General features: G+C 43.2%; 41 protein-coding genes, 4 tRNA genes and 2 pseudogenes. 28 read left to right on the top strand and 19 right to left on the bottom strand.

Features of this window, described 5'->3' with window-relative positions; all coding sequences use genetic code 11:
- Positions 1–33 precede the first annotated feature (33 nt).
- The 6 genes and pseudogenes from B0182_RS12170 to thrS all read right to left on the bottom strand — a co-directional run bounded on the left by B0182_RS12170 (position 34) and on the right by thrS (position 5174).
- Positions 34–806: pseudogene (locus tag B0182_RS12170) on the bottom strand (IS5 family transposase).
- A 200-nt stretch (positions 807–1006) separates the two neighbouring features.
- Positions 1007–1276, bottom strand: coding sequence for an SH3 domain-containing protein (locus tag B0182_RS12165; RefSeq protein ID WP_078275179.1), 270 nt, complete (start codon positions 1274–1276; stop codon positions 1007–1009).
- Between the two features lie 12 nt (positions 1277–1288).
- The gene (locus tag B0182_RS12160) at positions 1289–1642 is read right to left on the bottom strand and encodes a hypothetical protein (RefSeq protein ID WP_078275178.1); all 354 of its coding nucleotides are present in this window, start codon (positions 1640–1642) and stop codon (positions 1289–1291) included.
- Positions 1643–1713: 71 nt separating this feature from the next.
- A complete protein-coding gene (locus tag B0182_RS12155) occupies positions 1714–2103 on the bottom strand; it encodes a hypothetical protein (protein WP_078275177.1) in 390 nt (129 codons plus the stop codon).
- 191 nt (positions 2104–2294) lie between these two features.
- Positions 2295–3173: a hypothetical protein gene (locus tag B0182_RS12150; RefSeq protein WP_078275176.1), complete on the bottom strand. Its 879-nt coding sequence runs from the start codon at positions 3171–3173 to the stop codon at positions 2295–2297.
- Positions 3174–3245: 72 nt separating this feature from the next.
- Positions 3246–5174, bottom strand: a complete 1929-nt coding sequence (thrS, locus tag B0182_RS12145; RefSeq protein ID WP_078275175.1) for a threonine--tRNA ligase — start codon at positions 5172–5174, stop codon at positions 3246–3248.
- Between the two features lie 261 nt (positions 5175–5435).
- Between thrS and B0182_RS12140 the strand changes: the two genes are divergently transcribed.
- From B0182_RS12140 to B0182_RS12130, 3 genes are all read left to right on the top strand, one after another.
- Positions 5436–5684 (top strand): hypothetical protein, encoded by a 249-nt coding sequence (locus tag B0182_RS12140; RefSeq protein ID WP_078275174.1) that lies wholly within the window; start codon positions 5436–5438, stop codon positions 5682–5684.
- Between the two features lie 70 nt (positions 5685–5754).
- Complete coding sequence (locus B0182_RS12135; RefSeq protein ID WP_342351455.1) at positions 5755–6327, top strand: DUF1152 domain-containing protein; 573 nt, start codon at positions 5755–5757, stop codon at positions 6325–6327.
- A gap of 21 nt (positions 6328–6348) precedes the next feature.
- On the top strand, positions 6349–6828 hold the full coding sequence (locus B0182_RS12130; RefSeq protein WP_078275172.1) for a putative molybdenum carrier protein: 480 nt from the start codon (positions 6349–6351) through the stop codon (positions 6826–6828).
- A gap of 51 nt (positions 6829–6879) precedes the next feature.
- Here the strand turns inward: B0182_RS12130 and B0182_RS12125 are convergent, their stop codons facing one another.
- Both B0182_RS12125 and cysM read right to left on the bottom strand, forming a co-directional pair.
- On the bottom strand, positions 6880–7650 hold the full coding sequence (locus B0182_RS12125; RefSeq protein ID WP_078275171.1) for a 3'-5' exonuclease: 771 nt from the start codon (positions 7648–7650) through the stop codon (positions 6880–6882).
- A gap of 32 nt (positions 7651–7682) precedes the next feature.
- On the bottom strand, positions 7683–8600 hold the full coding sequence (cysM, locus tag B0182_RS12120; RefSeq protein ID WP_078275170.1) for a cysteine synthase CysM: 918 nt from the start codon (positions 8598–8600) through the stop codon (positions 7683–7685).
- Between the two features lie 176 nt (positions 8601–8776).
- Between cysM and B0182_RS12115 the strand changes: the two genes are divergently transcribed.
- The 3 genes from B0182_RS12115 to B0182_RS14060 are packed head-to-tail and all read left to right on the top strand — an operon-like array spanning position 8777 to position 12851.
- Positions 8777–11854, top strand: a complete 3078-nt coding sequence (locus B0182_RS12115; RefSeq protein WP_078275169.1) for an ATP-binding protein — start codon at positions 8777–8779, stop codon at positions 11852–11854.
- Between the two features lie 20 nt (positions 11855–11874).
- Positions 11875–12657 (top strand): crotonase/enoyl-CoA hydratase family protein, encoded by a 783-nt coding sequence (locus tag B0182_RS12110; RefSeq protein WP_078275168.1) that lies wholly within the window; start codon positions 11875–11877, stop codon positions 12655–12657.
- The gene (locus tag B0182_RS14060) at positions 12648–12851 is read left to right on the top strand and encodes a hypothetical protein (RefSeq protein ID WP_143821742.1); all 204 of its coding nucleotides are present in this window, start codon (positions 12648–12650) and stop codon (positions 12849–12851) included. The genes B0182_RS12110 and B0182_RS14060 overlap by 10 nt, the downstream gene beginning before the upstream one ends.
- Positions 12852–13030: 179 nt before the next feature.
- Here the strand turns inward: B0182_RS14060 and B0182_RS12105 are convergent, their stop codons facing one another.
- The 5 genes and pseudogenes from B0182_RS12105 to B0182_RS12085 form a co-directional block, all read right to left on the bottom strand.
- Entirely contained in the window at positions 13031–13918 is an 888-nt protein-coding gene (locus B0182_RS12105; RefSeq protein ID WP_078275167.1) for a LysR family transcriptional regulator, read from the bottom strand.
- A 2-nt stretch (positions 13919–13920) separates the two neighbouring features.
- Positions 13921–17023: pseudogene (locus tag B0182_RS12100) on the bottom strand (type I restriction endonuclease subunit R).
- Positions 17024–17054: 31 nt separating this feature from the next.
- Complete coding sequence (locus tag B0182_RS12095) at positions 17055–18116, bottom strand: Fic family protein (RefSeq protein ID WP_078275166.1); 1062 nt, start codon at positions 18114–18116, stop codon at positions 17055–17057.
- A 148-nt stretch (positions 18117–18264) separates the two neighbouring features.
- On the bottom strand, positions 18265–19464 hold the full coding sequence (locus tag B0182_RS12090) for a restriction endonuclease subunit S (protein WP_078275165.1): 1200 nt from the start codon (positions 19462–19464) through the stop codon (positions 18265–18267).
- The gene (locus tag B0182_RS12085; RefSeq protein ID WP_078275164.1) at positions 19461–21005 is read right to left on the bottom strand and encodes a type I restriction-modification system subunit M; all 1545 of its coding nucleotides are present in this window, start codon (positions 21003–21005) and stop codon (positions 19461–19463) included. The genes B0182_RS12090 and B0182_RS12085 overlap by 4 nt, the downstream gene beginning before the upstream one ends.
- Positions 21006–21159: 154 nt before the next feature.
- Here B0182_RS12085 and B0182_RS15255 point away from each other — a divergent pair, with 154 nt between their 5' ends.
- The 13 genes from B0182_RS15255 (at position 21160) to B0182_RS14645 (ending at position 30725) form a co-directional block, all read left to right on the top strand.
- The gene (locus B0182_RS15255) at positions 21160–21597 is read left to right on the top strand and encodes an oxidoreductase (RefSeq protein ID WP_342351454.1); all 438 of its coding nucleotides are present in this window, start codon (positions 21160–21162) and stop codon (positions 21595–21597) included.
- Positions 21494–22228, top strand: a complete 735-nt coding sequence (locus B0182_RS12080) for an oxidoreductase (protein WP_264676595.1) — start codon at positions 21494–21496, stop codon at positions 22226–22228. Before B0182_RS15255 ends, B0182_RS12080 begins: the two co-directional genes overlap by 104 nt.
- 243 nt (positions 22229–22471) lie before the next feature.
- Entirely contained in the window at positions 22472–23566 is a 1095-nt protein-coding gene (locus B0182_RS12070; protein ID WP_078275162.1) for a hypothetical protein, read from the top strand.
- Between the two features lie 194 nt (positions 23567–23760).
- Positions 23761–24420 (top strand): NAD(P)H-dependent oxidoreductase, encoded by a 660-nt coding sequence (locus tag B0182_RS12065; protein WP_078275161.1) that lies wholly within the window; start codon positions 23761–23763, stop codon positions 24418–24420.
- Between the two features lie 437 nt (positions 24421–24857).
- Entirely contained in the window at positions 24858–26444 is a 1587-nt protein-coding gene (locus B0182_RS12060) for a peptide chain release factor 3 (protein ID WP_078275160.1), read from the top strand.
- 23 nt (positions 26445–26467) lie between these two features.
- The gene (locus tag B0182_RS12055) at positions 26468–26917 is read left to right on the top strand and encodes a putative toxin-antitoxin system toxin component, PIN family (RefSeq protein ID WP_078275159.1); all 450 of its coding nucleotides are present in this window, start codon (positions 26468–26470) and stop codon (positions 26915–26917) included.
- Positions 26886–27092 carry a hypothetical protein gene (locus tag B0182_RS12050; protein ID WP_078275158.1) on the top strand — a complete coding sequence of 69 codons (207 nt, stop codon included), beginning with the start codon at positions 26886–26888 and terminating at the stop codon, positions 27090–27092. Before B0182_RS12055 ends, B0182_RS12050 begins: the two co-directional genes overlap by 32 nt.
- Positions 27093–27200: 108 nt before the next feature.
- The gene (locus B0182_RS12045; protein WP_078275157.1) at positions 27201–27707 is read left to right on the top strand and encodes a hypothetical protein; all 507 of its coding nucleotides are present in this window, start codon (positions 27201–27203) and stop codon (positions 27705–27707) included.
- Positions 27704–28252, top strand: coding sequence for a hypothetical protein (locus B0182_RS12040; RefSeq protein WP_078275156.1), 549 nt, complete (start codon positions 27704–27706; stop codon positions 28250–28252). Before B0182_RS12045 ends, B0182_RS12040 begins: the two co-directional genes overlap by 4 nt.
- A gap of 32 nt (positions 28253–28284) precedes the next feature.
- A complete protein-coding gene (locus B0182_RS12035; protein WP_078275155.1) occupies positions 28285–29097 on the top strand; it encodes a putative RNA methyltransferase in 813 nt (270 codons plus the stop codon).
- Positions 29098–29182: 85 nt separating this feature from the next.
- Complete coding sequence (locus B0182_RS14655) at positions 29183–29566, top strand: hypothetical protein (RefSeq protein WP_208624066.1); 384 nt, start codon at positions 29183–29185, stop codon at positions 29564–29566.
- Between the two features lie 49 nt (positions 29567–29615).
- Positions 29616–29864 carry a hypothetical protein gene (locus B0182_RS14650; RefSeq protein ID WP_208624067.1) on the top strand — a complete coding sequence of 83 codons (249 nt, stop codon included), beginning with the start codon at positions 29616–29618 and terminating at the stop codon, positions 29862–29864.
- Positions 29865–29879: 15 nt separating this feature from the next.
- Complete coding sequence (locus tag B0182_RS14645; RefSeq protein WP_208624068.1) at positions 29880–30725, top strand: subtype B tannase; 846 nt, start codon at positions 29880–29882, stop codon at positions 30723–30725.
- A gap of 59 nt (positions 30726–30784) precedes the next feature.
- On the opposite strand, the gene B0182_RS12025 is transcribed toward B0182_RS14645, so the two are convergent.
- The 3 genes from B0182_RS12025 to B0182_RS15245 form a co-directional block, all read right to left on the bottom strand.
- A complete protein-coding gene (locus B0182_RS12025; protein WP_078275154.1) occupies positions 30785–31906 on the bottom strand; it encodes an aminotransferase class V-fold PLP-dependent enzyme in 1122 nt (373 codons plus the stop codon).
- Positions 31907–31980: 74 nt separating this feature from the next.
- Entirely contained in the window at positions 31981–32205 is a 225-nt protein-coding gene (locus B0182_RS15250; RefSeq protein ID WP_245952236.1) for a DUF4126 domain-containing protein, read from the bottom strand.
- On the bottom strand, positions 32201–32563 hold the full coding sequence (locus B0182_RS15245) for a DUF4126 domain-containing protein (protein ID WP_245952190.1): 363 nt from the start codon (positions 32561–32563) through the stop codon (positions 32201–32203). Before B0182_RS15245 ends, B0182_RS15250 begins: the two co-directional genes overlap by 5 nt.
- A gap of 217 nt (positions 32564–32780) precedes the next feature.
- Between B0182_RS15245 and B0182_RS12015 the strand changes: the two genes are divergently transcribed.
- From B0182_RS12015 to B0182_RS11985, 7 genes are all read left to right on the top strand, one after another.
- A tRNA-Thr gene (locus tag B0182_RS12015) sits at positions 32781–32856 on the top strand.
- Positions 32857–32938: 82 nt separating this feature from the next.
- A tRNA-Tyr gene (locus B0182_RS12010) sits at positions 32939–33022 on the top strand.
- Positions 33023–33045: 23 nt separating this feature from the next.
- Positions 33046–33119, top strand: a tRNA-Gly gene (locus tag B0182_RS12005).
- Between the two features lie 19 nt (positions 33120–33138).
- Positions 33139–33213, top strand: a tRNA-Thr gene (locus tag B0182_RS12000).
- A gap of 1041 nt (positions 33214–34254) precedes the next feature.
- Positions 34255–34872: a hypothetical protein gene (locus B0182_RS11995; RefSeq protein ID WP_078275153.1), complete on the top strand. Its 618-nt coding sequence runs from the start codon at positions 34255–34257 to the stop codon at positions 34870–34872.
- Positions 34764–35198, top strand: coding sequence for an OmpA family protein (locus B0182_RS11990; RefSeq protein WP_078275152.1), 435 nt, complete (start codon positions 34764–34766; stop codon positions 35196–35198). The genes B0182_RS11995 and B0182_RS11990 overlap by 109 nt, the downstream gene beginning before the upstream one ends.
- Before the next feature lie 33 nt (positions 35199–35231).
- Entirely contained in the window at positions 35232–41363 is a 6132-nt protein-coding gene (locus B0182_RS11985) for an Ig-like domain-containing protein (protein ID WP_078275151.1), read from the top strand.
- Between the two features lie 236 nt (positions 41364–41599).
- On the opposite strand, the gene B0182_RS11980 is transcribed toward B0182_RS11985, so the two are convergent.
- Entirely contained in the window at positions 41600–42238 is a 639-nt protein-coding gene (locus B0182_RS11980; protein WP_078275150.1) for a lysophospholipid acyltransferase family protein, read from the bottom strand.
- 376 nt (positions 42239–42614) lie between these two features.
- Complete coding sequence (gene plsB / locus B0182_RS11975; protein WP_078275149.1) at positions 42615–45245, bottom strand: glycerol-3-phosphate 1-O-acyltransferase PlsB; 2631 nt, start codon at positions 45243–45245, stop codon at positions 42615–42617.
- A gap of 168 nt (positions 45246–45413) precedes the next feature.
- On the opposite strand from plsB, the gene B0182_RS11970 reads away from it, so the two are divergent.
- Both B0182_RS11970 and B0182_RS11965 read left to right on the top strand, forming a co-directional pair.
- On the top strand, positions 45414–46349 hold the full coding sequence (locus B0182_RS11970) for an acyl-CoA thioesterase (RefSeq protein WP_078275148.1): 936 nt from the start codon (positions 45414–45416) through the stop codon (positions 46347–46349).
- Between the two features lie 103 nt (positions 46350–46452).
- Positions 46453–47619 (top strand): DUF1615 family protein, encoded by a 1167-nt coding sequence (locus tag B0182_RS11965; RefSeq protein WP_078275180.1) that lies wholly within the window; start codon positions 46453–46455, stop codon positions 47617–47619.
- Positions 47620–47765: 146 nt separating this feature from the next.
- On the opposite strand, the gene B0182_RS11960 is transcribed toward B0182_RS11965, so the two are convergent.
- A complete protein-coding gene (locus B0182_RS11960; RefSeq protein WP_244893695.1) occupies positions 47766–48017 on the bottom strand; it encodes a DUF1289 domain-containing protein in 252 nt (83 codons plus the stop codon).
- Positions 48018–48159: the final 142 nt, after the last annotated feature.

The following is a 48159-nucleotide window of genomic DNA, read 5'->3' as shown; positions in this document are numbered from 1 at the left end:
AATCCTTGAATTTGTGTATACCATGTCGAACATTCACAACAATCTCACCCACTGACAAACAAAAGCCAAAGCCACTGTACCTTGATAACACACCAGTAGCTTATCATACCTTGTAGCAACTGCTCTAAATCTTTTGCATGTTTCAAAGGCATTTTCCACTAGGTGTCTTAGTTTATACAAGTAGTCATCTATTGGGTTTCGGTTTTTACTTTTGCTATTACTGCGTTTTGATATGTTGGGTGTTGTATTGGTTTGTTTAATTTACCCCCTTAGCTCATCACAGTCGTAGCCAATATCCGCACTTAATGCTTCTGTATGCTTTGATAAAACTTGTTTGTTTTGCTCTATAAGCTGTGGAGCAACCTTAACATCATGAACTTGTCCACCTGTGATGAGAAAATCAATAGGGTTACCGCAAGCATCTACCACAAGATGAATCTTTGTGGTGTTACCACCCACACTTTTACCAATGCCTTGTTCTGTCTTGTTAGCAACATTACAAGCATGTTGATATGGGCTTTGATGTAACTACCATCTATAAACACCTACTCAGTATCAGCTTCTTTGGATAGGCATTGAAACAATTTCATGAGCTTACCCAGCTTATACCAACGCACAAAGGTTTTGTAAATGGTGTTGTGGCAACTAAAACATTTGGGTGGGTCTCTCCAAGGTATGCCTGTACGAATGCGAAACAAAATGCCTTCTACGGTTAATCTAAGATTGTGCTTGTTGTAGATACCAAGTTGTAGTAGAATAATTTTTAACTTGTGCCATTGTTCATTTGTGAGTAAGGTGCGAGCCATGACGATTTTGGTGCTTTGTTTGGGTTAGAGCTTGCATTGTACCAAAATCGTTTTTTGTTTTGTTAATAAAGTTCAGCATGCTCTAGTAAAGTTCAACATGCTCTAGTTCTGATGGGTATTGTGCCAAATATGATTTACCTGTTATTTGGTAATACGGATTTAAAAAAATCCACTCAATTTCTTGAATGGATTTTTAAAAATCAATAACAACTGATAAATTCCCGGTATACCCATCCGATATATTTACTGGTTTTGGCGTTAAACACCATTATCCAAGGGCGACCTTTGTCGTCATAGGCATATTCACTAACATAAACGGTTGTATTATTTTTGATTTTACCAATAATTTTGCCGTTTGGTGTGGCTCGTACATTGAGCGGTGTGCCTGTTGGGTCGGTTACTTTGCAGGTTTGAGCGTGGGCAGATATGCTAGCAAAGCTTAATATTAGAGCAAATGCTAATTTTTTCATATAAACTGCTGGTTAATAAGCACAAAATTCAATATTTGCCCAACCTGCATCATTATAAGGGATAATCTTGATTTTATGCACGCCTTTGACTTTGGTGGTAAAATCAAGCTCCGCACCGTCTGCATAGGTAGTGCGACCTTTTGGGTCTATGATTTTAATATCCTCAACATCACGAGCGTTTTCTCTAATAGTAACATAAATGGTTTGGTTGGCTTTGGTATTTAAAGTAAAAGTTCGGTTTGTATAATCCCTCTCAAAGCTACCACAATGGCTACCTTTGGTAAAGGAGATGGGATTGTTCTTGGCAAAACTTTGCCCACTCACCACCATAAACGCACAGAAGGCTAAAACTTTAAATGTTTTCATAAAATATCCTTAGTATTAACATGGGTTGTAGAAATTATATCCTAAAAAACCAGAAAAACAATTTTTTAAAATCAATAAGCACAAAATTCAAGTTCGGCATAAGTATGGCTGTCGTGCGGTATGTCAAATCCAATCGTATATTTTCCCTTGCTTGCAATATGATATTTCCATTGCGATTGGTTGGTGTCGTATTTTTGACTATATACTTTGCTATAATCATATTCAACGCCACTACCTTTGCTGTTGGTAAGGTAGGGTTTTGCAATGCCTGCAATTAAATTAATGGTAAATTTTTGATTTTTGTTTAAATAAATATGCAGGTCGCTACGAGTATCAATTTGATAGATGGCACAATAATCGCCCTTTTTAAATTTGATTTCTATGTCTGTGGGTGGTTTGGCAAAACTTTGCCCGCTTATTGCCATTAGCCCACACAATAATACAGCTTTTAAACTTTTCATAAATATTCCTTAAAAAACATTCTTATTATCATAACAAATCTGCAAAAAATACAAGCCTTTTATGAACTTCTTAACCCCCTCCAAGAGCGACCGCTTGGTGGGGGCGGAAGGGTTGGTTAAATTTATGGCAGATGATTTTAGTGGGCCGATGAAGTTGTAGAGTAAAAAATACATTATGCACACCTTATTAGTCAATATCCAAATAAAGATTTTATTTTATTCAAAAAATTTGGTTTATTTTTCTTGATTGGTATGTGATTTTCTTCATAGTCTTCTTTAATTGTATCAATACATTGTTGTAAAAAATTTACAGATTTCTTCGAAACATCAATTTCATTACCAATCATTTGATTGAGTAAATTAAAATCCTGTGCAGTTGGTTTTGCGTAATCTTGAAATTCTTGCCAAATATGATTAACTTTGCTCATTTTTAAAAAAGCATTGATCATATCCATATCATTATAAGAAATCCAATCTTGATACAAATCACTATTTTTCCAAAATCTTGCAGGTAATACAGTTGCTATTCCTTGACGAGTATCGCTAATTAAAATTGGGAAATAGCCTATTGATAAAACTCCATTGGGCAAATGCGGTCGCCAAATAAACATTGTGGTTGTTACCAATTCTTTTTCGGTCAAAACTTTTGGCACACGAGAAAATAATTGTGTACGCTCATTGGTAATATGTTCAGCATATTTTTTTAATTCGGGGTCATCAGGTGTAGTGTGTTTTAAGCTGAATAGTTGGTGAGCGATTTGTGATAATTCATCAATGCTGGTTTGACCGTTAATGTCATAAACGATTTCAGCAGGGCAAGAATGTGTATTATCATCAGAAAACAACATTCTATTGGCTTGGACAATATGTGCCATCACAATTCTACCATTTTTATACAAATATGATAAATGATTGAGCTGTTCTAAATAGGCAGAATATTCTAAACCTTGCATCCAACTTGGGGGAATGATTTGCAGATAAGCCAATTCTTGTTGTGATAATTGGTTGAGATGGTTTTTTAAATCAATATTGGTAATCATTGCGTTTAATTGAGTGAAATTGTCAGACATCAGTGAGCACCTTAAAAATTAGAGTGACAAAAGCAAAACAAGCCCTAAAATTTTGGAGCTTGTTTTTTGGTATTATTCCGCTTTCACTTCAACCCTACCTTTTTTATCAATCGCTGTATCCAGCACTTTGACAAACTCATCTAGGCTCATACTACCCAAGTTTTCACCTTCACGGGTGCGGACATTGATCGTGCCACTTTCCACTTCTTTATCGCCCAAAACGAGCATAAAGGGAATGCGTTCTAGGGTGCGTTCACGGATTTTAAAGCCGATTTTTTCGTTACGCAAATCGCTAATGGCTCTAAACCCTTGATTTTGCAAGGCTTTTACGGTGCTTTCTACTGCGTCCGCTTGTTTGTCGGTGATGTTCATTACCACGACTTGCTGGGGAGCAAGCCACGCAGGGAACCAACCTGCATAATGCTCAATCAAGATACCGATAAATCTCTCAAACGACCCCAAAATCGCACGGTGGAGCATCACAGGACGCACTCTCTCGCCGTGTTCATCAATGTATTCTGCCCCCAATCGTTCAGGTAAGTTAAAATCCAGTTGTAGCGTACCACATTGCCACACGCGCCCCAAGCAGTCTTTTAAGCTAAATTCAATCTTGGGACCATAAAACGCCCCTTCGCCTGCTTGTAGCTCCCACGCAAGCCCTGCGGTGTCCAAAGCGTCCGCTAGGGCTTTTTCGGCATCGTCCCACAGCTCGTCTGCACCGACTCGTTTTTCGGGGCGGGTGGAGAGTTTCATTTGCACCTCATCAAAGCCAAAATCTTTATAAACTTGAAGGGTGAGCTTAATAAAGGCTTGGGCTTCGTTTCGGATTTGTTCGTGCGAGCAGAAAATATGGGCGTCGTCCTGCACAAATCCACGCACGCGCATGATGCCGTGCAGACTGCCTGACGGTTCATTGCGATGGCATGAGCCAAATTCGGCAAGGCGTAGTGGTAAATCACGATAAGACTTCAAGCCTTGATTAAACACCTGTACATGGCAAGGGCAGTTCATCGGCTTGATGGCGTAGTCTCGTTTTTCTGATGATGTGGTGAACATCATTTCGCCATAATTTTCCCAATGTCCTGACTTTTCCCATAGGCTTCTGTCCACGACTTGTGGGGTTTTGATTTCAAGGTAGCCGTTGTCTTTTTGGACTTTACGCATATATTGTTCAAGCACTTGCCACACCGTCCAGCCATTGGGGTGCCAAAACACCATTCCAGGGGCTTCTTCTTGCAAATGAAACAGATTTAGGGCTTTGCCGATTTTGCGGTGGTCGCGTTTTTCGGCTTCTTCTATGCGTTTGATGTAGGCTTGCAGTTCTTTTTTGTCCGCCCACGCTGTGCCATAGATTCGTTGTAATTGCTCGTTTTTGGCGTCTCCTCGCCAGTATGCACCGCTCATTTTGGTGAGTTTAAACGCCTTTAAAAAGCGAGTGTTTGGTACATGAGGTCCACGACACATGTCGATGTATTCTTGATGATAATATAGACCCACTTGTGTTTCGTCTGGCATGTCATCAATTAGGCGTAATTTATAGTCTTCGCCACGATTTTTAAAGATTTCGATGACTTCATCTCTTGGCGTCATTTTTTTGATGACATCGTAATCTTGATTGATGAGCTTGGTCATTCGCTCTTCAATCATTGCCATGTCGTCTTGAGTAAAGGGTTTTTCGCTATAAATATCATAATAAAATCCGTCATCAATCACAGGTCCGATGACCATTTTGACCTCTGGAAATAACTGTTTGACGGCATGTCCTAAAAGGTGGGCGCACGAATGGCGGATAATCTCCACGCCTGCATCGTCTTTTGGGGTGATGATTTGCACGCTTGCATCGGCGTTAATGGGGTCGCAGGCGTCCACAAGTTTGCCATTGACAATGCCTGCCACACACGCTTTGGCAAGTCCTGCACCGATGCTTTGGGCGATTTCCATCACGGTGGTGGCACCGTCAAATTGCTTAACATCGCCATTGGGAAGTGTGATTGCGACCATAGTAGTTCTCCTAAATTTGGCGTTGGCAGTGATATTTGCTACAATCAAATATTTGACCGCTACCAGTGGATTTAAAAAAATAAAGTAAAAGCACATACGAAGTGCTTTGGGTAAAGGGGGTTATTATAGCAGGTTTTTGGGGGTGGGGGAAGTGGTAAACGGTGGGGGTTTGGGGTATAATATTTTGACAGTTAATAAATTAGAATTGATTATGCAACTCCCCTTTTTTTTCAAAAAATCCCACAAGGACAACGCTATTTATTGGCAGGGTGTGGCGGTGGTTATGACATTGTTACCGCCATTCCTTTGTATTTTTATTTGAAAAGTTTGGGCAAAGAAGTGATTTTGGCGAATTTGTCTTTTACTGATTTGGAAAATTCAACTTGTGAAATGATAGTGCCCTATTGTTATTTAATTGATGATAATGTCAAAAAGTTGGAGTATTTTCCTGAAAAATTATTATATGATTGGTTAAAAATACAAGGATATTCCAATTATTTACGCATTTAAAAACAGAATGGGCGTGCAACCCTTACGGCAAATTTATCAGCATTTAAAAGACAAACACTAGATTGATACTTTGGTATTGGCGGACGGTGGGACGGACAGCCTAATGTTTGGGGATGAATTTGGTGTGGTAACCATTGTAGAGGATAGTTTGTCCATTTTGGCAAGTGCTAAAGCAGGATTTGACAAGGCGTATTTAATGGTGGTGGGATTTGGCGTGGAAAAATTTCACGGTTTAGACCATTATCCGTGTTTGCAAAATATCGCCAATTTAACCAAAAAAGGAGCATATTTGGGAGCGTTTTCTTTAATGCTAGAGATGAATGAAGGTCAAAAGTATTTGGACTTTGTAACTTATGCCAATAATAATGCACCCAAACAAAGCATTGTTAATAATTCTATTGTAAATGCAATGCGTGGTAAATTTGGCGATTACCATTCTTTGGAACATACCAAAGGCTCAGAACAATTTATTAACCCTTTAATGCCTTTGTATTGGCATTTTGAATTGTCCGCCATTGCCAAAGAAATTGTATTTGCCGATAATGTGGAAATTTTCCAAACTTTAAAAGAATTTTATGATAATTATCAACTATATCGTAGAATAAATGGGTGTAGGCAAGGATTAAGAGAATTGCCGATTTAACTCAATAAGGAGAGAATAAAAATGACCTTCCCCAAAATTATCAGTGGCGGACAAACGGGCGTGGATAGGGGTGCGTTGGACGCAGCCTTAAACAAAGGCGTGGCGTGCGGTGAACATTACCCCGAAGACAGACGAGCCGAAGATGGTGTGATTGATGACAAATACCCACTCACGCCCCTAGCGGGAGCAGGCTATCGCAAACGCACCCGCCAAAATGCAATAGACAGCGATGCGACCGTGATTATTTATCATACACAAATTGTGCCAAAAGGCGGAACAGAATTGACCTTAAAAACTAGTATCAGCCAAAACAAACCTTATTTGCTCATTGATATGAATGTGTTTTCGGTGGAAATTGCGTCTGATTATATTCTTGATTTTATTAAAAAATATCAAATTGAATGCTTAAATTTTGGCGGACCTCGTGGTTCTGGCGTGCCAAGCATCCAAGCCTTTACACAAATGGTGGTAGAACGGGCGATTGAGAAGTGGGCGGACTAAACAGGGATTTATTTATACCCACCAAACAAAACCATTCCAACCGCCCCAATCCTACCGCCATGCCTCCAAAAATTCAGCGTGTCGTACCGTCTCACCGTCTTTTATTTGTGATAATTTGTCGTGGGTGAGTTTTTCATAATTTGCCATGACATCAGGGCTAAATTTACCCGTTAGAAGTTGCCAGCGTAGGTAAATGAGCCATGTGTTTAGCACGTCCGATTCGCAGTAGGTGGTCAGCTTGTCCCACTGTCCTGCTTTGACCATCGGCACGACTTGCGAGCCATCAATACCACCCTTGCCAGCAAAACCACACAGACTGGCAATGGTGTCTAGCTTTTGTTTGTTGCCATAATTACCCAGTGATAATTTATCCATCAAATCAATGTGGGCGTCGCCATATTTATACAGATAATTGGGCGACTGGCTGTTAAAGAGCGTGGGAGCGGTCAGCCTATGATGCAAGGCACGATAGAGCATGACAGGCAAGTCAAACCCTGCCCCATTCCATGACACGAGCGTGGGGGCAGGTTTTTGATTAAATGCCCTAAAAAAGGTCGTCAAAATCTCCGCCTCACTCATCTGGTGTAGGCTTAGCGATTTTAGGCTAAATTTATCCTCACTGACCCACAAAAAGGACAAACAGGCGATTTTATGCAAAGGCAGGCGCATAAAGGCATTACCCGCTTCTGCTTCCCTGATGGCGGTCAGAGCCGTCTGGGCGTCATCATCAGACAGCGTGGCAATCTCAGGGTAGAGCAGTCGCCCTGTATCAAGGTCAGGTATGGTCTCAATATCAAAAATGAGAATTGGTGCGGTAGGCATGACTTTTTTTCCTTAAAAATGAACCAATAAAATTAAACCCCAAACAGCCCTGTCGATAAGTATCTATCCCCCCTATCACAGACGATAAAGACAATGACGGCTTTGGGGTCATCTGCCTTGATTTGTTTGGCGATTTGGTGGCTTGCAAAGCCTGCCCCACCGCTTGACACCCCACAAAATATCCCTTCGGTGCGTGCCAATGCTCGCATATAATGTTCGGCATCTGTTTGGTTGATGTCCATAATCGTATCCACCCACGATTTGTCAAAAATCTTGGGTAAATATTCTGGCTCCCAACGGCGTATCCCTGCAATGTTTGAGCCGTCTGATGGTTGCAGACCGATGATTTGAATATCAGGGTTTTTTTCTTTTAAAAAGCGAGACACACCCATAATCGTCCCTGTCGTCCCCATACTGCTCACAAAATGGGTAATCCGTCCGCCTGTCTGCTCCCAAATCTCAGGGGCGGTGGTTTTGTAGTGGGCTTGCCAGTTGTCGTCATTGTTAAATTGGTCAAGCACAATCCCTTTGCCGTCCGCTTGCATTTGCAGCGCCATGTCCCGAGCCATTTCCATATTATCCGCTTCTATCAAGGTCGCCCCATAGGCACGCATGGCGTTTTTACGTTCTTGGGTGGAATTGGACGGCATGATAAGGGTCATCTTGTAGCCGAGCATGGCGGACACCATGGCAAGGGCAATACCTGTATTACCGCTTGTGGCTTCAATGAGCGTGTCACCTTGTTTGATTTGCCCACGTTTTTGGGCCTGGCTTATCATATTAAAAGCAGGGCGGTCTTTGACTGAGCCTGCAGGATTATTGCCTTCTAACTTGGCAAAGATATCAGCATTTACGTCCGTAGCAAGACGTGTCAGACGGACAAGGGGCGTGTTGCCAACGGTGTGGGATAGGGTGCGATTTAGGGCGTTTGGGGCGGTCAAATCAGTCATGGTTAGGTGGTCATCTATCTATTAAAATGGCGACATTATAGCACAAACGGATTTTTGCCGTTAAATTTACCAGTAAATTTGCCTTAAAAATCATCTTAAAACCCCCTAAATCAGCCCTAAAATTCACCTTGAAATTATGCTAAACTATGCCATCTGCCTGACAACATAGCCCACTCATGAAAAAAACCCCTTTTAACTTACGCAGTGCTTACGGGCAATTGGTCGCCCTTGTGTTTTTGCCGATAGTCATCTTGGCGATGGTTGGTGGGGTGCTTGTTTTTAAAGAGGTGCGAACGGCGAGCCTTGACAAGCAAGACGCTTTGGCATACAGTGCGTTGTTAAATTATGAAATGGTGCTGACCCGTCATTTTGCCCGTACAGAGGCGATGAGTGATGGTGCGTTGAGCGTGCCTGCTCTTGATGAGTTTTTTCATAAAATCTTGCCCAAGCAAGTGTACCGCATGGCGATTTTTGATGGGGATTATCGTTTGCTGGCCAGTCATGGCGGTTATGATGGCGACACGCCCTTTGAGGTGGGGCGACTGCTTGCCAAAGATAATGATTTTGAACGCCAAAAAACCACTTACGGCACAAGCTATGCCAGAGCGATGAGTTTTAATGGCGTGCCTTATTATGTTGTCGTGGAGATGGACAGCGAGCCTTTAACCATTACCAGTTATCGGGTGGTGCTTGCCCTTGCCATCACAGGACTGATTACACTACTTTTGCTACTGCTGATTTTAAATATTTATTCAAAACGCTGGATAGCACCAATTTATGAGATGCGGTTATTTTTACAAAAATTGACCACCGAGAATTTGGATAAACCCATCAAAGTAAACACCTCTGGCGAGTTCTCCCTACTACAACGGGACTTTGTCCAAGCCATGAGACGACTGTCAGCAAGTTTTAATGAGCTAAAAACCCACGCCAATGAGACCGAACAGGATTTACAGCACGCCCTAGATGAGATGGAAATGCAGACCATCTCCATTCGCAAGGCTCGGGATTTGGCGGTGTCATCTAGCCATGCCAAGTCGGCATTTTTGGCAAACATCAGTCATGAGTTACGCACACCTTTAAACAGCATTGACGGCTTTATCAACCTACTGGCTCGGCACGATGGTCGCCATGATGGTCGTAACGGTCTAAGTGCCGAGCAAAGCCTGTACGTCCAGACCATCAAAAAATCATCCGCCCATCTGCTCGCTTTGGTCAATGACGTGCTTGATTTTTCAAAATTAGAAGCGGACAAGCTCGTGCTAGACAGTCATGTATTTGACCTGTACTCTGCCATCTATGACGTGGTGGACATGCTCTCGCCCATGGCGCTAGAAAAGCACCTTAGGCTGTCTGTGCTGTTTTATAATGACGTGCCAAACCGTGTGACAGGTGACAGTCTGCGAGTCAAACAAATCCTAACCAATCTCGTTGGTAATGCCATCAAGTTCACTGATACAGGGGGCGTGGTGGTGCGTGTGGGTCTGTCCGATGACAATGATGGCTATCTAAACATCAGCGTTGAAGACACAGGCAAAGGCGTGTCCGATGATGACAAAGCGTCGCTGTTTAAAAGTTTTAGCCAAGGCGATTTGTCAGTGACCCGTCGTTATGGCGGAACGGGACTGGGACTTGTGATTAGTAAACAGCTGACCGAACTGATGGGCGGAACGATAGGTTTTTATGACAATAACAGCGAAAATATCGCCAAGACAGGGGCGACGTTTTGGTTTGAGATGCCCATTCATCTAGGTGGTGCAAGCGTGCAGGCTCCTGATGAGGCAGATACCGATGACGATTTATACAGTCTAACAAAACTTGCCCCAACCAAACTGTTGGTGTGGATAAACCACGCCCCCGCCATCCAAGTGCTAAAAGCAACCTTGGCAGGGTCGGACGTGGACGTGCATTTTGCCATCGGCTTTGCCGATTTGTTGGAACAGCTAGACAAGACAGGGCATGGCTTTGACTGGGTGATTGTGGATTATTTTGGGCAGGACGCGTCCTTGGATGATGTCGGTGCCATCCTTCGCCAAATCCGCTCTCGCTATCAGGGCAAACTGTCCGCCTATGGCTATCAAGTGGGCATGGACAACGCCCTACTGGACAAATACCAAACGCACGCACTCTACGAACCCATGAACAAACGCCAACTCATCGCCATGTTCGCCGATGACAAGCCCATGCAGGCTACCCCCATCAGTAAATTCTCAGGTCATCGGGTGTTGGCAGTGGACGACCATCCGCCCAACCTGCTCGTGCTAGAAGCCTTGCTTGGCGAGCTTGACGTGGCAGTCATCACCGCCCATAATGGCTTTGATGCCATTGAGACCATGACCCGTGCCATCAGCATGGGCGAGCGGATTGATTTGATTTTTATGGACATTCAAATGCCCAGAATGTCAGGACTAGAAGCGAGTATCCAAATCCGCAAAATCGAAGAGAGCCACAACCGCCCCCCCATCCCCATCATCGCCCTAACCGCCCACGGTCTGTCTGATGAAAAAGAGCGACTGGTGTCGGCAGGTATGAGCGACTATGTCGGTAAACCCATCGGGCATGAACAGCTGGTGCAGACGCTCTCACGCTGGCTTGGCGAGTCGGGCAGACCTGTGCTTGTCCCCACAGACGGCACGCCCAACTTTGCAGGTACGCCCTATGGCGAGATGAGCAAACTGACGGGCGATGACATGGATGACGGTACAGGCAAAGACACAAATAAAGGCATGGATAAAGGCGTGGATGACAATGGGTTGCCCCCCCAACAGAGCAAGCACGCCCATAAAGCTGATAAAGCCAAACCCACCCTGCTTGACATCGACTGGGCGGACGCATTGGCACGCTCTGCCAACAAAGACGACCTTGCCAAAACCTTACTCTCACTACTTATTGAGAGCAGCGAGAGCGAAAAGCTCGCTCTAGAACGAGCGTGGGCGGATAGAGATAGGGTCGCCCTTGCTGACATCACACATCGGTTGGTCGGGGGCAGTCGCTACACGGGCGTGCCACGCCTTAGAGACACGGCAGAAGACTTTGAACAAAAGTGCCGTGCCAATTTGGACGACACATCAGCAGGGCAATTCATCAGCATTCGCCCCAGTTACCGCTCACTCATCGATGCCCTAGAGAGCCTTGAAAATATTGACATCGAAGACTTTTTGGCAAATGGGGTAATAAACTCATCCGCCCCCGACCCGACGCCTAAGTCGGGCGGTCATGATGATGAAGACACCCTACCTTGGAAAATGGTTTAAAGCATAACAAAGGAGATCCCATGCAAACACTCACGCTAAGCCATGATAACCACACCGCCATCATTACCTTATCTCGCCCCCACAAAAAGAACGCCATGGACTTTGTGATGATGCAAGAGTTAATCAAGACCGCACGCCACATCAAGGCGGACAAATCGGTGCGTGCCGTCATCATCACGGGCGGGACGGATTTTTGTAGTGGACTGGACTTGGCGGTGTTTGGCTCACCCAAGAACATGATTTTTGCCACCAAAGAGCTGATAAAGCCAGCCCCTAGCTTGTTTCAAAAGGTGTGCCTAATTTGGCAGAGCCTACCTGTGCCAGTGATTGCCGTGGTCGATGGTGCGTGCCTTGGGGCAGGGTTACAGCTTGCCATGGGGGCGGATGTGCGTATCAGCCACCCATCGGCGACATGGTCGGTACTTGAAGCCAAATGGGGGCTGGTCGCTGACATGGGACTGACCCGTCTTGCCAGAGATATCGGTAAGGATAAGCTAAAAGAGCTTGCCATGTCTGCTCGCCTGCTTGATGCCCAGACCGCTTATGACTACGGACTCATCACTCATATAGATGATGAGCCGATGGCACGTGCCAAAGCCCTAGCCGATGAGATTGCCACTCGCTCGCCTGATGCGGTACTGGCAAGCAAACGCCTTATCAATCGCATGCACCCAAACGACCATCTGACTTTATACCAAGAAAAACTGTGGCAATTAAAGCTCTTTGCCAGTCATAACCGCAAACTTGCCATTAAAAAAGCCAAAGACATGGCGGTGGCGTTTCGGGATAGGCAGTGGGGTTAATCATCAACGCCAATATAACAGCAGATAGAAATTATCTACAAACAGTGGAAAGGGCGTGCCTGCCTTTTGTATTTGCAATGAAAAATGTCTGTTTAAAAAAGCAGGGGAATCGCCCGTTTTTCAAGGAAAAAAACGCAGGTTGTGAGTTTTTATCAAGCAAGTTTCTGGCGATGAAAAGCAATCTGACCACTTGACTGGGTAAATTTTAAGAGTTTTAACTTAATTTTTTTTAAATTAAGTGGTCGGATAGTCATTTTTCATGCAAAACATCATTTTACTTCTATAAAATTTCTAAACATTAAATTGTATTATAAAGGTTTGGCACGCCCCAATCAAATTCCACTAATATGCTATCAATGTTCAACACCCCCAATCACATCAAGCACAACCCCCCCCTAATCCACTGATGAGCAATGTCGTGATGCGTGCGTTCGTGCCACGTCATCATGATGGTAAAGCCGTCAATATTTATGGGCGGATTTTGCAGGCGGACGTTTGGCAGGGTTTGGGCAAGATGTTTGGGCAATACCGCCACCAAATCCGAGTCGTTCAAAAGCTGTGGCAACAGCGAGATGTGGTCAACCGACACCATCACTTTGCGTTTTCGCCCCAATTTTTGTAGGGCAATGTCGGTTGCTCCACTAAACTCACCACCATTGTACGACAGCATGGCAAAGGGCAATTCACAAAACTCATCAAGCGTCAAAGCGGTGTTTGCCATGGGGTGCGTTTTGCTCATCGTACAGACGTAGCTTTCTTTATACAGCAGGGTTTGGGGTATATCGCCTGTGATGTGGTGTTGCCCAACCAATGCCAAATCAATGGTATTTTTGTCAAGCAAAGTTTTGATATTTTGTCCTTGCACGGGCAATAAGGCGACTTTTACGTTCGGGGCGAGTCGTCTTAACCTTAAAATAAGGGGCAAAGCGATAATCTGCTGAACATAATCCATCGCCCCAATGCGTAGGGTCATGGACAAATTGGCAGGTTCTAGTTTGGGTGGGGCGAGCATGGAATTCACGTCCTGCAAGACACGCCGAGCGATATGCCCAAGCTCCAACGCCCTGTCGGTCGGCTGCATGCCGTGCTGAACCCGTACAAATAAGGGGTCATTAAAACTTTCCCGCAAGCGATTTAAAATCCCGCTCATCGCAGGCTGGGTAACGGAGAGTCTTTGTGCCGAACGGCTGACATTGCATTCGTCTAATAATACGACAAAGGCTTTTAATAAATTTAGGTCAAGTTTACGAAGGTCGGTCATTATCACACTTCGCCCCCAATTCCTTTGAACTTCTCCACAAACGCCGCAATTTTCTGAAAAATAGTTTGTTTGGCGGTCAGATAATTGGGATTGAGTGGGCTCATTTTGGGCAATACCGCATTCAAATCCATACCATTTTCACTGGCATATTCTCGTTTTAACGAAGTCATCAAATAGCGTCTGGCAGCCTCCGTATTTAAATTATTTTCGCTAATAAGTTCATCGGCTTCGTGTTTTTGTTCGCTTTGGGCAAATTCATAAAACTCACCAATAATACTTGGCTTATCAGGAATGCTGTCCAAATCCGCTTGATTAATAAAATCCACCACCAAACCCTCTTTGGCACGATTACTGATACTTGCCCGAATGGTACGGCGAATTTCTTCTACCAATGCCGTCTTATCTTTGATTTTTTTGTGATGGTCAAAAGTAAGTTCCAAAATATAATCCAAATTAATCTCTTGTGATTTTAATAAATCCACTTCAAAAACCACATCGTCCCAATCAATTTGGATTTGATTTTGGTTTTCCGCCCCTTTTTGCTGACGAAGCCAATCACGAATGTCATTATAAGTAGAACGATAATCTTGCACCGCTCGCTCAGATGGCATTGGTATATTTTGCATGGTGGCAAAATCATCATCGCTTAATTGAAATTTGGTTTTAAATTCCATTACCGCAGTTTCATCATTCAAATCAACTGTTTGTATTTCTTTTAATGCGGTAAATTCATCATAATTTTGCAAAATATTTTCGGCACGCAAATACTCACCAAATAATTTGGCAAATTCTTTTTTGTCTTTTTCGGTTTCTATTTTTTCAGGATTGGGGAATCGTTCATTTAATTCCTTGACAACTTCCAAATAACCCCGCCGAGCCTCGCCTGTTTGGTTATCGGTATAGCCGTCCATATATTCTTGATAGCTTTTTTCCAATACCACATTTTTGGTATTTTTATCGCCAAATAAAGTAATGGCGTCAATGGTGGCTTGTTCTAAATCACGGAAAGTTACGATATTGCCAAAAGATTTGGTGGTATCATAAATACGATTGGTACGTGAATAGGCTTGTATCAAACCGTGATAACGCAAGTTTTTATCCACAAATAAAGTATTTAAAGTCGGTGCATCAAATCCTGTTAAAAACATACCAACCACAATCAATAAATCAATGTCTTGATTTCTAACCCGTTTGGCTAAATCACGATAATAATTTTGAAATTCACGACTTTCTACGCTGTAATTGCTTTGAAATAGAGCGTTATAATCATTAATGGCGGACTGCAAAAATTCTTTGGCACTGCTATTCATTGCCGTTAATTCAAAGCCTTCATCTTCAATATCGCCAACTGCATCTTGGGCTTCATTGGCAGAAAATGAAAAAATGGTCGCTATTTTTAAAGGTTTTTCTTGCTCTTTTTGCAATTCTTTAAAAGCCTCATAATAGGCTTTGGCAGCATCAACTGAACTTACCGCAAACATTGCATTAAAGCCTTTGCCACCTGCATTCAAACGATGGGTTTTGTGTTTAAAATTGTCCAAAATATATTGGCTGATTTTGGTAATTCGCTCGGGGTGCAAAAGTGCTTGTTTGGTTTCAAATGCCGATAATTTCTTTAAATCTTGTTCGCTCTCGATGGATTTGAATTGTGGGCGAACATCATTATAATCCACTTTAAATTTTAAAACTTTTTCATCACGAATGGCATCGGTAATCACATAAGAATGAAGTTCTCGACCAAAAACGCTGGCGGTGGTTTCTGCACCCAAAGCATTTTGTGGAAAAATAGGCGTACCCGTAAAACCAAATTGACAAAACTTTTTGAATTTTTTATTTAAATTCTTTTGTGCTTCACCAAATTGTGAGCGATGACATTCATCAAAAATAAACACCACTTGTTTTTGATAAATTGGTAAATTCTCTTCCGATTTCATCAAATTATTGAGTTTTTGAATGGTGGTTACAATAATTTTATTATCGTCTTTTTCTATATTGCGTTTGAGTCCTGCGGTACTTTCTGAGCCATTCACACTATCAGGCGAAAAGCGTTGGTATTCTTTTATCGTTTAATCATCTAAATCTTTTCTATCCACCACAAAAAAGACTTTATCAATAAAGTCAAGCTCTGTCGCCAAACGAGCCGCCTTAAAACTGGTTAAAGTTTTGCCTGAACCTGTGGTATGCCAAATAAAACCACCACTCTCGGTATTGCTCCAATTCTTGCTTTGTGCCGAACTTTGAATTTTCCACAAAATGCGTTCTACGGCGGCAATTTGATAAGGTCGCATAATTAGTAGCGTATCACTAACATCAAACACCGAATAATTTAATAGCACATTTAATAATGTATTTTTTTGAAAAAAAGTGGCGGTAAAATCCTTTAAGTCTTTAATTAGTGTATTATCCGAGCGAGCCCAATTCATTGTAAAATCAAAGCTGTTTTTATCGCGTTTGGTGGTATTGGCAAAATAACGGGTATCTGTGCCATTACTAATGACAAAAATTTGTAAGAATTTAAATAACGAATTATCCAAATTAAAACTCTCTTTGCTATAACGATGCACCTGATTAAAGGCTTCACGAATGGCAACGCCTCGTTTTTTAAGTTCAATTTGAATCAAAGGCAAACCATTGACCAAAATGCTAACATCATAGCGGTTTTTGTGATTGCCTGTTTGTTCAAATTGATTGATGACTTGTACAAAATTACGGGCAATGTTCTTTTTGTCCAGTAAATAAATGTTTTGGATATGCCCGTCATCAAAGACAAAATCACAAATATAATCATCGTGAATTTTACGGGTTTTTTTGGATAATATTTTCGGACGGCACATCCAAATATTCCAAGGCAAAACGCTCTCATTCTTTATTCGAAAAAGCCATTTGATTGAGCTTTTGTAATTGTTCACGCACATTTGCCAATAGTTTGGCTTGACTATTTAAATCACGGCGATATTCATAACCCTGATTGATTAAATCTTCAATCAATTCTTTTTTCAAAGCACTTTCGCTTTGATAACTGGCACCCGATTGGTCAATTTTTTCGTATTTGTCCAAAACAATAAAATGATTGGTTTCGGTAATGGGGGTGGTTTGGGTGGTCATCTTTATTCCTATTTTTGGCAACATATAAAATTTAATTGCGATTTAAAAACAAATTAAACAAAGGTCTATTAATATAATACGCACTGCGTCCAATCTTCTCTTTTTCCAATAAACCAATTTCCACCAGTTCATCCAAATATTTACTGGCAGTTTTGCGAGTTACCTTTAAATCATTCATCACAAATTCAATTTTTGTATAAGGGTGATTGAATAGGTTATTAAGTAACTCCTGTTGGTATATTTTTGGTTTTTCTGTACGCATTTTGTGTTTATAAATCTGAATTAATGCTTTGATTTCTTTGACCAATTCAATGGTGGAGATGGCTGTTTTTTCTACACCATCTAGCATATACAACAGCCAATTTTCCCAATTCCCTGTATCTCTAACCTCTTGGATATATTGATAATATTCGGATTTGTGATGGATTAAATAATGACTCAAATATAAAACAGGCAAATCCAATAACCCCTGCATAACCAAATAAAGCATATTTAAAATACGCCCTGTACGACCGTTTCCGTCATAAAATGGATGAATACTTTCAAATTGATGATGAATAATAGCCATTTTAATCAAAGGGTCTAGCTCGCTTAATGAATCATCATTGATAAATTCAACCAAATTTGCCATTAAACTGACAATTTCATCAGGGTGTTGTGGCGGTGTATAAATGATATTGCCAAAACTGTCTTTTAATGTTGTGCCAGAGACCTTGCGAAAGCCCGCCTTATTTTTTTCTAGCAATTGCTGTATGTATAAAATATCATTTAAGCGAATGATTTTATTTGTGCGCACCTCAAAAAAACCAAAAAGCAAAGCCTCGCGATAATTTTGCACTTCTTTGGTCGCAAGATTGATGTTATCTTGTGTAATGTCTGATTTAAACAAATCATCGTGCGTAGTAACAATATTTTCAATTTCGGAACTATGTTTGGCTTCTTGCAAGGCAAGCGTATTGATTAAAATTGCTTCATTGGGAATGGACAGCACCACCCCTTTGAGCTCTGCCAAGTAACGGTTTGCTGATGCCACCTTCTTTAGCACAGCTTTGGTTTCAAGATTTTCCAGCTCCAAAAAGGGAAGAAATTGCATATTTTTACCTATATGACTGTCAATGTGGGTAAATTTTTGGATTTTTTACTCAAAAGCCCTATTATATGGGTAAAAAATCGCATTTTCTACCCATATTGGTAAAATGTGGGTAAATTTTTGGATTTTTGACCCATATCAAAAAAATCAGTCAAGCAAAATCAAGCAACAACTCCCGATAATATTCATATTGCTTTTGACGCAGTTCAATTTCACGGGGCAAACCCTCAGAAATCGAGTGGATAAGTGTGTCAAATTTATCCAAAATGGCGACAATTTGGGTTTGGGTTTCTAGTGGTGGGATTGGGATTTGAAATTCTTTTAACAACTTATCAGATATGGCGGGGTAAGCCGAACCACTCTGATCATTTTCAAGGTATGTTTGAAAACCCAAAGTTTTTAAATTAAAATATATCCATTCAGGCAAAACTTCACCTTCGTTTGCTCTCAAAACACAATATCCCGTGCTTGCAATTTGTTTATCAAATTCATCTGGAATAATTGTTAAACGCATTTGTGTTGGGCGAGTTGTTGCAAAAATAACATCATTTTTTTGAACAACTTTTTGTGCTCTACTTGGTGCACTGTTTGCATTGATTTCTATGGTTTCAATAATTTGATTATTCTCTCTATCAACAGATGTTAAATCAATATATTGATATGAATTTAAATTATCTTTCCATTTGATATTTTGGGTTTTTGAAGTAATATCCCCCAAGCTTTTCCATTCTACATTAATACCCTTTGCAAACGGATTGTTTAAATTATCAAAATCCAATAATAAATCACGGTAGTATTGCTTTTGCTTTTGCTTTTGTCTTAGTGTATGCTCGGCGGTTAGCTCGGCGGTTACGGCGGTAAATGCGTCCAAAATTTGGACGATTTTTTGTTGTAGGGATAGGGGTGGGATTGGGATTGCTAATTTTTTCAATTCACTTGCGTTTAATGCAGGAATTCCCGTAAAGGTACAAAGTGAATGAATTTTACTTTGAAAATTCACCAAAATAAAATATAAAAATCTTGTATTTAAAATTTCTTTATCTTTGACAGTTGCGGAATAATTCAAGTTTCCACGAAAATATTTTCCTTCTTGCCAAATAATTGAGCCAACACCAGCTCCACGACTTGTAATACCTATTGGGTCATTTTCTGTATTCCACTCATCAATATATCCAAGTGGTTCTTTTCCGCTATTGATTACGGGATAAATCCCTTGATTATCCAAAATTTTTTGTTTACTGATGGATTGCCCTGTTTTAATAACAGCAACCTCCCCCAAACTTTTCCATTCTACCGTAACATTTTGCCCAGTTTCTTGTATCAGCTTTTCTATCATTGGATTGCGTTTCATACTTCAATCTCCGCAATAATATCATCAATACTTTGGCGTAAAGTGGTGATTTTACTTACCGTTTGGCGAATTTCTTCATTTAATAGCGTAATATCAATCACTTCTCTGGTATCTTCTGCTTCTACATAGCTGGACACAGAAAGATTATAATCATTTTCGGCAATTTGGTTGCTGTCAATATTGGCACTAAAATGGGCGATTTCGCTTTTGTCGGCAAAGATTTGTAAAATTTGAGCGATATGCTCATCGGTCAAAATATTATTATTGGTTTCTTTTTTGAATAATTTGCTGGCATCAATAAATTGAATTTGGTTACTTGTTTTGTGTTTGGATAATACCAAAATATTCACCGCAATGCTTGTACCAAAAAATAAATTGGGCGCAAGGGCAATCACGGTTTCTACAAAATTATTATCAACTAAGTATTTGCGGATTTTTGCTTCCGCCCCGCCACGATAAAAAATCCCTGGAAAAGTAACAATTGCCGCCCGCCCTTTGGCGGATAAATAATTTAGGGCGTGCATAATAAAAGCAAAATCGGCTTTTGATTTGGGAGCGAGTACGCCAGCAGGGGCAAAACGGTCATCATTGATTAAGGTGGGGTCGCCCGAGCCGATCCAATTAATCGAATAAGGCGGATTGGACACAATCGCATCAAAAGGTTTGCCATCAATAAATTGGGGCGAAAGTAGGGTATCGCCCAATGCAATTTCAAACTTGTCGTAATTGATATTGTGCAAAAACATATTCATACGGGCAAGGTTATAAGTGGTGTGGTTAATCTCTTGCCCAAAAAATCCGTCTTCAATAATGTGTTCGTCAAATTGTTTTTTGGCTTGTAATAATAATGAGCCAGAACCACAAGCAGGGTCATAGATTTTATTAATACTGGTTTGACCGTGTAAAGCCAATTGGGCAATTAATTTAGAAACATTTTGTGGGGTAAAAAATTCACCGCCCGATTTGCCTGCATTGGCAGCATAATTGGAAATCAAAAATTCATAAGCATCGCCAAACAAATCAATTTGATTGTTTTTAAAATCGCCAAAATCCAATTCCGCCACACCCTTTAAGACAGATGCTAGGCGTTTGTTTTTATCGGCAACGGTATTGCCCAGACGGTTTGATGTGGTATCAAAATCAGCAAACAAGCCTTTGATGTCGCGTTCAGAATCAAAGCCATTGGCGGACGATTCAATGGCATCAAAAATGGCTTTTAAATCGGTGTTAAGATTGGGATTGTCGTTGGCATTTTTGGCGACATTTTCAAATAATTGGCTAGGATAAATAAAATAGCCTTTGGTTTTTATGGTGTCTTCTTTGATTTGTGCCAAAATCGAGCTATCATCTGGAAAGCTGGCATAATGAACGCCATCGTCGCCTGCTTCAATATAGGCAGAAAAATTTTCGCTGATAAAGCGATAAAATAAAGCACCCAAAACATATTGTTTAAAGTCCCAACCGTCAATAGAGCCTCGTACTTCGTTGGCGATTTGCCAAATACGGCGGTGCAGTTCGACGCGTTGCTGTTGTGCGGTCATTGTTTTTCCTTGCTTGCGTAAAAGGTAATATAGGCAGTTAAATGCTTTTGCCACTATCAATGAGCATTATATCTAACTATCAAAATAATCAATTTGAAATGATACCATATTTTCTCTAAAATATCAGCATTTTAAACCGAGTAAGAGACGAACAATGGCAAAAATCCGCAACCTTTTTACCCCCTTTTCCCTTAAAAACCTTGACCTCAAAAACCGCGTGGTAATGCCGCCAATGTGCCAATATTCCGTCACAGATGGCGTGCCAAACGACTGGCATTTGGTGCATTACACCAGCCGTGCCATTGGTGGCGTGGGTCTCATTATCGTGGAGATGACGAATGTCGCCCCAAACGGTCGCATCACACCGAACTGCTTGGGTCTTTGGAATGATACGCAAAAAGACGCATTCAAAAAAATCGTAGACAGCGTACATTCTCACGGAGCAAAAATTGCCGTGCAAATCGCCCACGCAGGTCGCAAAGCCCAAGATGAACCCAATGCCGTTGCCCCAAGCCCTAAGCCCCATTCATTATGGCGAGTTAGATTATGCAGGGCAAAATTTGATTACGCCAAAAGAGCTGACCACCGATGAAGTCAAAGAGTTGGTTGGGGCGTTTGCCAATTCGGTCAAAAGAGCGGTGGACGCAGGTTTTGATGCGATTGAACTGCACGGGGCACACGGTTATTTGATTCATCAATTTTATTCGCCAAAATCCAATACTCGCACCGATGAATACGGTCAAGACAAAGCCTTGTTTGGTGTGGAAGTGATTGCTGCCGCTAAAAAAGTAATGCCTGCCGATATGCCCTTAATCGTGCGAATTTCCGCCCAAGAATATGGCAAAGACGGTTTTGACAGCGATTATGGCGTAGAAATTGCCAAGCGATTTTCTGACGCAGGGGCGGATATGTTTGATGTGAGCGGTGGTGGTGATGGCGTACTCCACAAGGGTAATCACCCTGAATTTTATGCAGGCTATCAAGTGGATTTGGCCAGGAAAGTCAAACACGCAACTAACAAGCCCGTGATTGCGGTGGGAATGTTGGACAATGTGGCGGTGGCTGACCATATTTTAGGCGTAGGGGATGCTGATTTGGTGGCGATTGGGTGTGGGCTTTTGCGAGACCCGTATTGGGTATTAAATGCTCAATATCAGCAAAATGGGGCGGACAGTAGCGAAATGCAGTTTGTGCCAAGACAGTATGTGCGTGGGTTTATGTAATTGATGATAAGAACACCGCTTTGATTGAAGCGGTGTTTTTCTTGACAATTTTACCAAAACAAACTATGATATGCCACAGGGGGTCGCCCTTACTTTGGCATATGAGTAGAAACCGACATTTTATCCCTAAAAAAATCACTTCAACTTTAAGTTGTATTTTTCCATTTTTATTGACTAACAAATTTACCATTAGTCATATGCCATTTATAAAATTTGTTTGTCAAAATGAAAATTGGAGTTAATATGACTTTATCTCAAATTTGTTTTGATGTTCACGCAGAACTAAAAACTTTTATTCCCAACATTAAACGCTCACAAGTTTATGAACTGCTGTCTGCAAGGTTAGGTTATTATACCTACAAACACTTTTGCCAAGATGCAATTTTATTGTTTGACTTAGATGAACAAAACCATAAAGCAAATAATAATGATTTGCTCAATAAACGCATTAAAGATTTTGACTTTAATATTAGCAAAGAGCAATTAAATAAAATTATGGCATTCATTGGCACTTGGTTAGAGCAGACACAAATTTACGCCCCTACTGTTAAGGATTTTAGCCATCAACTATTAAAATCTATAAATTATCGGCAAGGTTTTGATATTTTGGTTAAAAATGACCTTTATCAAGAGTTAGATAAGGCGTGTTTTTGCGAAAAACCCAATTTTAATGCCATTATTTTGCATTTATTTCTTTTATCAAGAATTATCCCTAAGTGGGACGAGAAACACAAGACAGAGCAAAGAAAGCATAAGGTTATTGAGCAAGCAATCAAGATTTTTAGCAAAAAAGCAATATTACCTTATTTGATTGCCTTTCATCTAACTAAAAATGATGACATTGATTTTATTAAAGCGTTTTATAGCCAAGAAACTTCAAGAGAGGTAATTGAGCAATGTGCTTTAAATCAAGACACAAAAAAGGCACACGCTTGGTATAATTTAGCATTGAAATTTGGTTATAATAATATTTTAGATGGCAAACAATCTCGCATATACACCGAAGAGACAACTTATCAAAATCGTGGGCTATATAGTTTTTATGATGACGGTGAGTGGTTTAATTATTATGAAGATGAAGGTTATGACCCTATTGATTTACCAAAATTAGATAAAACTTTATCTCAACAAACCAATCAGCTAGCTGATGAATTTTATCAAATTTATCAAGATACCCAAAAAGCCATTGAATTTACTATAAATTCTTTTCCCTTAAAGGGATTTCAAGATGAACCGATGGATTGTTATTGGTACAACCCGTACGAAGATGATTGGGATTTTGATGATGAAGACTTTTCAGAAGAAGATTATGATGATTTTTGGGAAGACGAAGAGTAATTAAGGCAATAAAAAACACCATTTTATGAGTTAAGATGGTGTTTTTTATTTTAAAAATAAAAGTTTCAGGCTGCCTGAAAAATCACTTATCACTTAAAATAATACCTACCTATCAAAACTATCAATTATCCATAATAACCCAAATCTTTTATAATACGCTCCAATTTTCAAAATCCTTAATTTTGGAGCGATTTATGACCATTTTTAGCAAAGACGACCTAATTAGTGCCTTTCATCGCCGTGCGTCCACGCGTTCGTATGACGGCAATAAGAAAATCCCTGCCGATGATTTTAACACCATTTTGGAACTTGGGCGTTTGTCGCCAAGCTCGGTAGGCTCTGAGCCTTGGCAATTTTTGGTATTACAAAACCACGACCTACGCCAAAAACTAAAATCCTATGCGTGGGGCATTCCCACGATGGAAACCGCCAGCCACATTGTCGCCATTCTTGCCAAGAAAAACGCCCGTTATGACACGCCCTATTTTGGCGAAATTATGGACAGACGGGGCTTGCAAGGCGATGACCGTGTGAAAATTATGGAAGTTTATAAAAAATTCCAAAGTGAGGACATCGCCATTTTGGATTCTGATCGCAGTTTATTTGACTGGGCAAACAAACAAACCTACATCGCCCTTGCCAATATGATGACGGGGGCAGCAATGCTTGGCATTGACAGTTGTCCGATTGAAGGCTTTGATTATAAAGAAGTGAACCGTATTTTGGCAGAAGAAGGTTTATTTGACCCTGCCGAATGGGGCGTGTCGGTAATGGTAACTTTTGGCTATCGTGATAAAGAAATCAAACCAAAAGCACGCAAGACTTTTGAACAAGTTGTGAAGTTTGTGGAATAAATTTTGATAAAAACACCGCCCAAAAAAATGAACCAACCCCAAAGCTCGCCACTCTAGCCTTGAGCAGGTTTTATTTTTGGCAGTAGTCTAAAAAGTATGCCAAACTAGGTTTTCCGTTCGCCACAAGCTTGCCTGCGAGTCGGTTTCCGTCATGGGCAGGCATAGCTTACTACGAACGGTTTTTCTTGTAGCATCCTTTTTGAACCAGAACCTTATTTTTATATTTATCTTTGCTTTTAATTCTTATGCTACCACAAAACCCACTTCATTTTGAACCGCACCTCAAAGGTTGGTATTTGAGTATCTAACTTTTGGGGTGCGGTTGTTTTTTGTGTATTAAGAAAGTGTATTTTGATATATAATATGCCAAATTTTATCCCGTTTAACTCAAAATATATTTGTACATAAACATGTACATAATTCATAAAAGGCAAGAAATGACAACCAATTTAACCAACCAAATCAAGGCTCGCAGAACATTCGCCATCATCTCACACCCTGACGCAGGTAAAACCACCATGACCGAAAAGCTCCTACTGTGGGGCAAGGCAATCCAAGTCGCTGGCGAGGTGCGTGGGCGTAAAGCCGACCGCCATGCCACGTCCGACTGGATGAGCATGGAGCAAGAGCGTGGTATCTCTATCACGACATCAGTCATGCAATTTCCCTATAAAAATCATGTGGTTAATCTACTAGACACCCCTGGACACGCCGACTTCTCAGAAGATACTTACCGCACGCTGACCGCTGTGGACTCTGCTCTTATGGTTATTGACGGAGCAAAAGGCGTGGAAGAACGCACCATTAAGCTCATGGAAGTGTGCCGTATGCGAGACACGCCCATTATTTCATTTGTCAATAAACTTGACCGTGAAATCCAAAATCCGCTTGCCCTCTTAGATGAGATTGAAAGCGTCCTAAAAATCAAATGCGTGCCGTTTGCTTATCCCGTCGGCATGGGGCAGGATTTTGTGGGCGTGTATAGTTTTGTGGATAAAAAGACTTACTTTTATAAAAAAGGCTTTGGTTCACAAATCACTGACATTGAGAGCCGAGACGGTTACGACCATGCCGACATCAAGGACAGGCTTGGGCAGATTTTGTGGGACGAGTTTATGGACAATATCGAGCTTGCTGAGATGGCGTACGAAGACTGGGACGTGGATGAGTTTTTGGCAGGACGACAAACACCTGTTTTGTTCGGTACGGCGTTGGGTAACTTTGGCGTAAACATGATTTTGGACGTTTTAACAAAATACGCCCCACCGCCAAAAGACCACGATGCGGTGGAGCGATTGGTAAAAGCGGACGAGCCAAATTTCACAGGCTTTGTCTTTAAAATTCAAGCCAATATGGACCCCAAACACCGAGACCGTGTCGCCTTTATGCGGATTTGTTCGGGCAAATACGAACGGGGAATGAAAATGAACCACGTGCGTATTGGCAAAGAAGTGCGAGTGTCGGACGCACTCATGTTCCTAGCGGGCGACCGTGAAGCATTGGACGAAGCGTACGCTGGCGACATCATCGGCTTGCACAATCACGGCACAATCCAGATTGGCGATAGCTTTACCAGTGGTGAGACCTTAAACTTTACAGGCATTCCGCACTTTGCCCCCGAGCTGTTTCGCCGTGTGGTGCTAAAAGACCCTTTAAAATCCAAAGCCCTACAAAAAGGCTTGCAACAGCTCTCCGAAGAAGGAGCAACGCAAGTCTTTATGCCCCAAATCAATAATGATTTGATTTTGGGGGCGGTGGGCGTGTTGCAATTTGAAGTAGTGGCACATCGTTTGCTAGAAGAATATAAGGTGCAATGCACCTTTGAGCCGATTTCTATCGCCACCGTGCGTTGGGTGCATTGTGATGACAAAGTGGCGTTTGAAAAGTTTAAGAAAAAAGCCCACGACCAGTTGTCTATTGACGGCGGTGGTTATTTGACTTATCTTGCTCCCAGTCGTGTCAATTTGCAGTTAATGCAAGAGCGGTATCCTGAGGTGGAGTTTCGGGCGACCAGGGAGCATTGATTTTAGATTAATGTGGAATTATAATGAAAGTTGTCTTGGATACCAATATTTTGGTGGGGGCGTGTTTGGGGTCTTATCACGCCAACCGCCTAATTAAAGCCTGCTTAAAAGGCGAATTTATACCGATTATTGGTGTGGTGTTATTGGCAGAATATGAAGATGTTTTGGCTCGTGATGATATATTTGCCAAAAGTAAATTATCATTAGATGAACGCAATGAAATTTTAAATGCGTTGTTGTCCATTTGTGAATGGGTGCGTATTTTTTATTTGTGGCGACCCAATTTAAAAGATGAAGGCGATAATCATTTGATAGAATTGGCGGTTGCAGGTAATGCCAATATTATTGTCAGTCATAATCAAAAAGATTTTCGCCAAAATGAGTTGAATTTTGGCATTCAAATTTTAACACCAGAACAATTATTGCAATTAAGGAGTTATAATGACGACATTAACACTTCAAGTCAGCAATGACAAACACGAACGCCTAAGCGTGATTGCCAATGAGCAAGGACTGAGTGTTGCTCGCTTAATAGACGAAACAATGTCTAATGTGCTTGCCGAATATGAAGCAAAAAAACGCTTTGAAAACAGAGCCAAACAAGGCGATATTAAAAGAGCATTGGAGCTTTTGGATAAGGCGTTATGATTGATTTTCTAATTTGCCCTAAGTTGTGTCAATTTGCAGTTAATGCAAGAGCGGTATCCCGAGGTGGCGTTTAGAAGTACGAGGGAGCATTGATTTTAGGTGGATAGCATGAAAAACGATAAACAAATAATTCATTATGTTTTTTTCATTGCTGTTTTGGCTTTTGTGCTACCCATTATGATTTATAACTTGATAGATGGGGTTAAAAATTCTGAGTTTCACGCCCCTATCAAATTGGATTATGATAAAAAGCAAGCCGAATTGCAACACATCTTAGATGCGGTCACAATCGGCTTGCCCCCATTTGATAAACGAGATGACCATAAAAAGACCAGTGCACAATCCATTTCTATCGCCTATCATTACCATAATCCCAAAACAAGCGATATTGAAACATTGCTAGAAAATATTCAAAAAATTTCCGATGATGTTGAATTATCGGAATATAGTACCGCCAAGCATTCTTTTTACAGACGGTTTTGTGTGGGAGAAAACGAAATATCGGTAGGTGATTATAATTTTGATAATTTATATCATATAAGGTTGTATGTCAGTTTTTATAAATATGATGATTGTCGGCGTTGGGTTTATGAAAATAATAAGAAACAAGAATGAAAATTTTACCCTTTAACTTGCAAAAACCTTTCTTTACACTTCTGTTAGAACAAGGCTCATTGTCCGACTTTGAAACTTGGGTGTATAACGAACCAAGTTTGGAAAAGTATTTAATTCCTGATGATTATTTGGCGTTAATCAGTCTTGATTTTAAAGACAAAAGAAGTATTATTGAGATTGAAAAGTTAAGCATTCCCTATCTGGATTATTCAAAATATTATAGCAAAACTTTAATAGATGTCTTATTATCCTTAATCAATCAACCCAATGACTTAGAAAAATTAGCAACAATTTATAATTGGTATTGTCAAGGCTATACATTTTTGAGAGAATTGGCAACAAAATATGGGTTGTATGCGGAATTGTATTTTTGGGGAGAAGAGCATTATGGTGAATTTTCAGAGATTGAGTTAAATAAAATTAAACAACAAGCCACCCAAATTTATAATGAGTTAATCAATGGTCAAATCGTCTTATTAAACCCACCAAGTTATGATGACGATAAAGAATTTTATCAAGAGTTTAAAACCACCAACCGCCCATAAAACAAATAACACAACCAATATTAATAAAACCTATGCTCATCTGCCCCATTTGCCACACCGACTTAAACTTACAAGGCAAAACCTACACCTGCCAAAACCGCCACAGCTATGACATCAGCAAGAACGGCTATGTCAATTTGCACGTGGTTCAACACAAAAACAGCCACAGTGCAGGCGATACGCCAACATCGGTACAGGCTCGCAGACGCTTTTTGGCGAGCGGATTTTATGAGCCACTTCGCACCAAAATCAGCCAAGTGATTGCTGACCTATCGCCCAAAGCGATACTAGACATCGGCTGTGGCGAAGGCTATTACACCGCTGGCATGACACGCTCTGCCCAAGTTATCGGGCTTGACATTGCCAAAACCGCCATTATGACAGCGTCTAGAACGTATAAAAACACCGACATCGGCAAACACATCACTTGGGTGGTGGGTACAGGGGCGGTGTTGCCTGTGGCGGACGAGTGTGTGGATATTTGTACGAGCCTATTTAGCCCCTTGCCAAAGTCCGAGATGTTAAGGGTGTTAAAATCAGATGGGTCTTTGCTGGTTGCCACGCCTGCCCCCATGCACCTATATGCCATGCGTGAGAAGCTCTTTGACACCGTCAATCCGCACAACCCTGCCAAATTTATCGCAGAATTGTCGCCCGAGTTTACCCTTGTCAATGAATGGCAAATAGACGCTGATTTATGCCTTGATAACCAAAGCCTAAATGATTTGATAGACATGACCCCTTATACTTATAAAGCCAAACTTGAGCGTAAAACGGCGTTAAAAGCACAGGATAAGTTTGATGTTAGGGCAAGTTTTTGTGTGTATTTATTTAAAAGGGCATAAGTTTCTCAAATGACGATTTTTGTACAAGGAGTTGCTTTTTTGACTGCTTGGATTATAATGATTATTATTTTATTGAGACATATGTATGAAATCCTTATTGTCCATTTCCATTATCGCCTTGTTGTCTTTATTCGCCTGCACCACATCCATTTCCCAAAATACAAACCCAAATGCAAATACAAATAAGCTTGCCACAACCACCACGCCCAGCTCTTTAACGTTTAGTCCCAACAATTACAAAACCATCACCCAAGACGACCAAAGCCTTGTCGTGCGTGCGTTTGAAAATACCCCCTATGTGGCAAACCCTACCGAGCCTGATTATCAAGTGATGAACGTCTATATCCCCGAGTCGTATTTTACAGGCGACAGCATTAACGGCTACACGGCAGACACCGCCCCGATATTTTTCCCCAATGGCGTGGGCGGATATATGCCCGCCAAGCCGATGACCGCCGAGAGAGAGTAGGGCAGGGCGAGACGGTACGCCAAGACCAAACAGTGCGGTTGCCACTCTCATGCGTGGCTATGTCGTGGCAAGTGCAGGGGCTAGGGGGCGGACACTCGGCACAGACGGCAACCACACGGGCAAAGCTCCGTCTGTCATCGTGGATTTAAAATCCGCCATTGCCTATCTCAAAGCCAATGACACGCTCATGGCAGGGCGAGCCGACCGTATTATCGCCAATGGCACGTCCGCAGGCGGGGTGATGTCGCTACTTTTAGGGGCAAGTGGCAATAGCATGGATTATCACGCCGAATTGTAAAAAACAGGGGCGATTATGACAGCTGATGACAGCGTGTTTGCCGTGTCCGCCTATGCTCCGATTACCAACCTTGAAAATGCCGATATGGCGTACGAGTGGCAATTTAACGGCATTGATGATTATCACAAAATGCACGTCTCCATGCTAGACTACAACATCAAACGTGAACGCATAAAGGCAAGCCTAACGGACGAGCAAAAAAGTTGGTCAAATGAATTAAGATCCAATTTCCCCAGTTATATCAATGGTTTAAAATTAACAGGGCACAACGGACAGTCATTAACATTGGATTATAACGGCAACGGCACGTTTAAAGATGAAGTGATTTATCATTTGAATAACTTCGCCAATACCGCCTTTAAAAATGGCACGGATTTGAGTGATTTTGACTTTTTGGCACAACGAAAGTCGGCAAACCCTTTTTATGTGGCGGATTTTGACGGTTATTTAAAATACTTGGGGCGTGGCAAGGGCGTAGCTGCGTTTGATGCCACAGATTTGACCAGTGGCGAGAATAATCTGTTTGGTAATAAGACTTTGAACAATCAGCATTTTACCGCCTTTGGCAAAAAATACGGACAAGGGAGCATGGCGGATGCTCACACTATCAAGATGATGAATGCGATGAATTATATCGCCCAAAGCCCCACCGAGCATTGGCGTATCCGTCATGCGGCAAAGGATAATGATACATCCCTTGCCGTGCCTGTGATACTAGCCACCGCCTTACAAAATCAGGGCAAGAACGTGGATTTTGCCTTGGCGTGGGGTGTGGGTCATGGTGGGGATTATGATTTGAATGAATTATTTGATTGGGCGGATAAGCTCGTTAAGGAAAATGGCGTAGTGAAATCCAAATAACTGTATAAGACAAACAAAAAGCCCAACATCACATTGGGCTTTTATGTTGATAAAGATAATCAAAATACTTCATCACACGCCTGCTTAAATCGTGCCACCGTGCCTGATACGTCGGTCAATTTATCAAGCCCAAACAGCCCAATTCTAAAACTCTTATAATCAGACGGCTCGCCCACTTGTAGCGGTACGCCTCCTGCGATTTGTACACCGACTTTGGCAAACGCCACGCCTTTGTGTACATCATCATTTGGGGCATGGCAGACGATAACCCCAACCGCTTGACTGTCTTTATCCGCCACGCTTACGACCCCTTTGTCATTTAATACTTGCAAAATGGCTTGCCCCAGCTCTATTTGGGCGGATTTTAGCTTATCAAATCCTATGGCTTGGCATTCTTTTAGGGTATCTCTTAGCTGTCTTAGTCCGTCTGTGGGCATGGTCGCATGATAGGCGTGTCCGCCATTTTCATAGGCGGTCATGATATTCGCCCATGTTTTTAAATCTAAGGTAAAACTTGTGGATTCTGTGCTTTGAACAAGCTCTTTGGCACGCTCGGACATCATGACAAGTCCACAGCAAGGCGTGCTAGACAAGCCTTTTTGTGGGGCACAGAGTAGTACATCAATGCCCAATGCTTTCATGTCAAGCCACACACAGCCCGAAGCGATACAGTCAATCACCAAAATCCCGCCCACGTCATGCACCGCTTGCCCCAGTGCCTTGATATAGTCGTCTGATAACATCATACCAGAAGCGGTCTCAACGTGGGGAGCGAACACCACGCTTGGGCGGTTTTGGCGGATATGGGCGGTAACTTCGTTAATGTCGGCAGGGGCGAATGTGGCAGGATTGCCGTGGATTTGGGCGGTAAAAACGTGCGTGGATTTGGCGATACGTCCTTTTTCCAAAATCTGCGTCCAGCGATAGCTAAACCAGCCATTTCGCACAATCGCTACGTCCTTATCTGTGGCAAGCTGACGGGCGACCGCTTCCATGCCTGACGTGCCAGAACCAGGGATAATCGCCACGCCATCGGCATGATAAAGCTCTTTTAAAGTGGCGGATAAGGCTCTCATCACGCTTTGAAATTCGGTAGACATATGGTTCAACGCTCGGTCGGTATAGACCACCGAATATTCCAAAAGTCCTTGTGGGTCAATGTCGTCTCGTAAGGCAGGCATGGTTTTGTCCTTAAAAAATGGGTTTGGGATAATTTACAAAAATTTAGGATAAATTGCAAATGGTTTTTGCCAAATCACGCCGATTCGCTTGCCTTATGGCGGTTTTTGAGCTTAACCACAAGCCAAATAAACACCACAATCCCCACGATAGCAACCACCCCTGCCAATACAGGGGCGAATATGGCAAGTGCCGACAGCCCAATGGCGGTGCTAGTCTCTGCCAGTCCGATGACAGGGTTGGCGACACCGGCGGTCGTGGCGGTTGAAACGGCTCTGGCACCGGCGGTCGTGGTCTTAATGGTCGCTGCCGCTCCGCCCCCCTGCCACGATGGCGAGCGCCCATGTCATCGCAGGACTCATGTCGGTCAGACTGCCTGCCATGGCTATCGTCCCTGCCATGCCTGCCAGTGGCACGGCAATGGTGTCAAGCAAATTATCCACAAACGGCACCAAATAAGACATGGACTCAGCGATGCTCGCCACCGCCAAAATCACCAACGCGTTCGTACTGCCCAGCCACAGCCAGCTCTCACCTAAGGGCAATATGCCAAAATAGCTTGCCAGCGACATGCCAAACAACGGCACAAACACCCGAAAGCCTGAGCTTGCTGCCAAGCCAATGCCAAGACAAATGCTCAAAATCATCTCTGTTGTCATTTTTGTACTCTTTTAAAAAATAGGATGATGCCATTATACAAAAATATCGGCAGGCGAGCGAATGATTTGTATGTCAAATAATAAAAAATACCAAGCCCACTGCCAGAAAACAATTAATATAAAAAACAAGGACTTATAAAATAATTTTAAAAATTTTTAAAAAAATACTTGCGCAAATCAAAAACTATGGTATCATACGCACCACTTAGGAAACACCGCCGGCTTAGCTCAGTTGGTAGAGCAACTGACTTGTAATCAGTAGGTCGCCAGTTCGATTCCGGCAGCCGGCACCACTCCTAAGAAACTTTTCAGGTCAAGCCCGTTTATTGGGCTTAATCTTTTAACAGACCATTAAAAGACATACCTGTAACAACTGGTGGGGTTGGGGAGCGGTCAAACCCAACAGACTGTAACTCTGTCGCGAAAGCTTCGAAGGTTCGAATCCTTCCCCCACCACCATATTCTCCCTACCAAATACCCATGCGGGTGTAGTTTAGTGGTAGAACCTCAGCCTTCCAAGCTGATGGTGCGGGTTCGATTCCCGCCACCCGCTCCATTTGTCAGCAAAACTATTTGCTCTTGTAGCTCAGGGGTAGAGCACTTCCTTGGTAAGGAAGAGGTCGCGAGTTCAATTCTCGCCAAGAGCTCCATATCCAACCCTTTGAGATGTTTATTTCAAAGGGTTTTATTCCCCATTCTCCCCTCTTGCATCATTTATTAGACTTCTTTCCAAACCCAGATTTTTTCAGATTTTTTTTAAAATTAAACCCTCAGTATTTTCAAGGGTTTATTTTTAAGTTTGGAAAGAGAATTGGTGTTACACCCAACCAACTTGATATTTACCACGCCCCTACGTCCACACATCATTGTATTTGTAGTAATTTTAAAGTTTCTTGGGTGTATAAAGGATGGGCACGCTCTAGATGCCTTGTATTTTGAGTGCCAAATTTGATGTGCTTAAGCTATAAAATCTGAGTTCTTGATGATTATAGTCTGTCAACTTTGAAATAATACTGTGTCAAACTCGCTCGTAGTACTACTTGTACAACTTCGCTCGTTTTCCTTGTCTTATTTCAAATTTGTTTGACTATATTATTTAAAATATAAAATGTAATAAAATATATGTTTTTAATTAAAATTATGTAAAGTAATGCTACTAAATTATCAATGCCAAGTAAATACTTCTCTGGTATCACCCCTTATTTTTGTCTAAAAAATGGCATCTTATTGATTTTTATGATGGGATAAATGGACAAAAACAGATGCTGGGGTAAGTCAAATCCATTTTAACGCCTAGGCGGTTTATTTACTTGGTATGATTTTTGCAACATGATAAATGTCAATCTTATCTTTTGTGTGAATTTTGGAAAAGCTTATCATAACTGACATGAGATTAAAGTGTCATGATACGCTTAACTGTATTAAAATGTACATCTGTGACATTTTTTGTCAGCGGTGTGACAATTTTTGACAGTATTTTTGCATAATTTTACAACTAAGATGGGTTTGATTGCCACAAAAATGAGATGACGAGCATGATTTAAAAGGCATTTTGTGAACCCAAAGTCTGCCGTGATGTTGATGTATTGCCGTTTAATTTAAAAAGCATCATGACAGGTATGCCACACAAAAATGAGTTTTAAATGTATTGTGCAAGTAGTTACCATAGTTTATGTTTATGAGGAGTTGCCATGCAACTAAAAAAATTAGCCTTCATCGGTTCGGCACTGATGATGGCAATTCATGCACATGCCGATGTGCGTTTAGGCAATCAAGTTACATGGAAGATGTCAAGTCAAGGTGCGGTAGATGAGTTTACCAATCTAGCCACACATGATAATGCTGGTGGTGTGGTTTTCATCAGACCGCTTGCCAATGCAGAATCTTCTGAGCAGTCTAGCACCAACATTGCCATCAATGACCGCTATCTAACTAGCCTGCAAGATGGACATTATACATCTGGTGTGGCATGTGCAGGCAATGTCCAAATCAGTGCTGTTCCCACGGGCAAAAAAACCAACGATTTATCAGCCCAATCCATTCATACTCATCTAAATCCACGAGAAGTTCAGTACTTTGTCGTACAAACTGGCAATAACTATCAAGCCAGTTTAACTCAAGTAGACGCCAACCAAGCCCAAGAGCTCATCCAAGGCACGCGTCGTCAAGCTCATCAAGTCAGTCGTGTACAGCCTGCTGACTGCTCGCCAGTCAACGTACCCCCCCCCCTGTATCAGTCGCCCCTGTTAGAGCAACGACAAACGTACAGCCCAGCCAGCCGTCTTATGCAGCTCAGCCCGCCAAATTAAATCTGACCATCCAATTTGACCATGATAAAAGCCATGTCAAACCGGCATTTCAACAGGATGTCGCCAAAGTCGCTAATTTTCTAAAACAACACCCTAACACCAGTGCTACCATCGAAGGTCACACCGACTCAACAGGTGCCGCTAGCTATAACCAAAAGCTTTCTGAGCGTCGTGCTAAGGCGGTCAAGCACCTATTGGTAAATAACCACGGTATTGAGAATTCTCGTTTATCTACCATCGGTTATGGCGAATCTCGCCCTGTTGCCACTAACAACACCAAGGCAGGGCGTTATGAAAACCGCCGTGTCGTTGTTGTTTCACAATAATCATCATGTAGTCAATTAAAATAAGGATAACGCATGCAATCCATCAGTGTAAAAGTCAATGACAGCGTTCAGACCATTGCCGAAGCAAGGGTCATCACCAAAGACGGTCAACCCACCATCATCAAAGCCAATCGTAATGCCAACTACGAGCTTATCAACGATGCCACAGGTCGTGGTCCTGACCACATCGTCACCAAGCGTGTTGGTAAAGATTTGCATGTCTCTTTTGAAGAGAATGCCGAAGAGTCCGATCTAATCATCGAAAACTTCTATGACTACGACAAATCAGCACTCATCGGACAAGCCGAAAGCGGTCAATACCACTACTACGTGCCAGATACCGGTCTTACCCAAGACTATGTGACCGAGCTTGTCATCGGTGACATCGAAGGTCAGGCTCTAGGCGGTCAAGGCTATCCTGCGCCATGGTGGATTGGTGCAGAAGAAGGCAGTCGCTTTGGCATCATGCCATGGCTTGTGGGCATCGCAGGTCTGGCTGGTATCATTGCCGCTGTGTCTGATAGTGATGATGACAAGGGCGGTAACACTAATACCGCCGTAGAAGTAGAAGATAAACCTCTGAGCATCTCTAACCTAGAAAGTAACACGACCGCACAAGGTGCAGCACAGGCACTAAGCTTTACCATTACCAGTGATGGTACTAAAGTGCCTGAAGCTGACATCTCCATCAATGGCACCATACTAAAAGATGCAGATGGCAAGACAGTTCAAAGCGATAGTGAAGGTAAGGTGACCATCACTGCCGAGTTATTGGCATTAAATGGCATCACGCTCGGTGGTCTTAGCGATTTTACCATCGGTGCAAACAAAGACACTTATAAAGACGCCACAGCCACACTATACAACCCACAAGTTGTAACCATGGATGGCGGTGTGGTTGTCACGCCCCATGATACCGCGACCAAACTTGAAGTCTCCTACACCAAGCCAGGTGAGACAGAGCCTACCACCGTTATATTCACCCATGAAGACACCAATGGCGATGGCGTGCCTGATGCATGGGTAGATGCTAAAAAAGATGACAGCATTACCATTGACCCCGCCACTGGCAAAGTAGTCGTTCCTGTGGCTGAGATTGGCTCTAATACAGTTGTTACTGCCAAGCAAACCACTGATGTCGGCACAACCAATAACAGCGATGACGTGGGTGACATTCCATCAGCCAAACCTGCCGTAGACGCCATCAAGACAGGTGATGATGCAGGCGATGTTGTTGTGACACCAAGTGACGATGCCACTGATGGTTCGGCAGTTGTTGTAAAATATACTGACAAAGATGGTAATAACAAACAAGTAACCATCACCAAAGACCAAGACGGCTGGACGGCTGACGGCGATCTGCCAGATGGCGTTATCCTAGACAAAGACAATGGCACCGTAACCATCCCATCTGACAACGTAACCGACGGCTCTTACGTTACCGCCTTTCAAACTGACCCAGGTCGCAAAGAGAGCGATCCGGTGTCTGATAAAGCAAAAATAAACGTGCCAAAGCCAGAGATTACCGCCAATGATGACGGCTCTGTGACTGTCACGCCATCAGACAAAGCAGATAAAGTTGTCATCAACTACATCGACGAAGATGGTAATAATAAGACTGCCACCATAACCAAAGATGATAATGGTAATTGGACATCAGACGATGACAACGTTGTCATCAACAACGCTGGCACCATTACTCTGCCAGATGACAAAGTCAAAGACGGCTCAGAAGTCTCTGCCAATCAGGCCGTGGGCAATAAAGACAGCGACAAAGGCACAGTAACCACCCAAGATAACGTGCCACAGCCAGAGATTGCCGCTAATAATGACGGCTCTGTGATTGTTACACCATCTGATAATGCAGACAAAGTTGTCATCAACTACATCGACGAAGATGGCAAACCAAATACCGCTACCATAACCAAAGATGATAATGGCAACTGGACATCAGACGATGACAACGTTGTCATCAACAACGCTGGCACCATCACGCTACCTGCCGATAAAGTCAAAGACGGCTCAACTGCCACTGCTGAGCAAACAGTCGATGGCAAAGACAGCGATAAAGTGCCAGTGGTTGCCAATAATGACAATAATACCACACCTGCCAAGCCTGCATTACCAGAGATTACCGCTAACAATGACGGCTCTGTGACTGTCACGCCATCAGACAAAGTAGACAAAGTTGTCATCAACTACATCGACGAAGATGGTAAGCCAAATACCGCTACCATAACCAAAGATGACAATGGTAATTGGACATCAGACGATAATAATATCATCGTAAACCCAACTACGGGTAAGACCACCATCCCAGCCGATGAAGTCAAAGACGGCTCAACAGTCACCGCACAACAAACTACCCCTGTGGGAACCAGCGATCCAGCAGAGGTGATCACCAAAGATGGCATTGCCGAACCTGACGTGACCGCTAACAATGATGGCTCGGTAACTGTTAAGCCAGCAGATGATGCCACAGAGGTTGAAATCAGCTATGTAGATGAAGATGGTAAAGAGCAGACCGTGACAGTTACCAAAGACAAAGACGGCAACTGGACAGCAGACGATGACAACGTTGTGATCAACGATGACGGCACCATCACGCTACCTGCCGATAAAGTCAAAGACGGCTCTGACGTGACTGCCAACCAAACTACTGACAATGGTAAGAGTGGTGATGCTTCCGATACAGCAGGAGACGCCAGAGCTGACGCTCCAACTGTTACCCCATCACAAACAGACGGCTCTGTAACTGTCACACCAGGAACTGACAATGCCAAAATGGTCGTAACATACACCGATGAAGATGGCAAAGAGCAAACCGTTAACATTAATAAAGATGCTGATGGCAACTGGACAGCTGAAGGTACATTGCCAGAGGGTGTCACTGTTGATAAAGATGGTAAAGTTACCATCCCACAAGATGCGGTGAAAGATGGAAGCACTGTCGCAGCTGTAGCTCAAAACACCACAGGTGGCAAGGCACAAGACCAAGCAAATGCCAATAAAGACACTGCTAATACAGCCATTGATTCTGATAACACTGCCTTTACCAATCCCGAAGATGGTAACATCGCTGAGGGCGACTCAGTGCGTGCTACCATAGGACTGGTCAATAACAATGGCGGTGAGGTTGATTTTAAAGTGACCTTTGAAGATGGTGATTCAAGCCCAGCTGGCGATATCGCCAATCATGATGATTTTGATTATGATGGCATTAAATTCACCGATGACAATGGTAAAGAAATCACTGGCATAAGCTATGACCGTGAGTCGGGTAAAATTACCGTGCCAGCAGGTGTGGATAAGTTCAATGTAGACCTGCCCATTAAAGGCAATGATGGTGTGGAAGCCGACCAAAAGGCAACCATTGTTGTTGGCTCAGGAGATGATGCTAAGACCGCAGACATTACCATTGTTGATGATTCAAAAGCGGCGGGTCAAGGTAATCAAGTTGCCATTACTGCCATCAGTGACGATACAGGCGTTGCTGGCGACTTTATCACAAATGATACTACTTTGGCGGTATCTGGCACGTTGGATAAAGCCCTGCCTGATGACGAGAAGGTTGTGGTTACTCTAAACGGACAAACCGTGGATGCGGTTGTGGATGCTTCAGGCAAATGGACAGCCGAATTTATGAACAATGCTCTGCCAGAGGGTACTCATCCTATCAAAGCACAGATTGTTAGCAAAGATAACACCAAGACAGCAGGACCATCAGCTGAGCAGAATGTTGTCATCGACACCACCGCTCCTGCTAAACCTACCGCAGAAGTGAGCGATAAAGGCGATAAAGTCACCGGCACCACCGAGCCTAATGCCACTGTCACCATCAAAGACAAAGATGGTAAAACCATTGGCACAGGTGTCGCAGATGATGAAGGCAACTACACGGTTGATTTGGACAAACCTTTAACCAATGGCGAATCAGTCACCGTCACGGCAAAAGATGAGTCTGATAATGAATCTACCCCAACCACTGCCAACGCTTCTGACACCACAGCACCAACCTTGGTAGGCACGCCTAATATCCCTGAAACAGGTGATAAGATTGAGCTAAACTTTAGCGAGCCACTTGATACAACCAAACCACCAGTTGCTGATAACTTTACAGTAACCGTTGATGGTCAGCCTGTAAAACCAGTTGTGAGTGTTGAAGGTAATAAAGTTACCTTGACATTGCCAAAACCTGTTACTCAAGGTCAAGATGTTAAAGTTGCTTATACAGACCCAACAGCAGGCAATGATGACAATGCTATTCAAGATGTTACTGGTAACGATGCGGCAAATATTCCACAGACTGCGGCAACCAATAACAGTAATGTACCAGCACCTGTGGCAACCATTACCGTGCAACCAGCCACAGGCACTGGTCAACCACAAGTCACAGATCCGCAAAATGCCAAAGCGGTCTTGTTTGAATCGGCTTTGCCAGAGGGTAGCAAAACTCAAGGCGGCGTCAAAGAAGTTACAGGTTTGCTAAACATTGACAATCTCAAAGCTGGCGAAACGGTGCAATTGATCGCTCCACAAGCAAACAACATCACAAGCGGTGGCGTGCCAATCACTTGGGAGCAAAGCCCTGATAAAATGACTTTGACCGCCAAAGCAGGTGTCAAAGAGATTGCTGTGGTCAAAGTGGTCAATGAAGGCGGTACTTACAAATACCAAGTTGAGCTAAAAGGAGCGATTGATCACAAAGACCAAGATGGCAATGGCGAGGCGTTGCTTGCCAAGCCCAAAGTACAGGTGGTCAAAGATACGCAAGTGGTTGCCGAAAGCGACTTAACCATTAGGGTGGTTGATGATAAGCCTGTGGCTAATGAGGGCAATCCGCAAACCAAAGACATCAATTTGGCGGATTCAGCACCACCAAGTGCTGGCGTGAAAGGGTCAACCTTTGGTTTTAATGCACAGTCTGTAGCGGACAGCCCCTCTTTAACGGCTGATGAAGGCGGTGCCAAAATTTATTGGGGTAAATCAACAAGGAGAGGAACGAGTAACGCTCACTTGAAAGTGTCAGCACCAAACAATCTTGATGTGCCTGATGCTACCCAAGAATTTGAATTTGGGGAAATTGAGCATGGTAATAAAAAGACTGATCCAGCTCCAAGATATTCTTACCCTGATGAAGGCGTGCCTGTGGATATGACTTTCAACTTGTCCATTGATGGTGTGGAAAAAACGGTCAACGTTTCAACGGTTGTTCATGTTATTGAGGTTCCTGGTTTAAGAGCTGCTGATTATCTAGTGGTAGAAAACAAGAACGAACCAATTGAGGTCGGTGGTAATCTATATAATCTAGTCATTTCTGGTACAACTGCAAATGGTGTTTCGATAGAATCAAGTTATTACCTTAGAGGTTTTGACGCAAAGAATGTGATTGCAATGGAAACTGGTGAGGACAGGGTGAATAAGTTTACGCTCAAAGCCAGACTGGTGCCAGTCTCTGACGGGGCGATAGCGTTGTTTGAGGGCAAAGCCTTGACAGGCAAAGCCGATGTCTCTGCCGATGGAGCAACAAATGGTACATGGTCGTTTGTAAATGGTACAAATGGCTATACAGCCGAACAAACCGTCGACAATACCTTTAGCATCAAAAAAGGTCAAGAGGTTATGGGTACCTTTACAGGTCAGGCAGATGGTCAATACCAGTTTAAGCCTGTGAAAGGTGCCAACGACAAAGTGGCAGGGGGCGATGCGTTGAACTTTAAGTTTAACTATGGCGACAAAGATGGCGATAGTGCGGCGGTAAATGTCAAGTTTAATTTGCTCAACAACAAGCCAGCAGGTGGCTTTGAAAACCCAGACTTGCACGCCGATGCCGATGTGCAAGCGGATGCGGATGTCAATGCTGATTTGCCCGTGATTGACCTAAGCAATGGGGCGATTGATTTGCAACATGTGACGATGGACAATTTTGGCGATTTGCTGGCGACAACCAACTATGTTGGCGATGGGCAATCTTTGTACATCAAAGGCGATGTGGGCGATACCGTAACCTTGGGTAGTGTGCTACAGTCAGGTGAAACCTCACAAACTGACATCTCTGGTACTTGGACTAAGGGTGGTACTGAACAACAAGAAGGTACAACCTACAACATTTGGAGTAATAACGATGTTAAGCTCTATATTGACCAAGACATTACCATTTTGTAATCAAAAAGCCTTATAATGAAAGCCTGTTAATAAAAAAACCGCTCCAAAGTTTGGGGCGGTTTGTTTTGTGTGGTTTTGTATGAAAAATGGCTATCCGACCACTTAATTTAAAAGTCAAGTAAAAACCTTAAAATTTACCCAGTTAAGTGGTCAGATGGTTTTTCTGTGTCAAAATCCTTGTTAATATTGTCTGTCTTTGTATTTTTTTACCCAATCATTATCAACTATCTCAGCCATCATTTTGACAAATCTTGTAGTGGCTTAGACATTTTACCTACATGCCTGCCTTCTACGCCGTTATAATAGGCATAAATCTTGGGCAAATCCTTCTCAATGTCGCCTGTGGGGTAGAATAGGGGCATAAAGCGGACTTCTTTGGTTTTATAATCCATCGCCACAGGCAAGATAGGCACGCCTGCCCCCACTGCCAGATAATAAAAGCCCGTTTTCCACTCATCGGTATAACCCCGAGTACCTTCGGGGGCTAGCCCCAAAAAGAGCGGTTTGCCAGTTTTAAAGCGGTCAATGTTGGCTTGTAGTACCGAGCCTTTTTTGTCCCTATCAATGGGAATGACCCCTGCCCACGTCAAAAAATGCGACATGATGGGGAGCTTGAACAGCTGTTTTTTACCCAGTAATTTGATGTTCACATCAAGGGCGAGTAGGGTGGGAATGGCGTACACACCGTCCATGTTGGAGGTGTGGGGAACAGCAAGCAGTACCGCCTGCGAGACGTTGGGAATCTCGCCTGTGATACGCCAGCCTGTCTTGTCCAAAAAGGCACGGGCAAGGCGTGGGGCGATTTTGCCATGCCTGCGTGGAACGTTATCGCCTAGGGCGGTGGGGTCGATGGTGGGTAGGGCGTTCATGTCCATGGGGATTTTCCTTAAAATGGGTTTGGGTGTGTCTGGGAGACACGTTTTAAATGGGTGTGTCTTTCATGGGACAAATTATCATTTGCCCCATGTACACTCTACAAAATGAAAAAGTACCACGGTTTCCGTTCGTGGTGAGCTAAGTCGAACCATGACGGAAACCGACCCGTAGGCAGGCTCAGGGCGAACGGAAAACCTAATTTGGCATACTTTTTGGACTACCATCAAATATTCAACGCATTTTGATGTATATCTAACGAATTTGATATTTGCCACAGGCTTTGTAGGGACGTGCTCAGCACGTCCCTACGCCCACATATTATAAATCTGTGGTAATTTTAAAGTTCTTTATCTGTGTTTTAAACTAATAAATCAGCTATTTACGTCCAAATTTACGCTTTTTATTCATCTCATTCATGACGCTGTCAATCTCATCGTCGTTTAGGCGAGCGGTGTGACGCAGCAACTCAATCATGTCGGGATTTAGGACGTATTTGGCGTGTTCGGCGATTTTGTCAATGCGTTCATCAAAATCAATCATGCCCGTCTCAGGCTCAATCTGCACATAACCCATGCGTACGAGCGTATCTAAGAAGCTTGTAAATAACGCCTTATCAAACATGTCAGGCAAATCATCGGCATACAGCACGGACACCCTTTGCCCTAGGAAGTAGCACAGATTGACGACTTGTTCGGTATTTAGGCGGTGTGCACCTTGTTCGGACAATAAGGTCAAAGCCATAAAGTAGCGTTCCAAACTCTGCTCGGCAGGGTCGGCAAGCACGATGAGCTGTTGGTAGGCAGGCGAGTTGGTTTCGGGGGCACTGATGAGTACGCCGTCCCATTCGACAACCAGATTTTCTTTGATAAGTACGTCCAAAATCTCGCCAATGGTGTCTTTGATGCTACGTTGCGGGTGTTTTAAAAACAGCTCGGTTTGTAAAAAGGGATACAAAAGCTCGCTGATGTTTTCTAGCTTATCACGGTACATGCGTCCATTACGTTGCACCAGTGAAGCGATAAAACTGGCTAGGATAAAGACGTGCAGGATGTTGTTTTTGAAGTAGCTAAGCAAGGGAGCTTGTTTGTCCGCCACTTTTATCATGTCGCCTAGCACGTGGGGAGTGCGTTCGATGAGTTCTAACTGCAAGCCATACGCCAAGATGTCTTTGGGGTTCATGTCAGTGACAAAGGTGTCCTTGTCATAAGGCAGGGCTTGGGCGATACGCTGATATAGGGCGATTTGTTCTATCGCTTGAGCTTCATCAAGGGCGGATTTGGGGGTGGACAGTAGTACGAGTGCCAGCAGGGAGACAGGATTGACGACTGCTGATTTGTTGATGTTTTGCATGATTTTGACGCCGATGTTGGTAATCATGGCGTGGGTTTGCTTGTCGTTGTCCGCTTGTTCATCAGGGCTTAACGCTAGGGTGTCTTTGCCAGTTTTGATGTTAAATTTATCCAAAAATTGGGTCAGGTGTAGCGGTTCGCCAAAGGACAGATGCACCGTGCCAAATACCCGTTCAATCTTTTGGGCGGTCTTGATGAGACTAAGCAGGTTTTCGCTTTCTTTGGGTTTGCCTTTGAGCTCGCCCACATAAGTCGCCCCTTCCATAATCCGCTCATAACTGATATAAGTCGGGACAAAAACCACGGGTTTGGCAGGCTCACGCAGATAACTACCCACGGTCATGGCAAGCATACCGAGCTTGGGCGGTAGCAGACGACCTGAACGAGAGCGACCGCCTTCGATGAAGTACTCAATGGGGACAGCCCGTTGCATGAGTGTGTGTAGATATTCCTTAAACACCGTGCTGTACAAGGCGTTGCCCTTAAAGCTACGTCTCATAAAGAATGCTCCGCCACTACGCAATATCTCGCCCAGTACAGGGATGTTTAGGTTATCCCCTGCGGCGATGTAAGGGATGCGTAAGCCCCGTTTGTAGATGACATAAGATAAGAGCAGGTAGTCCATATGACTGCGATGGCATGGTACATAGATGATTTGGTGGTCGGGGGCAAGCTTACGCACCCGCTCAAAATGACGCACTTCCACGCCGTCATAGAGTCGCTCCCATAGCCACGTCAAAAAGTGGTCAAAAAAACGGACGACAGAGTGTGAATAATCGCTTGTTATCTCACCCACATAACCGCTGGCTTCTTTTTTGATTTGGGCGATGGTTTTGCCTGTGCGGATGGCTTCTTTTTCTATGGCTTCTTGGACGATGGGCGATGATAAGATTTGCCCCGTCACGTTGCGTTTGTCAGATAGGTCAGGTCCGATGATACTGGTGCGTTGTTTGTCCAAATAGCCTTTTAGGCGTTGGCTGATATGGTTTGCCAAGTGCGATGTACTAAGGTCTGCATTGTCAGCATGATTGTCCTTGCTGTCTTGGATAAGCTTTTGTAAATCCTTGGGCTGAGCAAACTGCACTGCCGTATCACGCCCCATGACCCCGATATTAAAGAGCTGTTTGGGAATGCTGGGACTATTCCATTCGTCCGCCATGAGCAGGCGAAACAGGCTGTCTTCTTTGCTTGGGGCTCGTCCCCATAGGATGGTCACGGGGATGAGTCGCACACGCAATGTGGGGTCATCGATACATGCTTTGATGAGTCGCTCTAAGCGTGGCGATGGAATGTTCTCTGAGCCGTGACGGTGCTTTAAAAAGATGACCGAGGCACTCTCATTAAGACTGCCAACGCTGGTACTGGCAAGGGCAGACGGTAAATTTAGCTCTTGGGTTTTAACATCCACGAGCAGACTGTTGGAACGTGAATATTCTCTTAGCACATAAAAGGTGGGAATATCATCATCAAGCTCTGGCACTTCGCCCAAGATTTGTGCCTTAACCGCCAAAGATAAGCCTTTGCCTGATAAGTTGCGATAGACCGATGGTTTGTTTTCTGCTCTTTTGGGGGCTTCTTGTTGGTTTTGGTGGGTGGGTTTTGGGGTGTTATTTGGTTTTTTAGAAAAAATCTGAGAGATATTCGGAAGTTTTAACATAGTACGTGCCATGATTTGACAATAATCTTAGTATTTTAACATTTTTAACTAGAAATGGACAAAAATTTTGTTATACTTGTACGCCTGCCAGAAACGGTGTGGTTTGATGACATTTGTCAATACAGATAGCACTGTTTGCCCTTAGCCATTTAGATTTGTGGAATGATTATGCCAAATACGCCTGATGATAGTTTGATTCGTGACTTGATGACGACTTTGACCCTAACCGAGATAACCCTTGATGTGTTTTCGGCACCGAGCTTTGACTACGTGGGGGCAAGGGTGTTCGGTGGGCAGGTGCTTGCCCAAGCGATGATGGCGGGGGCAAAGACGCTCCAGATAGACAAGCCTTGTCACAGTTTTCACGGTTATTTTTTGCGTGGGGGCGACATTCGCCTGCCAGTCATCTACCAAGTTCGCCGTTTGCGTGATGGCAAAAGCCTATCGGCTCGGCAAGTCGTGGCGGTACAAAACGTGCCAAACAACCCTGACGACCCCACGCTTGGCACGACCGAGCAGGTCATTTTTAGCATGATCGCGTCATTCTCACCCATGGAAGGCGGACTGGACTACCAAGAGAGCATGCCCAAATATCCGCACCCTGACACCTTACAAAGTGAGCAGGAGCTAAAAGACGCTCATGTCGGCAAAATCCCCGACGCCCTAAAAGCCCGCTACCTGCGTAAACGCCATGTCGAGATACGCCCTGTCACGCCCCGAGACCCTATTCATCCACAGCCCATGCGACCCCGTCAAGCCAACTGGCTTCGTATCAATGGGCTACAAGACCAGCCTGTCGCCATTCATCAGGCTCTGCTTGCCTTTGCGTCCGACTTTTATTTGGTGGGTACGGGGCTGATGTCGCACGGACTTAGCTTTATGACCAAGGGTTTACAAGTGGCGAGCATTGACCACAGCATGCATTTTCATCGCCCCTTTGATGTCAGCGACTGGCTACTGTATGACATGTGGAGCGACACGACCAGTCACGCCAAGGGGCTAAACAACGGGCAGTTTTGGCAAGATGGCAGGCTTGTCGCCACCACCCAACAAGAAGGGCTTATGCGACTGGTTGGCGGTGAGCATGTGACCAGCAGTTCGTGATACAAAAATCACACATGGCATTAATGTCGGGCAAGGCTTATTGGGGCATTATTTTGCTACAATAAGCCGTTTTTTTGGCTTGTCATTGTTTTTTTATCACTTTATGAAAAATCCACTGTTAAAAAATCTGTCCTTATACATCGCTCTGTTTGGCGGTGCCATCCTGCTGACCGCCTGCACCCAAGAGACGCCCGACACGCCCATCTTGTCAGATGATGAGATTGCCAAAGTGCTACCCAACCGCTCACAGGACAAGGCAAGTTGGGCAAGCGACATCGGGGCGATATTTGACGAGCTAAAACTGCATAAGGACAAAGAGAACATCTGCACCGTGGTTGCGGTCATCGACCAAGAGTCCAACTTTCACGCCAATCCTGCCGTTGCCAATCTCGGGCAAGCGTCCTTACGTGCCATCGATGATAAGCTAGAAGACAAACTGGGTAAACAGCTCGCTGGCGTGTTTCGCACCATGCTCGCCACTCGCCCGACCAAGGATAACAGCTTTGAGAGCCAAATCAAAAAGGTAAAAACCGAAAAAGAGCTGGACGAGCTGTACCAACAGATGTTTGACTACTTTGCCAGCACCTATAAAGTCAGTGGCGTGAACAATCTCACCAAGCTCACAGGTGAGAGCCTTGATGAACGCCTAAACCCCATCACCACCTTAGGCTCCATGCAGGTGCATGTCAACTACGCCAAACGCCACCGCCGAGCCAACATGAACGACCGCACCCTGCGTGCTGACATGTATGGGCAGTATGGCGGTCTGTACTACGGCATTCATCGCTTAATGATGTATCAGGCGGACTATGATAAGCCGTTGTATCGCTTTGCTGACTACAACTCTGGCGTGTATTCAAGTCGAAATTCCGCTTTTCAAAAACGTGTGGCAAGCCTAACAGGAATCAGCCTTGACATTGATGGCGATTTGCTGTTATATGCCAATGGCACGGTGAGCAGTGCCAAATCGCAAACCGAGACGGCACTCATCAACCTGCTCGCCACCGCCAAAACACCGCTCACCCCCGCCCAAATCAGAAGTGATTTGAAAAAAGAGAAAAAAGCAAGTTTTGAGCAAACCGCCACGTATCAAGGGGTTAGCGAGCTGTTTAAAGCCAAATATAAAAAAGACCCCACCTATGCCATCATGCCACAGGTCGTGATTAGCAGTACAAAGATGAAACAGGACAAAAACACCAACTGGTACGCCACCAATGTCAATAGACGTTATGAAGCGTGTATGACGTTGGCAAATAAGCTTGGCAAATAAATGGGTAAATAGGGCGTGCCTACTCTTTATTTGCCATGATAAATGATAAAGGCAAAAAGGCAAATTAAGAAAGATAAATAAAAAAAGGTAAATAAAAACCACAGGACGATACTGATTTAAAAATCACTGATTTAAAAATCACTGATTTAAAAATCAAAACTTAACTGCTCAAACTGCCCATAAAAATCAAACTCATAATTGACTAGGGTTTGGCGTTGTTTGTGGCGAAGTGGGGCGCTAATGTTGCGACGTCGTCTACCAAGGTTTTTTAAAATTTTTGCTCGCTCGCCATTGCTGATGATGTGCCATGTTTGGCGTTCGGTGCGATTTCTAAAACAGCCCATACAGTAGTCCTTTTTGTTCATGGCACACACGCCAATGCAGGGGTTGTCTATCATAAAAAGTTCGTTTTGCATGGCAGGCGAGTGTGGCTAATAAAAAGGGCAAATGTCAGGCAGGAGTATTAATTATAGCGAAACTTGATAAAAATTGATACAATGGCGTTTGATTTATTTATCAGATAAACTGTAAAATAAACCC

It is taken from the genome of Moraxella bovis (genome assembly GCF_002014975.1).
GTDB classification, from domain to species: Bacteria; Pseudomonadota; Gammaproteobacteria; order Pseudomonadales; family Moraxellaceae; genus Moraxella; species Moraxella bovis.
Note: the sequence above shows the minus strand (reverse complement) of the source record. Positions and strands in the feature narration are given on the sequence as shown.

What these genes read in the sequence shown, in the direction of transcription:
- B0182_RS12165 (WP_078275179.1), bottom strand. Translation starts at nt 1,276, where the DNA reads ATGAAAAAATTAGCATTTGCTCTAATATTAAGCTTTGCTAGCATATCT.
- B0182_RS12160 (WP_078275178.1), bottom strand. Translation starts at nt 1,642, where the DNA reads ATGAAAACATTTAAAGTTTTAGCCTTCTGTGCGTTTATGGTGGTGAGT.
- B0182_RS12155 (WP_078275177.1), bottom strand. Translation starts at nt 2,103, where the DNA reads ATGAAAAGTTTAAAAGCTGTATTATTGTGTGGGCTAATGGCAATAAGC.
- B0182_RS12150 (WP_078275176.1), bottom strand. Translation starts at nt 3,173, where the DNA reads ATGTCTGACAATTTCACTCAATTAAACGCAATGATTACCAATATTGAT.
- thrS (WP_078275175.1), bottom strand. Translation starts at nt 5,174, where the DNA reads ATGGTCGCAATCACACTTCCCAATGGCGATGTTAAGCAATTTGACGGT.
- B0182_RS12130 (WP_078275172.1), top strand. Translation starts at nt 6,349, where the DNA reads ATGACCTTCCCCAAAATTATCAGTGGCGGACAAACGGGCGTGGATAGG.
- B0182_RS12125 (WP_078275171.1), bottom strand. Translation starts at nt 7,650, where the DNA reads ATGCCTACCGCACCAATTCTCATTTTTGATATTGAGACCATACCTGAC.
- cysM (WP_078275170.1), bottom strand. Translation starts at nt 8,600, where the DNA reads ATGACTGATTTGACCGCCCCAAACGCCCTAAATCGCACCCTATCCCAC.
- B0182_RS12115 (WP_078275169.1), top strand. Translation starts at nt 8,777, where the DNA reads ATGAAAAAAACCCCTTTTAACTTACGCAGTGCTTACGGGCAATTGGTC.
- B0182_RS12110 (WP_078275168.1), top strand. Translation starts at nt 11,875, where the DNA reads ATGCAAACACTCACGCTAAGCCATGATAACCACACCGCCATCATTACC.
- B0182_RS12105 (WP_078275167.1), bottom strand. Translation starts at nt 13,918, where the DNA reads ATGACCGACCTTCGTAAACTTGACCTAAATTTATTAAAAGCCTTTGTC.
- B0182_RS12095 (WP_078275166.1), bottom strand. Translation starts at nt 18,116, where the DNA reads ATGCAATTTCTTCCCTTTTTGGAGCTGGAAAATCTTGAAACCAAAGCT.
- B0182_RS12090 (WP_078275165.1), bottom strand. Translation starts at nt 19,464, where the DNA reads ATGAAACGCAATCCAATGATAGAAAAGCTGATACAAGAAACTGGGCAA.
- B0182_RS12085 (WP_078275164.1), bottom strand. Translation starts at nt 21,005, where the DNA reads ATGACCGCACAACAGCAACGCGTCGAACTGCACCGCCGTATTTGGCAA.
- B0182_RS15255 (WP_342351454.1), top strand. Translation starts at nt 21,160, where the DNA reads ATGGCAAAAATCCGCAACCTTTTTACCCCCTTTTCCCTTAAAAACCTT.
- B0182_RS12080 (WP_264676595.1), top strand. Translation starts at nt 21,494, where the DNA reads ATGAACCCAATGCCGTTGCCCCAAGCCCTAAGCCCCATTCATTATGGC.
- B0182_RS12070 (WP_078275162.1), top strand. Translation starts at nt 22,472, where the DNA reads ATGACTTTATCTCAAATTTGTTTTGATGTTCACGCAGAACTAAAAACT.
- B0182_RS12065 (WP_078275161.1), top strand. Translation starts at nt 23,761, where the DNA reads ATGACCATTTTTAGCAAAGACGACCTAATTAGTGCCTTTCATCGCCGT.
- B0182_RS12060 (WP_078275160.1), top strand. Translation starts at nt 24,858, where the DNA reads ATGACAACCAATTTAACCAACCAAATCAAGGCTCGCAGAACATTCGCC.
- B0182_RS12055 (WP_078275159.1), top strand. Translation starts at nt 26,468, where the DNA reads ATGAAAGTTGTCTTGGATACCAATATTTTGGTGGGGGCGTGTTTGGGG.
- B0182_RS12050 (WP_078275158.1), top strand. Translation starts at nt 26,886, where the DNA reads ATGACGACATTAACACTTCAAGTCAGCAATGACAAACACGAACGCCTA.
- B0182_RS12045 (WP_078275157.1), top strand. Translation starts at nt 27,201, where the DNA reads ATGAAAAACGATAAACAAATAATTCATTATGTTTTTTTCATTGCTGTT.
- B0182_RS12040 (WP_078275156.1), top strand. Translation starts at nt 27,704, where the DNA reads ATGAAAATTTTACCCTTTAACTTGCAAAAACCTTTCTTTACACTTCTG.
- B0182_RS12035 (WP_078275155.1), top strand. Translation starts at nt 28,285, where the DNA reads ATGCTCATCTGCCCCATTTGCCACACCGACTTAAACTTACAAGGCAAA.
- B0182_RS14655 (WP_208624066.1), top strand. Translation starts at nt 29,183, where the DNA reads ATGAAATCCTTATTGTCCATTTCCATTATCGCCTTGTTGTCTTTATTC.
- B0182_RS14650 (WP_208624067.1), top strand. Translation starts at nt 29,616, where the DNA reads ATGCGTGGCTATGTCGTGGCAAGTGCAGGGGCTAGGGGGCGGACACTC.
- B0182_RS14645 (WP_208624068.1), top strand. Translation starts at nt 29,880, where the DNA reads ATGACAGCTGATGACAGCGTGTTTGCCGTGTCCGCCTATGCTCCGATT.
- B0182_RS12025 (WP_078275154.1), bottom strand. Translation starts at nt 31,906, where the DNA reads ATGCCTGCCTTACGAGACGACATTGACCCACAAGGACTTTTGGAATAT.
- B0182_RS15245 (WP_245952190.1), bottom strand. Translation starts at nt 32,563, where the DNA reads ATGACAACAGAGATGATTTTGAGCATTTGTCTTGGCATTGGCTTGGCA.
- B0182_RS11995 (WP_078275153.1), top strand. Translation starts at nt 34,255, where the DNA reads ATGCAACTAAAAAAATTAGCCTTCATCGGTTCGGCACTGATGATGGCA.
- B0182_RS11985 (WP_078275151.1), top strand. Translation starts at nt 35,232, where the DNA reads ATGCAATCCATCAGTGTAAAAGTCAATGACAGCGTTCAGACCATTGCC.
- B0182_RS11980 (WP_078275150.1), bottom strand. Translation starts at nt 42,238, where the DNA reads ATGGACATGAACGCCCTACCCACCATCGACCCCACCGCCCTAGGCGAT.
- plsB (WP_078275149.1), bottom strand. Translation starts at nt 45,245, where the DNA reads ATGTTAAAACTTCCGAATATCTCTCAGATTTTTTCTAAAAAACCAAAT.
- B0182_RS11970 (WP_078275148.1), top strand. Translation starts at nt 45,414, where the DNA reads ATGCCAAATACGCCTGATGATAGTTTGATTCGTGACTTGATGACGACT.
- B0182_RS11965 (WP_078275180.1), top strand. Translation starts at nt 46,453, where the DNA reads ATGAAAAATCCACTGTTAAAAAATCTGTCCTTATACATCGCTCTGTTT.
- B0182_RS11960 (WP_244893695.1), bottom strand. Translation starts at nt 48,017, where the DNA reads ATGATAGACAACCCCTGCATTGGCGTGTGTGCCATGAACAAAAAGGAC.